This window comes from Providencia sp. PROV269 (genome assembly GCF_028477785.1).
Taxonomy (GTDB): Bacteria; Pseudomonadota; Gammaproteobacteria; order Enterobacterales; family Enterobacteriaceae; genus Providencia; species Providencia rettgeri.
Map to the genome: position 1 here is coordinate 344822 of NZ_JAMPLV010000003.1, position 57671 is coordinate 402492.

The window sequence follows — 57671 nt, forward strand, 5'->3', positions numbered from 1 at the left end:
TTAACTAAATTTAGTATAGCTATTTGATTCTTTTTGATAAAAATAGCTTAAATACCAAACCCACCTCACGATAACGCTCATTCAAAAACAAGTTATAAAACATAGCTGAACTAAACTTGTAACTAAAATAATAATGAATCATCGAGCCAATATAACCAAGCAAATATACTCAAAACTAAGCACTATAAAAGCCAGAAGACAGTTCTGCAATCGCGACGCCAGAAGCTTTTAAGCGACACATAGCAGCTAGCTCATCATTAGCATGAATGAATAGGCAAATTTCTTTTTGCCACTCTAAGATTGCGTTAGCGATCTGCATATCTGACAATGATTCAGACAATTGCTGCATTGCAATACAATCTGTCGCACAGTCATGGCTAAGTAGCTTCAGCCCCACAAGCTTATCGCTATCGGCATCATTCATAGGCACGACTTCAACATCCGTACCTATTTTGCCTGATAACCAGCGGTAGCTTTGCGGTAGCCTGTGCACCACCGAAAGACCTAATTTTTCCACAAAGATATCCTATTGAAACATTTTAGTATTTTGCCAAGTACTGATACTTACATTCTTACTTGACCTAACACGGGCTTAAGCCAATCATTCATCGTTCAAACCGAACTTTTAGTCATCCAAAAAGTAACATGAATGTTAAATGTCGAACTTTAAATATAACATTAAAAAAACAAAATGTCGTTAAATTTTTGTGACACAAATCATTGCACATTCATTTTAGTAGTAAATATATTAAAATTTAAACTAATTTTGATCTCTAAGCTCAACATCTCACTCAAAACACTTAACTTTTTTTTACATTTATGAAATGAAAATAGTAAAAAACAGTTTGTTTTTGAAGTTAAACCAAATTTTTATTAATGAATAATGTTGCAATAAGCATTAATTCATAAAACATAAATTTAACAAATTTAGCTCGAATGATAATTGATTTAGATCATTTTTCATTAAGGATTTTAATACCTCTACATTACTACTCGCTTTTATCGAGCAATGTTACTTTATCTCTAATAGATAAAATGAATGATCTAGGGAAGTAACTAGAAAATATTCTATTTAAAGAAAGGGGAATTGTGTGTTCTCAGTTTCATCCATGAAACTTGAAAACATATGGTTTACTTTGCTTTTTTCGCTAATAGAACAAATAACATTGATAATGCTACACAAGCAACCATAGAACCAACCATTGGCCATGCGCTCTGAGCGGGTATGAGTGATAATAAAGTCCCAACGAGTGCGCCAATTGAAAACCTTATTGTTCCTGCCAATGAAGAGACGGTTCCGGCAATATGTGGATAATTATCCAAGATCACTGCCATTGCATTAGAAGTAATCATCGCTATGCCACTAACATAGATTGCAACACCGATAACCAATGTCCAAAAATCTAATGCAAATGCCGTTGTAACAAGCAACCACACGCCCATCACAAATTGGATAATGATGCCAAAGTAAAGCATTTTTTCTGCGCCAAAATGCCTTACATAGCGGCTATTTATTGTCGTCATAATAAACAGGAAGATAATGTTGATACCAAAATAGTAGCCAAAATTCTGTGGAGACACCCCATTCAAATCGATATAGACAAAAGCACCTGCATTTAAGAACGAAAACATCCCGGCAAAAGAGAATGAACTCGCTAATATGTAAAACAGAACCTGTCTTGCTCTAAATAAAGTCGCAAATTGCCTTAATGTTGTACCAATATGAAACTTTTGCCTTTTAGCAACGGGCAATGTTTCCCGCACAAAACAGCTCACTAAAATAACGGCAACAACCGCAGCAATGGCGATACTCCAGAAAATGGCATGCCATGAAAACCAACGCATTAGTTCTCCCCCTAAAATAGGGGCTAATAACGGTGCCACCGTCATCACTAATACAACAAAAGACATACTTCTTGAGAATTCATCACGAGTAAACATATCTCGCATAAGTGCGTTAATCACAACACTTGCAGCTGCAGCGGCAAAACCATGTAAAAAACGTAACCAAATCAGTGAATCAATCGATTCAGTGATAGCGCAAGCCGCTGAAGCGATGGCAAAAACGACAACTCCACCCAAAATAACAGGTTTACGCCCAATGCTATCAGCCATAGGACCATAAAATAATTGCCCTATAGCAAAACCAAAAATGTAGCTATTGAGCGTCATTTGAATGCGCCCTTCATCTACATTAAAATAATGCATCATCGTCGGAAAGCTTGGTAGGTACATGTCGATAGCCAATGGCATTAGCATCGATAATAAACCTAGAATTAATATCAGCCCCAAATAGGATGAACGCTGCTGTTGCACTCTTTAAACTCCTGCTGTTTTTTTACGTGGTACATTAATGCTGTTGATTTCTTCTTCCGTCAGTGGGCGGTATTCTCCTGGCTCAAGAGCATCATCGAGCCAAATTTCCCCAACACGTTCACGGTGTAACCCACAAACGTGGTTTCCTACCGCTGCAAACATACGTTTTACTTGATGATAACGCCCTTCGCTAATCGTCAGCCTGACATCTCTAGGGCTAATAATTTCCAGTTTCGCTGGTTTAGTTGGATGTTTTTCCCCATTGAGCATAACGCCCTGAGCAAACTTCTCAGCAACATCTTGAGCAATATCATCACTCAATTGAACTCGGTACGTTTTTTCACAATGATGCTTGGGTGAAGTAATGCGATGTGACCATTGGCCATCGTCCGTCAATAATACAAGGCCGGTTGTATCGATATCTAAACGCCCTGCTGAATGCAGTTTTTGTGCAAGAGGCTCATCAATAAAAAAAAGAATTGTTGGATGTGTTGGGTCATCTGTTGAGCAAATATAGCCTTGTGGTTTATGTAACATAAAATAACGCGGCCCAGTAACTTGTACGAGGACATTGCCATCATAAGCGACTTCATGGTCAATCGTAACTTGAAAAGCCCCTGATTTAACGATTTCATCATCAACCGTTACAAGCCCTGCGCGCAGTTCTCGCGCTACCAAACTTCGGCTTATCCCTAATTGCTGGGACAAAAATTTATCCAGTCGCATAGATTCTCTTAACTTGATGGAATGCCAGTGAAGCGTACAATAACGCTCAACTGTCAGAATATAGAGTGAAAGGTTGTTGTGATTGTTATCACATAATTCATTATAACAATAACCCTTGTGAAGTGATAGTTTCACCGAAACAACTCACATCTTTAGACAGAGTCATCGTTTTAAATTAAATTTAACGTCATTCACCTGATTTAATTACATAATGCTGAATAATATGCCTTTTGTTTTACGCCCATACCAACAAGAAGCTGTCGATGCGACGGTTGATTATTTCCGTAAACAGACTCACCCTGCCGTAATTGTCTTGCCAACTGGCGCAGGTAAAAGCTTAGTGATCGCTGAATTGGCGCGGCTTGCTCGTGGCCGAGTGCTGGTATTAGCACATGTAAAAGAATTAGTTGAGCAGAATCATGCTAAGTACCTCACATATGGCCTACAAGCCGATATATTTGCCGCAGGTCTAAATCGAAAAGAATCTCAAAGCAAAGTCGTGTTTGGTAGCGTGCAATCTGTTGCTCGAAACCTTAAAGCCTTTGATGCACATTTTTCGTTAGTGATTATTGATGAGTGTCACCGTATAAGTTTGAATGATAAAAGCCAATACCAACAAATCATCCAGGCTTTACAGTCCAATAACCCTTCATTACGTATTTTAGGATTAACCGCCACGCCCTACCGTCTCAACAGTGGTTGGATTTACCAATACCATTACCATGGTATGGTACGTGGCGATGAAAATTGTTTTTTCCGTGAGTGTATTTATGAACTACCTCTACATTATATGATTAAAAACAAATTCTTAGTACCACCTGAACGCTTAGATATGCCTGTTCTCCAATATGATTTTAGCCAAGTTTCACTGACATCATCAGGTATTTTTAATGAACAAGAGCTTAATCTGTCATTAAAAAAGCAGCAACGCATTACCCCTAAAATTATTGAGCAAGTTATTGAATATGCAGCACCATTACAAGGCTGTATGATTTTTGCAGCAACGGTTGAGCACGCAAAAGAAATTTTGGGCTATTTACCCCAAAACAGTGCGGCATTAGTGACAGCTGAAACCCCTGCTGCTGATAGGCAAGCAATTATTAACCAATTTAAAAACAAAGAATTACACTATCTCGTTAACGTTTCAGTATTAACAACTGGGTTTGATGCGCCTCATGTTGATGTGATTGCGATTTTACGACCCACAGAGTCAGTCAGCTTATACCAACAAATTGTTGGCCGAGGATTACGCCTATCCGAAGGAAAAACCCGCTGTTTAATCTTAGATTATGCCGGTAATCCACATGATTTGTTTCGGCCTGAAGTGGGTTCTAGTAGACCCAACTCAACCAGTGTTCCCGTGCAAGTTTTCTGTCCATTGTGCCAATTTGCGAATATTTTTTGGGGTAAATGTACCTCTGATGGGCAAATTATTGAACATTACGGCCGGCGCTGCCAAGGCTGGGAAGAGGATGAAAATAGGCAGAAAAAACAATGTGAATTTCGTTTTCGCTTCAAGCAATGTCCACATTGCGGTGCAGAAAATGATATTGCTGCTCGTCGCTGCCAAAAATGCCAAGAGGTGCTTACCGACCCTGACGATATGCTAAAAGCCGCATTAAAACTTAAAGATGCATTAATCATTCGTTGCGGTGGTATGCAATTCATTACTGGAAGTGATTCCAAAGGTGAATGGATTAAAATAAATTATTTTGATGAAGACGGAACTAGCGTTTCTGAACGTTTTCGCTTAGCGACGCCCGCACAAAAACGCGTATTCGAATATCGTTTTTTACGAGAGCATCAGCGTGCTCCGGGTGTTCCATTTAAATGGAATAGTGCAAATGATATATTATTGCAGCAATCTTTATTACGTTATCCTCAATTTATTGTTGCACGCAAAAAAGAGCGTTTTTGGGAAATTAGAGAGAAAATCTTCGATTATCAAGGGCGTTTTCGCGTTGCAGATTCTCTATCATAAAGCGAAAACGATCATAATGATTGCTGGATGATGGATTTTTCGTTAAAATGCCGCCCGCCTTCCGATATCTTGTTCGCTGAATGAAGTATCCATAGGCCAAATCTCGAACCTGCTGCTGGGTCGCCTGTAGCAGGAATTTATATTTTCTTTTTATAGAGAAATAGTAATGTTAACTATCAATGCAATTGAACGTAAAGAGCAGGGTAAGGGTGCGAGCCGCCGCCTGCGCAGAGATAACCAGCTTCCAGCTATCGTTTACGGTGGCAACCAAGAAGCTATCTCTGTAACTCTTAACCACGATGAAATCATCAACCAAGAAAGCAAAGCAGAATTTTACGAAGTTCTGAACCTGGTTATCGATGGTAAAGAAACAAAAGTAAAAGTTCAGGCTGTTCAACGTCACCCATTTAAGCCAAAAGTGACGCACATTGACTTCCTGCGCGCTTAATTAAAGCCCACAGCCGAGCTTTAGAATTTTCGGGACGCCGAGTAAATAACGCCGCAATTGCGGCGTTATTTATTTCTACCGATTCAACGCCACAGCCTATTTAGCCCCCCGGCGTTGTAACTGGTCACGCAAATTAGGTGGTGTACCGCGAATGGTCAACGTATCAGTGACAGGGTCCCAAAAGATACGCTCTCCCATAAGCATCGCATCAAAGCTAATCGTGATCCCTCCGCCACTCCCTGAGAACTTCGTTAATTGCTTCAACGTTCCTCTATCGGCAGGGAAACTTTCTTCGAGTTGATAATCATTTTGGCGAGCGAAATCATCGAAGCTTTGTTCTTCAACCATTGGCAGCTCTTTTGCCAGCGCCTGTAACTCAATTTCCTCTCCAGACTGTAATTGTTCTGTACAATAACTATGCACTTGCTGGCGATAAGCTTGACGTGTGTTTTTGTCCATTTGTGCATTATCACAAAAATCGTCAAGTGCCTGTACCAAGCCTTTATTCTGAACTTTTGCATTTAATCCCTCTGATGCAGCCAAAAAGTCCATAAAGAAATCAGATACTTTTCGCCCTACTCTACCTTTTAAGAAAGTTAAATAGCGTTTTGATTCAGGATTGGTCTCCCATTCTGTTAAATCAATACGAGCGACAATATCTGCATGAGGAATATCTAAATAATGTGTGGTGCCTAAATCCAATGATTCCGTGACAAACATGCTGTCACAACTATTGAGCACCGCAATTAATAAATATTCGACCGCGAGGTAACGGTATTGACAAAAGAGAACCACGCCCCCTTCAGCAAAAGGATATTTGGCTAATTCATCTTTCAAGCGAACGGTCATCGCACGGCTGAACCCTAAAAACTCTTCCTCGCCTTTACGCAATAACTTTAACGCATCGGCAAGTTCACTTTCTTCGTTAAATTCGCCAAATGCTTTACTTTTTGCACTATAGACGCGGTGTAACTCTGCCATCATGTCTTGTACGACACCATCTGCTGTCAATAAAGAATCCCGCAACATCACCTCTAGGGTTTGCTCATCTCTTTTAATTAACTGGTGTAAAGCTATCTGGTTAATTTCCAGACTCATTGTTGGCTCCTTCGTTATAGCGAAAATAATGTTGCGCGTATTCAAACATTGATATTATTCCTCTGCAACAGAAACCATCATTTGTTCTATTTTCAGCCTAATTACGCTGAACTAATACGCACTTTACGAATCTGAATTAGCATTATTATCACTTAAACAAAAATTTGTTGCGAAGAAAGAAGAAAAACCAGCTGTGATACGCTATGATATGTAGCTTTCATTAATTTAGGATGTCTCAATTTATGCCACAATCATCTCGCTATAGTGATGAAAAAGTTGAAGGTTTACTTTCTGACCTCGTGAGCGTGTTAGAAAAAAACCACACCCCTGTTGACCTTTCCCTCATGGTGTTAGGTAATATGGTAACGAATCTGCTGAATACGTCGGTTGCGCCTGCGCAACGTAAAATGATTGCAGAATCATTCGCAAATGCATTACTTTCTTCTGTTAAAGAAGATCAATCACACTAATTGATTAATGAAATAAACAGTATGGTCACCCACCTGCGCTACCGTGACAAAGTCTCTAACATGATTGGTTGGGGGCACTGGTTTGCACTATTCAATATACTGCTTAGCCTCGTGTTAAGTAGTAGCTATCTGTTTATTTTTGATTGGCCAGATACCCTAACTGGCCGAATTTATGCTTTCGTCAGTTGGATTGGTCACTTTAGTTTTGTGGTCTTTGCGACTTACTTACTAATTGTTTTTCCACTGACCTTTATTGTTATGTCTCAGCGGCTGCTGAGGGTACTTTGTGTTGCCCTTGCAACGGCTGGTACAACGCTATTAATTTTTGATATCCGTGTTTTTAGCCAATTTGGTTTGCATTTAACACCACAAGTTTGGGACTTGGTCATCAACCCAACTAAGGGTGAGATGGCTCGTGAATGGCAACTGATGTTTATCAGCATTCCGATTATCTTTCTTGTTGAAATGTTATTTGCGACTTGGAGTTGGCAAAAATTACGTAGTTTAAATCGCCAAACATTTGGCAAACCGCTTGCGGGTATTTTTATTGTGACCTTTATTATGTCACACCTGATGTATGCATGGGCCGATGCTAATTTTTATCGCCCTATCACCATGCAACGCTACAATTATCCATTGTCACAACCCATGACAGCCCGCAAGCTGCTTGATAGATATGGCCTGTTAGACTTAACTGAACATCAAAACCGCGTATTCCAGCAAGGTAGCCCAACAGCACTTAAATTAAACTACCCATTGAAACCTTTAAGTTATTATGACCAAGGCGCCGATTACAACTTATTATTGTTGGTCATTGATGATCTTGGAGACAAATCTCAACAAGATTCTATGGGTGCGTTAAACGAATTTAAAGAAATCAGTACACAGTTTACGAATCACTACACTGCCGGTCTACGTAACGATACCGCGCTATTTGGCTTATTCTATGGTATTTCATCAACTTATTTCGATAATATTCTCAATGGTCGCCATCCATCAGCGCTAATCGAAGCCTTACAGCATCAAGGATATCAGTTTGGTTTATTCTCAACAGATGGCTTTAATTCTCCATTATTCAGGCAAGCTATTTTAGCGGATTACTCATTACCTGCAAAAACTGCAGATAATGACAACTTAACAGTGACACAATGGAGTAACTGGCTAGATAGCCTTAAGAATGACTCTCCTTGGTTCTCTTTCCTCAATATTAAAGGAACACCTGGAAGCGCGAAAACCAATGAACAAATCAATCGCGTGATGTCTGTATTACAGCGTGATAATCGCTTGCAAAACACCATTGTTGTTGTGACCGCAAATTACAATAACCAAGGAAAAGCAGAAAACGAGTGGTTAGATGGCAAACGCTTCAATCGTAATAATATGCAAGTGCCACTATTCATTTATTGGCCAAACACACCAGCGCAGCAAATAGATAAGCTAACTAGTCATCAAGATGTCATGACAACATTGATGCAGCGTTTACTACATGTCAGTAATCCACCCGATGATTACAGCCAAGGTGAGGATTTATTTAGTGTTAAACGTACTTACCCATGGGTGATCACCGGTGATAACGACGATGTTGTCATTACCACAGATAATGCCACCCTCTACATGGATCAAAATGGTCAGTTTAATATCTATGATAAACAAGGTGCTATAGAACGAAATGAAAAACCTGACTTGGCTGAGTTGTTGAAGATCTTTACTGAGTTAAAACGCTTTAATGAAAATTAGTGTTTAAATATCAACCAGTCGCATCTTCAGTCTATTGCTTTTAGAAGTAAAATGAGTAGTATTAATCAAAGTTCGGCATGTAGCGCAGCTTGGTAGCGCACCGTCATGGGGTGTCGGGGGTCGTAGGTTCAAATCCTATCATGCCGACCAAAATTCCCTAAGAAAACCAACCTATTACGGTTGGTTTTTTTGTATGTGTGATTTTAAAAAGGTAAAATGGCGGTAAAACTGGTGTAAAACCCCGACATGGTTATACTAGCTTTAACCAACTGCTTATACAGTCCAAAATACTCTCAATTCAATTGATAGATAGGTATACATGCCTATTTAAGCGCTACTTATTCATATTAATCTTTTACCTAAACCAATCCTATGCTGTAATATTTTCAAATTAAGACATTTAGCATTGATAAACAACTGATTGATAATGAAAACTAACTTTAGAGCCGCAACACTAATTGATATAAATGCTATATTTTCCATAGATACCATTGCGACGACAGAACGCTATGAAGACATTACCCAATGGCTCGAACAAGAAATATGTTATGTACTGGAAGCCAACAACGAAATATTGGCGTATGGTGTTCTACATTATTATTTCTATTCCCATGCTTTTATAGAGTTATTAATGGTAAATAAAAACCATCGTCGGCAAGGCCTTGGACTCACCTTAATTAATAAACTAAAAATGCAGAGTAAAACCCCAAAAATTTTTACATCTACAAACCAATCGAATACAGCCACTCAACAACTCTTAATAAAAACTGGCTTTATTCCTAGTGGATACATTGAAAATTTAGATGATAATGATCCCGAACTTATCTATTGCTATATATCTGATTAAAACCATCTAAATGGTGAACTATAATAGCGCTTTATTCATCACAACCGTTTGCAAGGTGTGATTAAATTGCTGATACACCTCTTGAGCTATCACTTCTGGATAGCTTAATACCCTAAGCTCATGCGGCTTATTTTCTGGGTAATAACTTGGATGTGCGTGAGCGTATTCAGTTTGTTGAAAACCGCAATGTTGATAAAAAGACCAACGTTTTTGGCTAACTTCATCAATAATGGGGTCTATTTCTAGAATCACTTTACCAACATCATGACAAAACAGTTTTAATACCTTTTGCCCATAACCTTGCCCTCTTAATATGGGGGAAATAGCAAGATGCTCAATGTAATAATAATCTTCGATTTTCCAACAACCAATGAAACCAATAAAAGTGTCATTCTCTTTGAAATTGAGCAAATAATAATCGCTATGATTTAATATTGCCTCTCTTCCTTGGTAGCTTCTTTGTTCATATAATGGAAAAGCTGTGTCATACAACTGGTTAATCATTGCTATCGCTTCGCTATCTTCACTTGAAACTCTTAAAGCATGTAACATTTAATCAAAACTCACCTTATAAAAAATATTTTCTAGCATACCTATTTTAAATTTTCTGACAATTATTTATCGTGCACTCATAATATTAACCTGTTGTTTTATCTTGCTATTATTTTTTCACTCCATTCGCTGATAAAAATATTTGTAGCACTATATTGACTTTTTTACCTAATAGTTCTAAAAATACTGTATATTAATACAGTCTTTACTAGAGGCTATCATGTTACGTATCGAAGTATTATTTGATAAGAACGCTCCACAAAAACCGAGTTCAATTGTTTTGCAAGCACTTGAAACTGAGATTTTACGCAAACTTCAAAACCAATATCCAGATATGATAACGCGGGTTGGGTTTAGCTCACAACAACGCGTTAACATCTCTGGAACTAAAATAACGGAAGATAAAATTCGTATTGAAGAGATACTGGAAGAAATATGGATGGATGATGGTTGGATCCCAGAAGAAACAACGGTGGATTAACCTAATACTGAAAGGAATGTTTACCCATTGTGTAACATTCCTTTTTCTTTTACTAAAAGTCGTAATTAAACCCAGCCTCATCAACAAAAACACTTCTACTTGCAGGAGAATAAAAGCAAGACAATACGTTGATTATTAAAGAAACTACTTATTTAATAATTTCTCATATCTAAATTTTACTCGTTGTTAATTAATAGATCTTATGCCTAAGAAAAGCTTTAATTTCTTTCACTGGATTTAATTTTTTATTTCCTTCACGAGTTATTCTAACCTGTGAAATACAGCTATCAACATTCACGCAAGTAGAAACTTCATTTAGCGTTAGAGTTGATAAGCTTACTGAGGGTGAATTATTGAAATCTTTCCCCATAAAGATTAAAGCAAATACGATTGCTACTATAAATAATGGCACCTCATAAAATACTTGTTTCATTATCAATGCTCTTATTGTTTGAGTGATGAAATGATAATAAACAATCTATTTCTTTGTACCTTAAAAATGAGTTAAACCAACCTTAAGATATGCTTAAATCTGATTCAAACTTGAACTATGCATATTGTCTGACACTCACTGCCTGCTTATACTTGTTCATAGAGGTGATAATATGAATATCCTATTAGTCGAAGATGATCTTCAGTTGGGAAAGGCACTATGTCGAGGGCTCGAATTGGCAGGCTTTAGTCCTTGTTGGGTAAGGCTACTTGCAGACGCAAAATTACAACTTGCATCCCGTAATTTTGACTTAATGCTCTTAGATTTAGGCTTGCCTGATGGCGATGGCCATGAAGAACTCATTACTTGGCGTAATATGGGGGAAACTATCCCAATAATTATTCTTACAGCAAGAAACCAAATGGATAACCTAGTCTCTAGTTTAGACTCAGGTGCAGATGATTTTTTAACGAAGCCATTCGCTATGCCTGAGCTTATTTCTCGAGTAAAAGCGGTTAGCCGCCGTATGGCTGGTTTTTCATCTGAAATATGGCAACTAGGTAACCTGCAATTAAATCCTCTTAATCACCAAGTGACCCTTAATGAACAATTGCTATTGCTCTCCGGGAAAGAATATTTATTACTCTATGAATTAATAAGAAATGCGGATAATGTTGTCAGAAAAACAGATTTAGAACAGCGTCTATTCGGGTTAGACGATGTGGAAAGTAACTCTTTAGAGGTTCATATTCATAATTTACGCCGAAAAATAGGTAAAGAACGTATAATTACTATCCGTGGTATTGGTTATTTATTAAAAAAAGAAGCACCACTAAGTGAAAGTTAAATCATTTTTTATTTATACATTCGGACTACAAATTAGTTCAGTTATTTTTCTTTGGCTGTTATTAGTTGGTTGGCTACAATTTTTTTATTGGCCTTCAATTCATGATGAATTAAATGAACAACAGAACGTCATCACTCAAGGGTTTGCTAAAACACTTGATGTGGTTGCTGATAAGCCAGAATATTTCAATAAAATTGCTGATAATCTACAAGAACTTTATTCTACGGCGATGGAAAGTGGCGACGATATTAGTTATCGACCGTTTATGATTGTTAGAGATAAAGAAGGAAATGTCTATTATCGAAACAGTGACAAGCTACACGTTCCATCGCTGAAATCCGTTTCTGAGCTCGCTGTATTACATAAAGACTGGCACTTTACGTCTGCATGGAATGACAAAAATACCTTTGAAGTTGTAATTGCCGAATCTTATAGTGACCGTAAATCTTTATTAGGTAGCCCAGCCGAAGGCACCGCCATCCCCCTCGCTTTTATTTTGGCTATTATGCTGTTAGCGATTTTAATTACTGCTTACTTTAGCCTACGGCCTTTAAGGCAATCTGCAAAACTAATTTCTAGCCGCCAGCCGGGTAATTTAACGCCAATAGAAACGAAAGAACAATATAAAGAAATTAGGCCTATCATTGCGGCAATCAATAACCTTATGTCTCGTGTTGATGCTGCAAATCAACGCGAAAAGCGTTTCATGGCAGATGCCGCACATGAATTACGAACACCGATTGCAGCTGTCATAGCTCAATTACATTTATTAATGCAAATTGATAATCCCAAAGAAAAAGAAGAAATTATTAATGATATGCAAGAGACTTTAAATCGAGCAGCTTCTCTATCACATCAATTAATTGACTTAGCACGCTTAGAAACTGAAGATTTTTTATTAAATAAAGAGCAAATTGACCTTCCTGTATTAATCAGTCACTTAATATCCTCACATATACCTTACGCCATTAACAAAGACATTGATGTCGAACTACAAAGCCCAAAATCTTTTTATATCCTCACTGATAAACTTGCACTGAGTAATATTTTTACTAATTTGATTGAAAACGCGATTAAATACTGCCCAGAAAAAGGGAAAATAAAAGTTATTTTAAAAGACCTGACTCCATTTGGTGGAACTATTTCCGTTCAAGATAATGGCCGAGGAATTCCAGAAGAAAGCCGTCAACTTATATTTTCTCGTTTTTATCGAGTACCTGGAACAATGGAAACCGGAAGCGGTTTAGGTTTATCTATCGCCCAAAATTTAGCCCATAAAATCGGTGCTGTAATTAGAGTTACTGATGGATTAGACAATCGAGGCATTGGTTTTATTATTGACTTACCCTAAATCTAATTATGTTATTGAGTTAACAGCATTCACTATTTTTTCTAGCTAGAATACACCTTTTATAAGTTAGTATACGTACACTTAAAAGAGGCAATAATGTCCAAGGCATTAGTTATTATTGATCTCATTGAAGAGATAATTGGTAAAAATGGCTTATCTAATTCAAGCTATCAACAGACTTGCTCTCGCAAAATTGTTGAAAAAGCCAATCAAGCAGCACAATATGCAAGAAGTCATCATATCCCAGTTATTTGGGTTAAAGTTGGGTTTTCAGACAATTACCACGATGTTCCTGCTGGCTCCCCAATGTTTCAGCAAGCCAAAAGCCTTGGTGCCTTAAAATTAAGTGGTAATGGGTGTAATTGGGCTCATGACCTTGAAGTGGCATTTCGTGACCCTGTTATGATTAAAAAAGGGGTTTCTGCATTTGCAGGAAACCATTTCCATAAATGGCTTACCGAAAATGGCATTACAGAATTGTTTATTGGCGGAGTTAGTACCGTAAAAGCCATTGAAAGTACGGCTCGGCAGGCTCATGACTTAGGGTATTATGTCACTGTACTTGAAGATTTATGTGCCGCTCCAACGCCAGAACTCCACCAGCAAAGTATTCAGGCATTGGATGGAATGGTAACGGTTTCTTCCGTTAAAGAATTTATGCAATTAAAATAACACTTAGGTATCTGATGAGATTATTTTAATTTTTGCAAGTATATCTCCCGTAGCCGGGTAGCAAGTTTCCCCGGCTTACCTTCCCCAATTAATTGGTTATTCACCATAATAACTGACCAAACTAATGTCGTTGCAGAAGTAATAAAAACTTCTTTTGCTTCTAACATTTCATCAATGCTAAATGACTTTTCAACAATGTCTATTTCTTGCTCCCGAGCAAGCTGTAAAATTGCTTGGCGAGTAATACCTGGCAATATCTTATTACTTAGTCCTCGTGTTTGTATTTGGTTCTGAGGGTTAATAATAAAACAATTACTGGAACTTCCTTCCGTAACATAGCCATTTTTAACAAAAATAGCGTCATCTGCACCTTGTTGCTTAGCGTATTCTTTCGCCATAGAAGCCGCTAATAAGGCGACTGTTTTAATATCACAACGTTGCCAACGAATATCATCGACAGTGATGACTTTTATTCCATATTTAGACTTTTCATTTTCAACAATCTTCGTCTTTTGTGTAAATAAGACCAATGTTGGCTTCGTTTTATTATCAGGATATAAAAAATTGCGTTGTTTTGCATTACCACGAGTCAATTGTAAATATACAAGCCCTTCCTCTATATTATTTTGTAGAACTAATTGAAGATGAATTTGCTTTAATTCTGCTAAATCGTAAGGTAATGATAGCTGTAATTCAGCACAAGAACGCTGCAAACGAGCCATATGATGTTCAAAGTCAACTAGCTTACCGTTAATTACTGCTGTCACTTCATATACTGCATCAGCAAATAAAAAACCACGGTCAAAAACAGATACTGATGCTTCTTCTGCAGGTAAAAACTGGCCATTCACATAAGCAATCATGCGCTGTATTCCTTTATCAATCAAATCATTACCTAACCTCTAATTAACCATACACCATATTATAAAAATTACCTTTCAATTCTTCACATTTTTGTAGTCATTTATAGATTTTCATCCGTCTTATCGGAGTATCTTTCAACCAAAAAGAATTCCAGCAAAGAGATTAAAATATAGTTTAATATTTAAAATTATTTTTAATATTAACTTGACATTAACATGCTAATTGCTAAAATGCTCTCACGTGATCTGGATCACATTTTAATTTGGGGTTACCGATGAACAGCATCAAAGAATTTATCAGCAGTGTGCAAGAAGTTATTGAATTACTCTCTAAACGTTTTATGTAAGCAAGTTAATCATTTTTCAGTCAATCAAACCTTTTAGTTACCTAATCATTAGCGTTAATTGCATTTATTTTGCACAACGACCTTGCAATCAAGGTCGTTTTTTTTATTCAAAAACATTTTCAATAATTTCAGCTACAACCATTGTCCCTATCGCAACTAAAATAAGATCCTGACCACTTACTTTCCATTCATAGCCGACATAAACAGGTAATTGTGCCAAAAATGGTGAAGGTAACGTTTTTTTTGCAATACCTGGAGGAAGCGGTTTTCCCCTACTCACTTGCTTTGCAATACCTGGCGGCAAGCCTCGATATCCCGTCAAACCATATTCAATAGCCAAAGGCCTTACATGACCAAAACTCACATTAAAACTCACATTCGAACCCCGTTGTTTATCGTAATACTTGTTCGATTTGGCATGTTTTAGCTGTTGATTGCCATTCTCTTTATTTGGTTTATCTTTGTTCTGATTTCCTTTATTTCCATGAATTTTTTGATTCCCCTTACCATTTTCTTGACCTTGATTGCCATTAGAAGATGAATTTGCAAATAATGGCGTACAAGCAATAACAGGCAATAAGATATACTGCAAAAGAACTGAACAAATCGGTTTTTTAAATATGTTCATAATAAATTCCTGTAAAGTTAATATAATATTAGGAGTATTTTTAAGAACATTATGCTTAGTTATAGAGACTCACAATCAGAAAATACTTATCACACGTAATGTTATGTAAATGTTACTTAACCCATCAAATTAACGAATGTCCTCCTTTATAATAACCTTTATTATCATTAGTATTGCTTTCATATACTAAGCAATACTTAGAACTAACAATAAGAATTAGGACGGAGTTTAATATTGTTCGCCATGAATTTTCATTACTAATATGATAAGGTCGTTTGACTATCTAATATTTTTATAAGTAATCGTTCCTAACCCCTAAAGAAGGAGAAACCATGCAGCAGCAACTGCTAGACTGGGTACGTCAGTTCAACCAAGATTACGCTAACCTTGCCTCTTTACTGATAGTGCTCGGTTTAATTCTGATCGTCGCCTGCGTATTACATTTAATTCTACATAAAATATTACTTCCACAACTCGAAAAGCGCGGGCAAAAAAGTGCAGGAACTTGGGTTCATTTAATCACTCAACATAATCTTTTTAATCGCTTTGCTTTTGTTATTCAAGGTGTTGTTGTCAATATCCAAGCAACGCTATGGTTGCATTCAGGTTCGACAGCACAAGCCGTTCTAAAGGTCGGTTCACAAGCATGGTGCCTATTATTTGGCTTACTCACCCTCTATTCTGTTCTTGATATTATACTCGGTGTGCTCCAGCGTGCCGCCAAAACTGCGCATTTACCGCTTAGAGGAATATTCCAAAGCCTTAAGCTGATTGCCACAATTTTAATTGGCATCATGATAATTGCGCTATTAATTGGTAAATCCCCACTAATTATTCTCAGCGGTCTTGGCGCAATGACCGCCGTCATGATGTTAGTTTTTAAAGACCCCATTATGGGCTTAGTTGCAGGAATTCAACTTTCAGCCAATAACATGGTTAATATTGGTGATTGGTTAGAAATGCCTAAATACGGCGCTGATGGCGCTGTTGTAGATATTGGTTTAACCACAGTAAAAGTGCGTAACTGGGATAACACAGTTACAACCATTCCTACTTATGCCCTTATTTCTGATTCCTTCAAAAATTGGAAAGGAATGACTGAATCAGGTGGCCGCAGAATTAAGCGTAGTGTCCGCTTAGATGCCAGCAGTGTACATTTTTTAACACCTGAAGAAATAGAGCAATGCATTAAAGCAAATTTACTTGAACCCTATATCGAACAAAAAATATCGGAGATTCAAGTCTTTAATTCTAGTCTACCTGATGATAAAGCGGTTCCTTTAAATCAACGCCGTTTGACGAATATAGGGACTTTCCGAGCTTATATTGAAGCTTATTTAAAATCACACCCTAATATTCACAAAAATATGACGATCATGGTCAGGCAGCTAGAATCTGACACAAATGGTATCCCAATCGAAATATATGCATTTACCAATACAACTGTATGGGTGGAATATGAAAGAATACAGTCAGACATTTTTGACCATATTTTTTCTATCCTTCCGCAATTTAATCTGATGGTACATCAATCACCTACCGGAAATGATGTTAGAATGATAGGCAATTCCCCAGAAAAATAATTAATACTAAGTGATTAGTTAAATTTTCTTATTCATCTACATCTAAAGTGGTATTTAAAAGAGGGATATATCCCTCTTTTTCCTTAGTTCTTGCCCATCGCTATATAAAAATCAATATTTCGATAGTTAATAAAAATAAAACTAATTTATGTTCTGATGAATAAAAAACCCTTATAAATTAAATAAATACACTCACCTTATCAGGGATAACATTGATGTAAGTCATGTAACTCAACAGAAACTTTTTTTAACATATAAAACAAGAAAGTAATGTTGTTATTTACATATAGGCAATGTCAATGCATAAAAATAAAATAAATACTCAATTTGGAGAACTGAGCAGGAGGGAGTTTATACAAACCTCTGCAACCGTTGCGGGTGTCGCTGCTGTTGCTGGCTCAATCACTCTTCCTTTTGCTGTTCAAGCAAAAACACCAGCAATCATGCCTGACGAAGTCAGTGAAAAAATTAGCTATAGCGCATGCTTAGTAAACTGTGGTAGCCGTTGTCCGTTAAAAGTTCATGTGAAAGATGGTGTTATCAGCCGTATTTCCAATGAAACGATGTATGACGACTCAACATTAGGTGAACACCAAATCCGTCCATGCTTACGTGGTCGTTCAGTGCGTTGGAAAACCTACAACCCAGATCGTTTAAAATACCCAATGGTTCGCGTTGGTAAACGTGGTGAAGGTAAATTTAAAAAGATTTCATGGGATGAGGCGACAACCATTATCGCCGAAAAACTGAAATATACTATTGATAAATATGGAAGTGATGCCATTTATTACCAATATGGCTCGGGTTCAACAGGCGCAAACTTACACGGCCGTGCCGCTTGTAAACGTTTATTAAGCTTAACCGGTGGTTTCTTGGGTGATTATGGCACATATTCATATGCTCAATTAATGGAAATCACGCCTTACGTATATGGTAGCGTAGAAGAATCCTATTTATCTGAAATCCAAAATTCTGACTTAGTTGTCATGTTTGGCCACAACCTTGCTGAAACACGTATGTCTGGTGGCGGTCAATTTTACGAAACTCTCAATGCGTTAGATAAAAGCAAAGCAAAAGTTATTATCATTGACCCGCGCCGCACCGATAGCGTCACAACCCTTGGTGCAGAATGGATCCCAATTTATCCAGGAACTGATGCAGCATTAGTTGCGGCTCTCGGCTATGTCATGATCGAAGAACAGCTGACAGATGAAGAATTTCTGAAAAATTATTGTGTCGGCTGGGATGAATCGACCTTACCTGCTTCTGCACCGCGCAATGCATCATATAAAGATTATATTTTAGGTAATGGCCCGGACGGTATCGCTAAAACACCTGAGTGGGCAAGCAAATTAACGGGTATCTCAGTTGCACGTATTAAGCAACTTGCACGTGAAATCGGCAATGCAAATAGAGCATGGATCTCACAAGGCTGGGGCTTACAACGCACAGAAAATGGCGAGCAAGCTTGTCGCTCCATTATGATGTTACCTCTGATGTCCGGCAATATTGGTCGTGCTGGAACAAATACTGGGCTGTGGGGGAATAGCTATGCTTACCCTGTTGCAGGTTTTGCTTTACCTAACCCAGTAAAAGCCTTGATTCCGACTTATATGTGGTCAGAAGCGATTGTTCGCGGGAAAGAATTAACTGCAGAAAATGGTGGCATTAAAGGTGTTGATAAACTAAACAACGACATCAAGTTTATGTGGTGTTACTCCAGTAATGTCATTGGTAACCAACATGGCGATTTAAATAAAACGCATGAAATACTGGCGGATGAATCAAAATGTGAATTTATTTTAGTGTGGGATAACCATGATACCCCATCCGCAAAATATGCAGATTTATTATTACCGGATGTCACAACGGTTGAAACCAACGATTTAATCAATAACTCCTATGCAAGTGGTGCGTATCACTATTTAGTTCGCCTACAAAATGCGATTGAACCACTGTGGGAAAACCGCCCTAACTATGATGTTTTAGCCGAAATTGCTGAAAAAATGGGTGTAAAAGAGCAATTTACCGAAGGCCGTACCTACGCTGAATGGATTGAGTTCTGTTATAACAAAACACGTGAAAAAATGCCTCATTTACCTGAGTTCAGCGAAACCGACGGAGCGGGTATTATCGATCGTAAGTTCCTGAACAGCTCAGAAAATATTGCATTGAAGAAATTCCGTGATGACCCAATCAATAACCCATTAAAGACGCCGTCAGGTAAAGTGGAAATCTATTCAGAACAACTGGCTGAGCGTGTCAAAAATTGGGAGTTACCCGAAGGCCAGCGTATTCCTGCAATTCCTGAGTATTGCGTCAATAAAGAAGGCGTTGAAGCCCAAGCAAGCCAGCAAAAGCATCCGCTATTAATGACGGGCTTTCATGATAAAGGCCATGTGCATTCATCATATTACAATGTTGCGATGCTCCGTGAAGCCATTCCACATCAGTTTTGGCTCAACCCAATCGATGCTCAGCAACGCGGCTTGAACAATGGTGATATGGCGGAAATATTTAATGACCGTGGGCGTATTCAAATTAAAGTGAAAGTAACAGAGCGTGTATTACCTGGTGTTATCGCCGTTCCACAAGGTGCATGGCGTACTCTCAATGATGATGGGCTAGATGTCGGTGGTTGTATCAATACACTAACCTCACATGTCCCTTCGCCATTGGCTAAAGGTACCCCACAACATACTAACCTTGTTGAAGTTAAACGCGCTTAAGGAGTTGAATGATGAAACAATATGGCTTTTACTTTGACTCCACAAAATGCACTGGCTGTAAAACGTGTCAAGTCAGTTGTAAGGATGAAAAAGATTTAGATTTAGGTCCAAAATTCCGTCGCGTCTACGAATTTGGCGGCGGTAGTTGGCAAAAGCAAGATGGTATCTGGCAACAAAACGTCTTTAATTACTATCTTTCTATTTCATGTAACCATTGCTCAAACCCGACTTGTGTCGCGGGTTGCCCAACTGGTGCAATGCATAAACGTGAAGAAGATGGGTTAGTCGTGGTTGACCAATCCATTTGTGTTGGTTGTCGTTATTGTGAGTTGCGCTGCCCGTATGGCGCACCACAATTTGATGAGAAGAAAAAACTGATGAGTAAATGCGACGGCTGTTATGAGCGTGTCGCAAAAGGGATGAAACCTGTTTGCGTTGAATCTTGCCCGCAGCGTGCTTTAGATTTTGATGATATTAATGTTCTTCGTGAATTACACGGCACGGAGTGTGGTATTGCGCCAATGCCAGACCCAAGCCTGACGAACCCGAATATTGTTATCAAACCACATAAAGATGCGAAGCCATTTGGCGATAAAAGTGGCGAATTAAAGAACCCTGCGGAGGTATAAGATGCATGAATTACCACTCGTTTTTTTCACCGTCTTAGGACAGTCAGCTGCTGGGCTTTTCTTACTCGCTTATATCAGCCGTAGAATGGGTTCTATTGACGATAAACAGTTAAAAACTGCCAATATCGTGGCCTTTATTATTATGATAATAGGCTTAGGTATCGGTGGATTACACGTTGGCCAACCACTACGCTTCTTTAATATGCTGCTGGGTGTAGGCCGTTCACCAATGAGTAATGAAGCGTTCTTGAGTGGCGTATTTGTTGGATGCGCTGCTGCAACGTTGTTTTTTACTTTGTTTTTCAAACATACGTTATTACGTGAACTGGCTAATATTGCCGCGGTAGTGTCAGGACTTGCATTTGTTTGGTCAATACCTCAGGTATACAACATCGCCACTATTGCTAACTGGAATACCGGTTACACCACACTACAAATGTGGATGACGATGTTAGTCGGAGGCGGTGCACTCGCCATTGCAATCGGTGCTCGTGGCCTAGGTATTGCTTCATTCTTAATAGGTACTTTCGCTATTTTTGCTAGCCGTGCTGGTTATCAAGCTTTCTTAACCGAAACTGGTCCAGCTCTTAGCAACGAACAAACTGGCTTCTGGGGTTTCCAAGTCGTTGTCTTAGCCATTGCTTTAGCCGCATTCGTTGGTATGGCGTTAAAGCACCGCGCACCAAAAGCGACATTAGCGACTTGTGCTGCTGCAGTATTATTAGCTGAACTTGCTGGCCGCATCGCATTCTATAACTTGTGGCAAATAACCATGTAAGACGTTGTTATTACTATGTTATAGTGTTTCATAAAAGAACCCCACTTGGGGTTCTTTGTTTAGAAATCCAACACCATCCTGCATCAATATAACTGCAGGAAATCAGATAATGATGTCAGCCTTTAGCACGAAATAAGACGGATAAAATAATATGATTGACACGACAATGATCCGCATCCTTGGTGCGTTTTTCTACTACCCTCCGCAATCGGACACTTTACGCAATGTCTACCCTGTCTTGGGTGAAATACCACAATTACATTCTTGGGAAAACCCGGAGCAAATTCAGGCTATTTGTACTTTGTTGTCACAAATACAACCTGATGATATTGCGTATGATTATTCAATTTTATTCGAAGGACAAGGTAGTATGCCCGCTCCGCCTTGGGGCTCAGTGTATTTAGAACATGATAATACGGTTATGGGAGAGTCAACAACGGCTTATCGCGACTTCTTGCAAACGAAAGGTCTAGTCACTGATACAGGGCTACGAGAACCAGAAGACCAATTTGGCTTAATGATGATGGCCGTTTCTGCTTTAGCGGAACAAGAGGACGACAGCGCCATTATTACTTTATTTGAGCAATATTTATTGCCTTGGGCATATCGCTATTTAAAGTTAGTGCAGCAAAGCAAAACAGAGACTGCTTTTTACCCTACCCTTGCACAACTCACTGAAATTTATCTTAAATCACTACAATTGGAATTAGCGTTATCTCCAGTCAATACTGAATTATTCCGCTAAATAAAATACTAAACCAAATGAGCTTATTAAACAAAACATGGGCTCATTTGGTTGCAACCTAAAAAGAAGAGTTTGGCTCTTGTAAAAATGCAATTTCTTCTTGTGTTGATGCACGGCCTAAAATTTCATTACGGTGCGGATAACGGCCAAATTTATCAATAATCGCTTTATGTCGCATTTCAAAATCTAATGTGCCATCGTCACCCAGCATGCGAAATAGCTCAACTGCCTGTAAATGAATAAAACTCGATTCAGAGTGCATAAATGGCATTAGAACAAACTTGCGCTGTGATAATGTCAGGAGATTATAATCATGTTGCTTAATCGCCTCTTGCGCTAATGCTAAAGCCATTGCGTCTTGAGCAAAAGACCTTGGCGTATCACGCCATAAATTACGAGAAAACTGGTCTAGAACAATAATTTCCGCTAAGCGCCCACGAATAGATGCCCGCCAATAAGCTAATTCTCCCTTAGCTGCACGTTCGCAAATATGCGCAAACCGTTGTGCTATCGTCAAATCAAATTTAGCGCTTTTTTCAAACCATTGTTTTGGTGTCGATTCCTCAAACCAAAATGAAAGCACTTCTTCCATGGCATTCATGATTTATTCCTATCTATTTTCTTATTAGTGGTTGTCATAATCCTAGTTAAAAAGGGCCTTAATTGACAGGCTTGAGCTCTAATATCGGTTAATTGCAGATAATTATTTTGTTTTTTGCGATCTAACACAAAAAAACACTCATTATCAACAAGGTAATTTTAACAATATTCCGCGTTATTTATTATTAAATCATTTATTTTCTATTTATAATAATTCGCAACTTTTTAATTTATAAAGATTTGCTTTTTAGTGTGCATGAGAGAATTCATCATGCCTAAATACATACATTTGGTTAACTCAATGTTAGAATTTAACCTATAATGCGTATGTGAATTAGATAGTTACTTACAGTCATTACTTTCAGCGGTTCATATTGGTTCTTATTAAGGAAGGCAATGTAAATGGCAGGACATATGGTACTCATTGGTTGGGCGTTATGGGTTAGCCCTTGTGGCACAGATTCATGTGATGCGTTACCGGTGACTGAAACTATTTTTACACAAGAACAATGTATTAGCCGAAAAAATTACCTAGAATCTAAGCGACCGAACCTCTATTTTCTCTGTGGTGAGGTCTATCGTGATAGCAATGAAATGACCGCTGAAGAGAAACATACCATACCCGCACCGCATCTCCCTCTCAGAACATTGCCAGAACGGCTTTCCCGTTAGTTTGAGCTAACTCCTTTAGCTCAAACTAAACAGGCACCAAATTAAATAATTTCAGCTATTGGGCTCTCTGCTTCAACAAAATCCCCTTTAATAGCCCCGTGTTTCAATGTTCCGGCTCGGTGTGCAACAATTTGCACTTCCATTTTCATTGCTTCCATTACACCGATTACATCCCCTTTTGAAACATTATTTCCCTGAGGGATCAGCCAATTAAACAATATCCCAGAGATGGGGGCATTGACCGCATCAGGATTGTGGACCTTCTGAGGCGCAGAATGGGCTGCTACGGAGTTATTACCTGAAAAACGAGAAAACAATTGAGTGGGTAAACCTAACTCGCAACGCTTTCCATCGATTTCAATGAAAGTACGTGTTATCTCAGGGTCCGATAATGGAATTTGCCGTTTTGCCGGTGGAATTTCCACATTAAATTCGGTCTCTATCCAACGCGTATGTACACTAAAATTATCACAAAAATCAGTTTGTTCCATTACTGCACGGTGGAATGGTAAAACTGATGCAACACCTTCAATAGTAAATTCAGCCAATGCACGGCGTGCACGCGAAATAGCTTGCTCTCGAGTACGACCCACTACAATTAATTTCGCCATTAACGAATCAAAGGTGCCCGGTATTGTTGTTCCAGCCATTACGCCACTGTCAACACGCACTCCAGGCCCCGATGGTGCATCAAAAACGGTAATGGTGCCAGGGGTCGGTAAAAACCCGTTTCCAGCATCTTCAGCATTAATACGAAATTCAAAAGCATGCCCTCGTGGGATCGGCATCTCCTTAATACTTAAAGGTAAGCCTTCTGCAATTCGTAACTGCTCAATCACTAAGTCAATACCTGCGGTTTCCTCTGTGACTGGGTGCTCAACTTGTAAGCGCGTATTCACTTCTAGAAATGACAGCGTTCCATCTTGGCTTAACAAAAATTCAACGGTTCCTGCTCCAACATAACCTGCTTTACGGCAAATATCGGTAGAGGCTTGAATAATTTGTTGTTGTTGACTTTCGGATAAAAAAGGTGCTGGCGACTCTTCAACCAGTTTCTGATTACGACGCTGCAGTGAACAGTCACGGGTTCCCACCACCAGCACGTTGCCATGCGTATCCGCAATAACTTGTGCTTCAATGTGCCGAGGGTTATGCAAAAACTGTTCAATAAAGCATTCACCACGACCAAATGCCGCGGTCGCTTCACGTACAGCCGAATGATAAAGCTCTTCAACTTCATGGAGTTGCCAAGCGACTTTGAGCCCTCTACCTCCACCACCAAACGCAGCCTTAATGGCAATAGGCAAACCATGTTGATGGGCAAATTCGAGGACTTCTTGTGCGCTATTCACCGGGTCTTTTGTGCCAACCACTAGCGGTGCACCGACCTGCATTGCAATATGACGAGCCTGAACCTTATCGCCTAATATATCAATACTGTTTGCGCTAGGCCCAATCCAGATTAACCCTGCGGCTTCAACTGCACGCGCAAACTCAGCCCGTTCAGATAAAAAACCATATCCTGGATGCACCATCGTCGCACCTGATTGCTGAGCGAGACTAATCAGCTTTTCAATATTCAAATAACTCTCTGTGGGGGAATTTCCTCCAAGCCCGTAGGCTTCATCCGCCATTTTGACGTGGAGTGCATCAATATCGCTATCCGCATAAACGGCAACAGACTGAAAACCATAATCACGACATGCACGGATAATACGAACTGCGATTTCGCCTCGATTAGCAATCAATACTTTATGGTTTTTGTTATTATTCATGTTCATAAGCACAATGGCTCCCTTACAATGCTTTAAATTCACCGAGTGGATTAAAACGTATTTTGGCATTCACCGGGATTTGTCCTGCTAAATCCAAATGGTATTCACATACCGCGCCAATAACGGGATAACCGCCAGTTAAAGGGTGGTCGTTGAGAAACAAAACGGGCTGGCCATTTGCTGGCACTTGAATAGCCCCAATGCAAGTTCCTTCACTCGGTAGCTCCTGTAATTGTTCGCGTTCTAACGGTTTTTCACTCAATAAGCGCAGGCCTATACGGTTTGATGACGCAGTGACTTGCCATAATTGATTCGTTAGTTGCTCAACGGCTTGTTTTGTAAACCAATCCGTTCGAGGTCCCAATACCACATCCAAAACCACTATGTCGCTTTCAGCGGGATAATCAAAAATAGGTGTTTCATACAATGAAACGGCTAATGAAGACGAATTGGTGTTAACCGTTAATGTTTGGCCTGCTGTAATTGGGGCTGGACCAACTTGCGCTAACGTATCAAACGAACAACTCGATAAAATAGGTTCTATGTTAAAACCACCCCGCACAGCAAAATAGCTACGTACACCTTTGTTCGGCCGGCTTAGTTTAATGGTGTCGCCTTTTGCTAAATGAATTGGTTGATAAGTATTAACTTGATATTGTTCGTGTTCTGCCGTGATAACGTCAATAATACAAGGCGCTCCAGTCACTGCAACAATAAGGTCTTTGTGTACCTGAGCCTTAAACCCACCTTGTGTTATCTCTAAAGCGGGTGAGTCTGATTCATTCCCCACAATACGGTTTGCACTACGCAATGCCGATTTATCCATACTGCCTGATTCTGAAATACCTAATGCCGATTGGCCAATACGCCCTAAATCTTGAAATAAAACCTGTAACCCCGTCGTTAAAACGGTTAAATCAGCAGTGGTACTCTCAGGTTTAGTTTCACTTTCTACTTTAGTTGGCAAGCTATAGCTAATCTGACTTTTCGTTGCATCAACAAAGTTGACCCGCGTTCCTGCCTGAACTAACGCAGGTTCAGGTCGATTGATATCCCACATTAATAGCTCAGTCACACCAATCAACTGCCATCCGCCAGGGCTAGCTTGTGGATAGACACTGCTAAACTCTCCCGCTAATGCAACAGAACCCGCAGGAATGCGCACCCTTGGTGATTGACGCCTTGGAACATTCAAATTAGCGCCTTTCGAAACCATGTAACCAAAACCTGGGGCAAAACCGCTAAATGCAACCTGAAATTCATTTTCTGTATGACGACGTATAACTTCAGCGGTGGATATACCTAAATGCAATGCAACATAGGATAAATCCTCCCCATTATAATGAACAGGGATAGTGACCAATTTGCTGGCCTTGCCGACGACACTTGACACATCCCTAAGCGAAATCTTTTCAACCAAATCATTTACATCAATCTTGATCGGGTTATAGCGAATTAAAATCGTCCTTGCTGCTGGCGTAATTTCGTCAATCCCATAAATTGGCATTTCTGTTAATGAATCAGTCAATGCCATTGTTTGTTCAAGACTTTCTAACTCCACCATAAAGGCACTTAAATTGACGGGTAAAAATCTCAATTGGCACCTCTATATATGATATGCGGCATCGGGTACATCCGTAATAAACATGTAACCAGGTGCATGGCTTAATGCGAAAGGAACCCCTGATTTCATCACTGCCGCTTGAGGCGTTACGCCGCAAGCCCAAAAAACGGGGATTTCCCCCTCTTCGATACGAACCGCATCACCGAAGTCAGGTTGCATAATGTCAACAATACCTAATTGTTCTGGTGCACCAATATGAACAGGCGTGCCATGCACTGCAGGAAACCTGCCAGTAATACTCACGGCATCCGCAACTCGATTTGCAGGTATTGGTCGCATTGAAACCACTAGCTCCCCTTGTAAACGCCCAGCTGGGCGACAAAGGTGATTAGTTTTATACATCGGAACATTGGATTTATCGGTGATATGCCGTACATCAATACCGGCTTCAATCATTGGTGTTTCGAAAGTAAAACTGCAACCAATTAAAAAAGTCACTAAATCAGGATGTTGTTGGTAAATCGATGTCGCATCCGTAATTTCAGCGGTTAACTGACCATTTTCCCACACACGGTAACGTGGAATATCAGTACGTAAATCAGCACCTTCAGCTAAAACAGTTTGCCAACTCCCTGCTTCGCATACGTCCAAAACAGGGCAGCTCTTTGGATTACGCTGAGCATATAATAAAAAATCAAATGCCCAATCGCGTGGCAATGCAATCATGTTGGCTTGAGTCATGCCTGGAGCAAGGCCAGCTGTTGGTTTGTCATATCCTTCGCGGATAGCAAGGCGTGCAAGACGAGCGGCTTCAATGGCCTGCTGTGATGCCTTCATTAGCGGTGTCATTCGCGGTCTCCTTTATGAGCAAAACCATAAATTTCAATACCTTGTTTCTCTAGAATAGCGCGTACCTGTTTTGCCATTTCAAGAGCGCCAGGACTATCGCCATGAACACAAATTGACCCCGCGTCAACCGGTGTAAATTTTCCATCAATTGACATCACACCGTCCTCCATGACCAATTGCAACATGCGGTCTGCGACTATCTGTGGGTCATGTAATACAGAGCCGGCTAATTTTCGAGATACTAATGTACCATCGCTGTTATAAGCTCTATCAGCAAAAGCTTCTGCGACGACATTTAAGCCACATTCTCTCGCCCACTCAATTAATGGCGATCCTGCTAATGCGACTAATATCAGCTGCTTATCAATGGCTAATATCGCATCAATCACCGCCATAGCTTGACGTTTATCATGAGCAATCGTGTTATACAATGCTCCATGGGGTTTAACATATAAAACTTGTGTTCCTGCTGCGGTTGCTAACCCTTGTAATGCACCAATTTGATAAATCACGTCCGCAGTTAATTCATTTGATGCAATATCCATATTACGTCGACCAAATCCCACTAAGTCGGGATAACCAACATGAGCACCAACAGCAACACCATTTTCCTTCGCTGCTTTAAGGGTTTTTAATATCCCTTCTGGCGAACCCGCATGAAAACCGCAGGCAATATTGGCACTACTAACAACAGGAAGAATGGCGGTATCGTTCCCCATTTCCCATTGCCCAAAACTCTCCCCAAGGTCGCTATTTAAATCAATTTGCTTTCTCATGGCTTCTCCTTGAGTTATTTCAGATAATTAAAGATTGCACCGACAGACATTGCGCCCATATACCAAGTGAGTGCACACGTCACAACACCAGACCATAATAGCCAACGTGGATAATGGTAACCTGACATTAAATCTGAGCGTTTCCAGCCGATATAAACAAATAAAGTTAAACCAATAGGTAAAATTAGCCCATTGAAACCACCGGCAAAAACCAATAATGCCGCAGGGGCTGTTCCCATAAATAAATAGACAATCAGAGAGACTGCAATAAATATGATAGTTGCGACATTACGTTGCCTTTCTGTGATAGAAGACTTAAATGCCGTTAAGAAGCTCATTGAGGTATACGCTGCACCAATCACACTGGTAAGTGCTGCAGCCCATAGAATTAAACCGAAGATACGTAAACCAAAATTACCCGCAGCTGCCTGAAATGCTTGCGATGCTGGGTTAGCCGCATGTCCAGAAATATCAATAGTCACACCACTTGCAACTACACCTAAGATAGCCAAAAATAAAATGTAACGCATCAACCCAACAACTAAGATACCTTTTGTCGCAGCGCTAGAAACAACTTTAATGTTTTCAATACCTACTGCGCCTTTATCCAATAAGCGATGAGCGCCTGCATAACAGATATACCCCCCAACAGTGCCCCCAACAATGGTGGTTATCATGGCAAAATCAACCGTGTCCGGTAGTACGCTTTGGCGTAATGCCTCACCAACAGGCGGATTTGATGCAATAGCGACAAATAACGTTAAGCCAATCATCACTACACCTAATCCAATAATTAACCTATCAATAAATGTGCTGGCCTTACGGGAGGAAAAAATATAAATGGCTAATAGTGCGCTAATCAAACCACCCCATTTCGGGTCTAAGCCAACTAAGGCATTAAGCCCTAACCCTGCACCTGCAATATTGCCAATATTAAAAATTAGCCCGCCAAAAATAACTAATATAGCAAGTAAATAACCACTCCCAGGAATTGTGGCATTCGCAATTTCGGATGAGTGCATTTTAGTCAGGGTAACAACTCGCCATATGTTCTGCTGAACAATGAAGTCAATCACAATAGACGCTAATATCCCGAAGGCAAAAGCGGCTCCTAATGTCACGGTAAAAGTAGCCGTTTGTGTGATAAACCCAGGCCCAATGGCAGACGTTGCCATTAAAAAAATTGCGCTTATCAGTGATGAACGGCGGCTTTTCACATATTCAGCCGTAGTTGGTGCACTTTCTTGAGCGGCCATGTGCATACTCCTCTAATAGTTATTGTTTTAATTATTGATGTAGTTGTTGATGTCACAATCACTAAGGCAATTATCGTGCCATTGTTCTACTTGTTACCTGTATTGTTAATTCATTTTTAATGGATTGTTGAACAATTAGTATTAAATGATGAATAAACAATCAATAAAAATCGTAATTGCTCGTTTAAAAATCAAGACGAGATCACTTTTTTAACAATTTTCACTGCACATGCATATTGCTTATCGACTAGTTCGCACCAAGTTGGTGCGATAAATTTATAATTTCACTATTTTTGTGCAAATACATGAAATGGGATGATGAGTAAAAAAGAAAGGAAACTTGCTGCTATAACTTGAATATGTGAATATAACGAATTATTACCCCTGAGACTAAAATTAGCCTTTATTATGAAAAAACAATCTGTTGCACAAACTTTATCTGTCACTATTGCAGAAGTTATACGTTATAAGATAACAGTTGGAGAGATCACGCCGGGTCAGCGCTTATCTGAAGCAACATTAAGTGAAGAACTCGATATCTCTCGCAACACATTGCGAGAAGTATTTCGCGTACTTACGCAGGAAGGTTTGTTAACTTATGCTCCAAATAAGGGTGTATTTGTCTCAGTCCCTGATATGGCCGCCATTATCGATATCTACCAAGTTCGCCGGCTTATTGAGTGTGATGCGTTAACTCATGCATATGCCTTGCATCCATCAGTTCATAAAATGAAAGAGGCTGTTCAAGAAGCTCGTGAACATGAAAAGACCGAGAACTGGGTCGGTGTAGGTACTGCAAATATGAAATTTCATACTGCCATTGTCGAGTTATCCGACAGCGAACGTTTAATTAAATTATACCGTAATGTGTCAGCTGAATTACGACTGGCCTTTGGTCACCTCAATGACCCTAAAATTTTGTATGCTCCCTATATTGATAAAAACCACTCTATTCTTAACTTATTAGATTCTGGCCAAAATTTAGATGCGGCTAATATGTTACGTAATTACTTAGACCTTTCTGAACGCACATTACTCGCTGCACTTAAACGGAAACAATCTGCTCTTTGAATTATTTAAAGTTTAATTTGTCTATTATTAAATTTCTTTATTCTTCACTAATTTCATTACATAAATTTTAGTGATAAATCATTTATCGCAATAACTTTTATATTTTAATAATGCTTCATTATCTAGCCATAATTTTATTAGATTAAATTCTATTTTTTGTTAACTAATTAAATAGAATGATTTAAACATAAAATCACATTCAGAAACCTTTCCAATAAAAATAAAACTTTTAGTGGCTATTTTTCACTCTATTTAGTTTTATCGGCGAAAAACAAGCACTACAACAAACCATTTCATTAACAAATTTAAAACATTTACTCCATTTACTTTAAATATTAATTTACCTTCAAAACTCACCTAAAACTCACATTCATATACAATATTTAACATAAAACGTTATTATTATAATATAATTTAACAAAACAAACAAATTGATATAAATTACACATTGGAATTACTCAAATTTATCGAGTTAATAGTTGTAGTTTTCTCGAATATTCGATATAAAATTTATGATAATAAAAAGACATACATAAGAATTATTAATATAAAATGAGATTTCATTATGACATTAAACCAAGTGACTAAAAAAAAACCGTTTAAATTTGGCCTAGGATGGCAAATATTGGTTGCTCTTATTTTGGGCGTTATTGCTGGTGCGCTTTTACATGATAATACAGAGTACAAAGATTGGTTGATTTTAAATATTCTATCTCCGGCTGGTAAAATATTTATTCAGTTAATCAAGATGATTGTTGTTCCTATTGTAATATCAACCCTAATTGTTGGAATAGCAGGCGTTGGTAATACCAAGCAACTAGGCTCTCTCGGTTTTAAAACTATTCTTTATTTTGAAATTATTACTACAATTGCCATTATCGTCGGTATCTCTTTTGCCAATATATTCCAACCAGGTGTTGGTATTGACATGTCGCAATTAACTCAAGTCGATATTTCACAATATGAAAAAACTACCCAAGAAGTTGAAAGCCACCCTTCCGGGATCATTAATACGATCCTCACTTTAGTTCCAAGTAATATTTTTGCAGCGATGGCGAGTGGTGATATGCTCCCCGTCATCTTTTTTGCTGTATTATTTGGCTTAGGGCTTTCTTCTTTACCATTAGAGAAAAAACAACCATTACTCAATGTATTACAGACTTTCTCTGAAACAATGTTCCGCGTAACAAATATGATTATGATGTATGCTCCAATCGGGGTTTTCGCATTAATATCCGTTACCGTTGCTAACTTTGGTTTCTCATCATTAGTTCCTTTATTGAAACTGGTTATACTCGTCCACTGTGCAATTATATTTTTTGCGGTTGTTGTATTAGGATTAGTTGCCCGTTATTGTCGAATTAATATTTTCACTTTGATGAAAATATTAAAAGATGAATTGTTACTCGCTTATTCGACGGCCAGCTCTGAAACCGTACTTCCTCGTATTATGGATAAAATGGAAAAATACGGAGCGCCTAAGTCTGTAACAAGCTTTGTTATTCCAATTGGTTATTCATTTAACTTAGATGGCTCGACACTATACCAAAGTATTGCCGCTATTTTTATAGCCCAACTTTATGGTATAGAACTCTCCATTGGGCAAGAACTTATCTTAGTATTTACTCTTATGATCACTTCTAAAGGTATTGCTGGTGTCCCAGGTGTTTCATTTGTTGTTCTTCTTGCCACGCTAGGAAGTGTAGGGATTCCATTAGAAGGGTTAGCATTCATCGCAGGTGTTGACAGAATTCTAGATATGGCACGTACGGCACTTAATGTGGTAGGTAATGCCCTAGCCGCTCTGGTTATTGCCAAATGGGAACATAATTATGACGATAAAAAAGCTCGAGAATATGAAAATAGTTTTTAGTTTATTCTAAAGTAACTCTATAATAGAATTGCCTTCGATTAATATCGTTATTGAAGGTAGTTCTATTTTTACGCAATAAATGATCAGTTATTTGTTAAATATTTTTAAATTAGATATTTTTACTTATTAAGCGCAATACATTTCACATTTTTGTAATATTTTATATACAAACTGGTATTTTATAATTAGCGTTACTACACAGAATAAAACTTTTTAATTAACTACTCTTTTTGTTAGCCAAAGCAGGAAACAATGAATCAAATAAGAAGATTTCTTTTGTTTTTAAAGGTACTCCAACACCTAATGGTAATTTTTATATTTTCATTATCATACTTTATGCTACACAGCTGGTTCTAACAAAAAAATCCGTACTAAACAAGACTATAACTTATGATTAAAACGAGATAAAAGGTTTATTTATCTCGTTTTATATTATGAGTCTAAAAAAACTATAATACAAAAAGGGTTATCAGTAAAAAGCCAACTAATTCCTTTTAATCACGATTGCCTTTACTGCTATAGATAAATATAAAGCTAACTATAAAGTGACACTTCCCCTTCCGGCCTAGTTTTAAACCGTCGATGAGCCCAAAGATATTGTTCTGGCGCTTTCATAATTTCCATCTCTAAAACCGAGTTAATTGCTGTTGCATCCTGTAATGCATTACAACTTGGGTACTTAGGTATTTCTTTTCCCAGTATCAAATCATAATTAGCACCACTCTTATTTCTCAATAATGTTACTGTGAGTGTTGGTGATTTAGATAATTGAGCAAGTATTGATGTTCCCTTTGAGGTGGAACTATTTTTAACAGAAAAAAATGGCGCAAATATCGTCCCTTTTCGTCCAAAATCTTGGTCGGGTGCAAACCATATGGACTTACCATTTTTTAACTCTTGAACCATAAATTTCAAATTTTTACGGTCAATCATTCCTTTACCTGAACGGCACCGTCCCTTTGTTTGAATATATTCCATCGCTTTATTATTATGCGGCCGATACATTGCATTAACAGGGAAACAAAGGCCCATAATCCGACCACCTAACTCAAGTGACATAAAATGAACCCCAACAATTATTACACCTTTGTTTTTCGCAATCGCATCTAAATAATTAGACATTCCTTTTACTTGAAAGAGTTTTTTAACTCTTTTATCGCTCCAAAACCAGGCAATTCCAGTTTCAAATAATGCGATCCCCAAAGATTTTAGGTTATCATTTACCAGAATATCTATTTCATTTTTATTTTTGTCCGGAAAACACAACTCTAAGTTTCGTTTAATTATTGATACTCTTCTTTTAATAAAATACCGCGAATTGATACCTAAAAAAGCACCTAACGATATCTGCCATTTATAAGGTAATTGAACCAATAAAAATAAGATAAAAACCCCCATCCATGTTACTAAGTACTTCGGATGGACCAATTTCAGTGAAAATGGGTTTTTGGCGTACATTATATCTCCCAATACTTCGCCTTTGCAGAATGCACGCTATTTTAGACAATATTTAGTCTTTTAAATTCAACATGATTACTACAACAAAATGGGTTTTCACCCACAACTAGCTGAATATCCTTAAAATTCATCTTCTACTTAAGTAGATAACGGTCGGATAACCTTTTCAAAACTATTAAGCAATATTTGATTTTTAGTATGCCAATTAATCAGCAGCTCTGCCGGATTCCTTTTTCCTCTTCAGAACGATACGCCGATTAAACTAAAAACGTAATCACTTAAACAGTAGTGAACTGACAAAATTATCACATATATGGGTTAATTAATCTCATTATTAATATGCATTTTTGTCATTTTACGGATTATTTTGCTTATATTTGTCAATTTAGTCGCTATTTTTAGCAACTTGATGCCATCAACCATAGACTACTATGAGAAAAAATAAGATCAGTAAATTCGCCTAAGATTGTAGCCACTTATAGAGTGGATAGCTCCTCCTATTATAGGAATACCCTAACCACCCTTCACTATTCTCCTCACCAGTTCTGTCGTTAACCCGAATATCCATCTGAGATTTTAATTTCATCTCAGCCATATCTACTCTCTCATTGTTTTAAAATCATTTGAGTGGTGATGTTCTTGATGTACTTATCAGCAACTAGAAGGGGTAAAATGACATGAATTACAAACAAGAAAAAACCCGTTATCTGGTTGAGAGATAACGGGTTCTTATTTGGTGCCGGCTACCGGAGTCGAACTGGTGACCTACTGATTACAAGTCAGTTGCTCTACCAACTGAGCTAAGCCGGCGAATATGGCGGAGAGATAGAGATTCGAACTCTAGGATGGTTTCCCATCGGCGGTTTTCAAGACCGCTGCCTTCGACCGCTCGGCCATCTCTCCATGGGGCGCGATTATGGAGGAATCCCTGCAACTTGTCTACCCCTGAAAGTAAAAAAATTGATTTTTTTACTTCGTTTGGCTAATCTTCACTCAATCACTCTCTCTTTCCCAAGAAAAATGGTAGTATCTGTGCAAAATCGGTGTCTATCCTTTCTCTAGGCGTATGATTTTTAATCTAATAATATTTTAGCCGACGGGACGACTTGCTACAGTATGTACAAACAATCATTATTAAAGCCAAACACTCTTTTTCGTATTTTCGCAGCATTTATTCTGTTGCTAATAGTAATGCTTTTTTTATCGCTATTTAACTACTATCAAGCATTAGTTCAAAGCCGTCAGACTAGTTTGAACAGTATGGCGAGTCGGTTAGCCTATCAAATCGAAGATTATCGTTATCAAGCGAGCCATATCTACAAAATTGCCAATGAAAAGACATCAGTACCTCCCGCCGATAATCTCACTGTGACAGGAATGCGCCATGATATTTTTTGGTTAAGTAGCGCCAACCAATCAATCGATGCAATTGTATTTGGTAATAATAAGCAAAGTAGTAATGTTTTAGCCTCTAAGCTTGCAAATTATATGGAGATTGTCTGGGGTGCCCGTAATGAATATAACTCGATGTATTATCTCAATGGTTTAGACAATACACTAGTCTTAGTAACCACCCATTCAATTCTTAAACCTGAGCTACGATTTAAAGAAAGTTATCTCACCTTAACGGCAGAAGAAAAGCGCGCTGATATGTTGACACAATCAACATTGTTAGATCGACGGGAAATAATTTCAAATATTCAAAAATACTCCCCTGATAACCTTTATTACTATACTTATCGGCTGATGTTTAATTCTCCAGGGCAGTTAACGAGCGTCATATCTTTTGATATTTCGATCAATTCACTGATCCCCCCAAATTTAAATGGGGATTTTTTTACGATAAATACACGCCCTGCAAGCACAGGAAGCAATGAGTCTCATACAACTTGGGTTGGAACTAACCTCATCTTCTCCCACCCTATTGACGGTACCAGTTATCAACTTTATTACCATGTTTCATTAAAAAGCATTATTTTTAATGTCATTAGCTATAACTTATGGCTAATGACTGGCATGCTTATCATGATCTTTTTTGCTTTGCTGATTATGCTCTTTATCCGTAAACGCCTGATTTCTCCCAATACAAATATGCTGCAAGAACTGAATTTTAATGAAGCACTGACTAGCGATATTATCAGTCATATTTCGTACGGCATTTTAGTTTACGACTTTAACACTAACAAAAAAATTCTGAGCAATGATATTGCTAATCAACTATTACCTTCCATGGATCTGGTTCACATTAAAGAAATGGCCATGGAAAATCATGATGTTATTCAAGTTTCTATCGAAAATATTGTCTATGAAGTTGTTCTTGTCGATAACATATCAAAATCCAATACAGTTCTCTTCATTATTACGGATAAAGATAAAGAAGCATTAACCCAAAAACGCCAAGAATTAGCGAATCGCGAATACAAAAAAAATATTTATATGCGTAAAGCTGTATTTGAGAATATGTGTAGTGAAATATTGCCTTCACTAATTAAAGTTGATAATCAATTAACCAAACTATCCGAAATTGCCAATATAAATAATCGTGCATTTATTTTAGAAATTGAAAATCAGCTTTTTCATATTAATCGCTGGTTTAAAAATATTAACTTATTAAATCAACTTGAGTCTCAAACTGACCCCGTAAAAACAGAGAACGTTTCTATCAGTAACCTTGTGAGTCAATTTTTAAAACAAAACTTATCGCAGTGTAATAACAAAGGGTTAGCGCTTTATTTTCATAATAATCTCAATCCAGATTCGCTTATCGTGGCTAATCTGGATTATTTAAAGCAATTAATACAGCTAATTTGGGATTATTCTATTGCAACAACCTCTTTTGGAAAAATTTCATTCACGTTATCTTATAATGCTAGTAAAAATATCATCTTACTGAATATTAGAGACAGTGGGACTGGCGTAAGTAATCAAGAACTGAGTAATTTGCAAAGTCCTTTTACTGGACAGATTTTAAATTCCTCTAACTTTACACGTTCAGGTATAACATTTTATTTATGCAAACTACTGGTAAAAAAAATGAATGGTGCTTTTTCTATTCGTTCTAGTGATGCAATCGGCACTCATTATGAAATTACGCTACCTGCAGCTAAAGAGTTACTAGTTAAAGACTACCCGGCTTTATTGGAAGATGTTTGTATACGCTTAAACATACATAATGCAGATATTTCACGGATTGTTAGGAATATATTAACTAATTATGGAGCAGAATATTTGGACTTAAGTGAGAGTTCCCCTCATACCAACTGGGATCTCTTGATAACTGATAATAATGAGGAATATTTTGAAAATATTGTTAAAGTAAATGGTACTCTTTCAGGAATAAACCAATTACAACCTCATTACATCGAAGCTAACTATAATTTTGCTGATGAATTAATTGATGCCATCTCATTACTGATCGAAAACACGGATCATGAACATGAGCATTCTAATAATCTGATTTTTCACAATGTTGATGACCAAACGGTTTCACGAACCTCGAATGAATCAATAGAAGATGCAATTGCAAGTTATCAATTAATACTAGCAAATAGTGGATATCGAGATTTGTTTATCACAACAGTACCGATAGATATTAATAAACTGTATAATAGTGAAAGTGTTGAGGATTTGACCGAATTGAAAAACACTGCACATCGTTTAAAAGGAGTTTTTGCTATGCTCGAATTTACTTTTCTTCATAAGCTTTGTGAAGATTTGGAGCGTTACATAGCAGATGAAAACGGATTGGAAATAAAAAATTGCATTAGCATGCTGGATAATTCAGTCAAAAAACTAATGCCAGAAGGTAACCAATAATATGAATAACCTAAATGTCATTGTTGCCGATGATCACCCTATCGTTCTTTTCGGCATCAGAAAATCACTTGAACAAATTGAATGGGTGAATATCGTAGGGGAATTTGAGGACTCAACCTCTTTGATTAATAACTTAGCACGCTTAAATGCAGACGTGCTAGTTACTGATTTATCAATGCCAGGTGATAAATATGGCGATGGTATTACTTTAATCAAATACATCAAACGGCATTATCCTGATCTATCAATCATTGTTCTCACAATGAACAATAACCCAGCCATTCTTAGCGCAATATTAGAGCTAGATATTGAAGGGATTGTGTTAAAACAAGGCGCACCAGCTGATTTACCTAAAGCTTTAGCCGCTTTACAGAAAGGCAAAAAATTCACGCCAGAAAGTGTGAGTAAGCTACTGGAAAAAGTCAATGCAAGTGGCTACGGCGATAAACGCTTATCACCAAAAGAAAGTGAAGTACTACGTTTATTTGCTGAAGGCTTTTTAGTCACTGAAATTGCGAAAAAACTTAACCGTAGCATAAAAACGATCAGTAGCCAGAAAAAATCAGCCATGCTGAAATTAGGCGTTGAAAATGATATTGCGCTGCTAAATTACCTTTCTTCTGTAAGTATTGATAACTCGCCTTCAGAGTGAGTTTCATTTCAATGATAAGACTACACCAATAAAAACCCAGTTATGGGTTTTTATTTTTGCATTCATCTTTAAGTATATTTAACAGTAGCGCGTCAGGGTCTCTCGTAAAATTGCAATTGTTGTTGGTTTTGACAAACAATCATTCATTCCTGCATTAATACAGCGTTGCTTTTCTTCTGCCATTGCATTAGCAGTTAATGCGATAACGGGTAAGCTAAACTCTAAGCGCCGCAGTTCTTTTGCCAGCTGATAACCATCCATATTTGGCATATTTACATCCGTTAAAACAATATCAACGTGATGATTATTTAGATATTTTAGTGCATCTAATCCATCTATTGCAGTGCCTGTGGTAAAACCGATAGACGCTAATTGTTCACTCAATAATGCTCGGTTAATTGGGTGGTCATCGACAATTAACACATGGTATTCACCAAACGAATTATCAGCAACCAATGGTTGATTTGCTATATTATTTTTCTGCGATTGCTCAATCGTTTTCATGATGACTTTATCAATTAAAACAGGCAACTTATCTAATTGATATGTATTATAAATCCATTGGTGTGATTTTATTTCGTGAAGTTCACCGGCATAAAAACTTGATAACTGGATATGATCTTCACAGGTTATACCTCCGGTATACTCATAATCGGTTATTAGCAGGTCATAATTTTGTGTTTTATCAATCGAGTGATGACCCACAACCGTAAATTGCTCATGACTTAACAAGCGTAAAAGAAAATTCATTAAAAATTCATTTCGGCACGAGATAGCAATACGATAATGTGCACGATATTCTGGAATGTTTTTCTTAATATATTCTTGACCATATAAAGGAATACGAATAGTAAATGAGCTACCAAGCCCAATTTGGGAATTGACCTCAATATCACCATCCATGAGGTTAATCAGTTTTTCACAAATCGCTAATCCTAACCCTGTTCCTTTATGACCGATATTATTTTGGTCATGAACTTGAAAAAATGGGTCAAACAACTGCATGACCACTGCATGGGTCATTCCAATTCCTGAATCACGTATTTCAATCTTTAAATAATTCTCATCTTTCCAAACATACAGCAATACAAAGCCTGATTCTGTAAATTTAATACTGTTATTAACAATATTAGAAACCACTTGTTGTAAACGCACAGAATCGTTCAAAATGAGATCAGGAATGTTAGGTTCAATATAAGAATATAATGATATTTTTTTCTTAGACACTAATGGCAAGTAGTTCGCTAATACGAACTCAAAAACTTCACGACAATTAAACAGTTTGCTTTCTATTTTCAACTGCTTAGATTCAATTTTTGAAAAGTCCAAAATATCACTAATAATCTGTAATAAAAGCGACGATGAGTTATCCATAGTGGAAACCAAACGTGTCGCTTTCTCAGATAACTCATAACGTTGTAGCAATTCTATGTTACCAATAATGCCATATAACGGTGTTCTTAATTCATGGCTTACTGTCGCTAAGAACATCGACTTAGCATGGTTCGCTTGTTCCGCTGCATCGGCTACATCTTGCAACGATTTTTCCATTTGAACACGAATACTGATGTCCACTAATACACAAATAGCGACATCTTCATTCTGATAACGAGAGTTTACAAAGCTAATTTGTAAATGTGTGCCATTGGTTGTCACCACATCAATATAATTGCTCGTTTTTTGGCGAATGATTGTTAATATTCGCTGTTTATCATCTTCATTTAATAGCCGGAAATAGTCATGAGCTAATTCATTACTAAGGATATTACCTCCATCGGTTAATCTTAAAATGATGATACCGACAGGTGCTGATGCCACTATTTTGTGATTGAATTGTTCATGCTCTTCAAGCCGTATCGCGGTGTTCTCTGCAGGTTCTAGCATTTTCCTTTCAAGTAACCAAATTAAAAAGAAAATTAGCCCACCCGTAAAAATATTAAGGACAATACCGTAAAAAATAGTATTTTCTAAACTAGTTAATATTTCAGACGTCGCAATGGAGAAAATGACCGTAATTTGAGAGGGCAGTAAGCGTTTTTTGAAGATTAATTTTGAATAATCTGAGTTAAAACCAAAGAATGAAGGCTCTGAAATATTGAGTAACGCTGAGCTCTTAGGGTTGATATCGATAGGAGAATATAAAACAGGCTGGTTATAGTCGTTAATTATTAGTATTTCGATAGCTTTATTTCGGCGTATATTGAATTGATTCAAGTTAATTGAACGTTCTAACCCAATAAACGCAGGCAGCATGTTATCGTGCTTGATTGCCTGAATTAAGTAAACTTGCCCATAATCTGGCTGTGCACCATGCATAATTGTAAATAAATTGCGCTCTTTTCCTTGTAACCTCAAACCTTGGTAAGTCCGCACACTTTCATAGCTGACTTTTTTGAGTATTTCGATATCAGATATTGTTGAGCGGATCGGATAATCCACCATACAATAACTTCTTGAACCAACTAAAAAGACATGGTTTAAAGCTTGAGGTGCAGCAATACTCTCTTTCCAAAAGTAATTCAGTTGTTCAAAAGCCTGCAAGTAATTCTCTGCTCTATCCCTAAAATAATCACAATCCGTATTCGGCGTTAATTTATAGAAAGAGTAATTAGATGCGTTCGGTAATTCGAGAAATTTACTTGGAAGATTCTTTACTTCTGTCGATTCTTGTAGCTTTACTCGATATAGCTCAGTCATTGACTGGATAGAATTAAGTGTCGCTCCGGTTTGTTGAATATAGGCTTGCAGGTTTTCATAACCCGAATAGAACTGTTGACGAATGTCCGATTTGTATTCATTAAATTGCGAATAAAGGAAGAATAAAGTAATAAAAACGCCCATACCCCACAACATCAAGCCGAGGATACGAAATAAATCCCGAGAAAGTCTAAGTGATGTTTTAAACGAGGGTAAATATCTCAAGCGCTTTCCTGTATATTCGATACTATGACCGCTAATTATACTCGATTACATGATAAAAAAGCGACTAACATGAAAAGTATTAAAATTAAGACATTAAGGTTAGAAACTAAAACGGGCAGCTAATTACGCTACCCGTTCATTAAATTAAACGCGATGATTACTCTTGATCGTCGATATTTGCATCATCAACACCATTTTCTTCAGTGTTTTCATTTGCAATCTCATCATCATTGTTTTCATCGTCATCTGTTTCAGCAACGCGCTGCAAACCAACAACTTTTTCATCTTCAGCGGTTCTAATCAAGGTAACACCTTGAGTATTACGGCCAACGACGCTCACTTCAGACACCCGTGTACGAACTAATGTGCCGGCATCCGTGATCATCATGATTTGGTCTGTTTCATCAACCTGAATCGCGCCAACTACATTCCCGTTTCGCTCACTCACTTTAATGGAGATAACACCTTGAGTTGCACGAGATTTAGTTGGGTATTCAGCTTCTTCAGTACGTTTACCGTAACCATTTTCTGTCACAGTTAAGATATGCCCTTCTCCACGTGGAATAATCAAAGAAACGACTTTGTCGTTATCCATTAATTTAATACCACGTACACCTGTTGCGGTACGTCCCATAGGACGAACGGCATCTTCAGCGAAGCGCACAACTTTACCCTGAGCTGAAAACAGCATGACTTCGTTTGAACCATCTGTTAAATCAACACCAATCAGTTCATCACCGTCATTCAAGTTCACCGCAATAATACCGGCACTTCTTGGGCGACTAAACTCTTGTAAAGGCGTTTTCTTCACAGTACCACTCGCCGTTGCCATGAAGACGTTGTAACCCTCTTCATATTCACGTACAGGTAAGATGGCCGTAATACGCTCATCTTGTTCTAGTGGTAATAAGTTAACAATTGGGCGACCACGAGCGCCACGGCTCGCTTCTGGTAATTGGTAAACTTTCATCCAATATAACCGACCACGGCTTGAGAAACACAAGATGGTATCATGTGTATTGGCGACCAATAATCGTTCAATGAAGTCTTCGTCTTTAGTTCTTGCCGCAGACTTACCTTTACCACCACGGCGCTGTGCTTCGTAATCAGACAGAGGCTGATATTTCACATAACCTTGATGAGATAATGTCACCACTACATCTTCTTGGTTGATCAAATCTTCAATATTGATGTCTGCGGTATTTTCTGTAATTTCTGTACGACGAGGGTCGTTGTAGGTATCACGAATAATTTCTAACTCTTCGCGAATCACTTCCATCAAACGTTCAGGGCTGCGTAAAATAAACAGTAAAGCTTCAATTTGCACTAGAAGTTCACGGTACTCTTCCAGTAATTTTTCGTGCTCAAGGCCCGTTAATTTTTGGAGGCGTAAGTCCAAAATAGCTTGGGCTTGTTGTTCAGTCAGGAAATATTGCCCTTCATGCACACCAAACTGAGGCTCTAACCACTCAGGACGAGCGGCGTCATCACCCGCGCGTTCTAGCATCGCAGCAACATTACCCAGATCCCAAGAGCGTGCAATTAGCCCTGCTTTTGCTTCGGCAGGCGTTGGTGCTTTACGGATCAGTTCAATAATTGGGTCAATATTAGCCAGAGCGATTGCTAATGCTTCAAGGATATGAGCACGGTCACGCGCTTTGCGTAATTCAAAAATCGTACGACGAGTGACAACTTCACGACGGTGACGCACAAAAGCAGCAATGATATCTTTTAAATTCAGTATTTTGGGTTGCCCTTGATGTAGAGCTACCATATTGATACCAAAAGAAACTTGCAATTGGGTCAATGAATATAAGTTGTTTAGTACAACTTCACCCACCGCATCGCGTTTAACTTCAATAACAATGCGCATACCGTCTTTATCCGACTCGTCACGCAGTGCACTGATACCCTCAACGCGTTTGTCTTTAACTAATTCTGCAATTTTTTCAATCAAGCGAGCTTTATTCACTTGATAAGGGATTTCGCTGACAATAATGGTTTCACGACCATTTTTCTCATCGACTTCCACTTCAGCGCTTGCACGGATATAGACCTTGCCACGCCCTGTACGATATGCATCAATAATCCCACGACGGCCGTTGATAATCGCCGCTGTAGGGAAGTCAGGCCCTGGAATGTGTTCCATTAAGCCTTCAATACTGATGTCTTCATCTTCTATATAGGCAAGACAACCGTTAATCACTTCCCCTAAATTGTGAGGTGGAATATTGGTTGCCATCCCAACAGCAATACCTGACGACCCATTAACCAAAAGGTTGGGGATTTTCGTCGGCATAACTTCAGGAATTTGCTCTGTTCCATCATAGTTTGGAACGAAATCAACGGTTTCTTTTTCAAGGTCAGCCAGTAGCTCATGGGCAATTTTCGCCATACGGATTTCCGTATAACGCATTGCCGCTGCGGAGTCTCCGTCAACTGAACCGAAGTTTCCCTGACCATCAACCAGCATGTAACGCATTGAGAAAGGCTGTGCTAGACGAACGATTGTCTCGTAAACAGCGCTATCACCATGTGGATGGTATTTACCGATGACGTCCCCAACAATACGGGCAGATTTTTTATAGGGTTTATTCCAATCATTTCCCAATACATTCATCGCAAACAGTACTCTGCGGTGTACTGGCTTCAGTCCATCTCGAACATCTGGAAGTGCACGGCCGACAATAACGGACATTGCATAATCCAAATACGAACTTTTAAGCTCTTCTTCGATATTAACTGGTGTGATTTCTCTGGCAATCTCGCTCATGGAACCACTGTCCCTCATAACTTCGGATTCAAAGAGTAGAACTATACCACAATTCGCCAATTTAATAAAAATAAGAGACGGGTATTTGTCTTCCAAGCTATGTATAATAGCGGAAAATTAAGTTTATGTGTCCGAAACTTGAGGGTTTATCAATTAATAACTGCAATAATTGCATTGTTGTTTATATTTTAGCCATCAATTCTTATCGGACCGCTATCTCCCCCTACTGAACATAGTTTAAATATAATTATCGTTAATAGGCTTTAGGGAATAGGTTAAAAATAGGAGCTTCTTTGTATGAATGACACCCAAACCCCAACGTACCTTAACGTCGATAAGCAAGAGATCGAGAAATTTGAGTCCATCGCTTCGCGTTGGTGGGACTTAGAAGGTGAATTTGCCCCACTACACCGCATCAACCCTTTACGTTTAGGTTATATTATGCAGCGTGTAGACGGTGTTTTCGGTAAAAAAATTCTTGATGTTGGTTGTGGCGGTGGCATTTTATCCGAAAGTATGGCGCGTGAAGGTGCAGAAGTCACCGGCCTTGATATGGGGGCTGAACCCTTAATGGTCGCACGCTTACATTCTCTTGAGTCAGGTATTCCGGTTGAATATGTCCAAGAAACCGTCGAACAGCACGCAGACAAGCACCCTCAAGCCTATGATGTTGTCACATGTATGGAGATGCTTGAACATGTTCCGGACCCTCAGTCTGTCGTTAGAGCTTGCGCTAAATTAGTGAAACCGGGTGGACACGTGATTTTTTCAACCATTAACCGTAACAAAAAAGCATGGTTAATGGCTGTTGTCGCCGCTGAATATATTATGAAAATCGTGCCTAAAGGGACTCATGATGCCAACAAATTTATTCGCCCTTCTGAGTTAATTGGCTGGATTGACGGAACACCACTGAAAGATAAACATATCATAGGGTTACACTTCAACCCATTAACGGATAAATTCTGGCTAGGGCCAAATGTTGATGTAAATTATATGCTGCATACTGTGAGCGAATAGTCATTTAGTCGTGAAAAGAATAAATCACAAGCAGTACGTTTAAGAAAGCAGCAAACGATCGCAGTTTACAAAATTTATTTTAGTCCTCATGTCGGAAGCATTTTTTTTATTAATGCCTTTTACCATGCAGCTTACCGACATGATCTGTTTTCTTATCCAACCAGTTATCCACAAGATCCCTCTAATTTGTTCACTTGATAAAATCACATATTAACATTATCTTGTTATGGTATTCTAAACAAACTACTACATATAGTGGTACAAGCAAACATAACACTACTAGCCTCATGGCATTACACCATGAGCTTTTTTATGTTTTTTTAACCCATTTGTAGTTCAACCAAGGTGTACTTGCTCATGAACCAGAGTCTGTTAGTCACAAAGCGTGATGGACATAAAGAACGCATTGATCTCGACAAAATCCACAAGGTAATAACCTGGGCCGCGGAAGGCCTAAGTAACGTATCCGTTTCTCAAGTGGAGTTACGTTCACAGATTCAGTTTTATGATGGGATCAGAACTTCTGACATTCACGAAACGATGATCAAAGCAGCAGCAGATTTAATTACGGGTGATACACCTGATTACCAATACTTAGCTGCACGTCTTGCTATTTTTAACTTACGCAAGAAAGCCTATGGCCAGTTTGAACCGCCTGCATTATATAAGCATGTTAAACACCTCGTCGAAATGGGGAAATATGACAAGCATTTGCTGGAAGACTACTCTGAAGCAGAGTTCGAGCAAATGGATAGCTTTATAGACCATTGGCGTGATATGAATTTTTCCTATGCTGCGGTAAAACAGCTTGAAGGAAAATATTTAGTTCAAAACCGTGTTACCGGTGAAATTTATGAAAGCGCACAGTTTTTATACATTTTAGTTGCTGCTTGCCTGTTTTCACATTACCCAAAAGAGACGCGTCTCGATTATATTCGCCGTTTCTATGACGCCGTTTCAACATTCAAAATTTCATTACCTACGCCAATTATGGCGGGGGTACGTACTCCTACACGTCAATTCAGCTCTTGTGTACTGATTGAGTGTGGTGACAGCTTAGATTCCATCAATGCCACTTCAAGCGCAATTGTGAAATATGTCTCACAGCGTGCAGGTATTGGGGTAAATGCAGGCCGCATTCGTGCATTAGGTAGCCCAATTCGTGGTGGTGAAGCGTTCCACACTGGTTGTATTCCGTTCTATAAACACTTCCAAACTGCGGTGAAATCTTGTTCGCAAGGTGGTGTTCGTGGTGGTGCTGCAACCTTGTTCTACCCTATTTGGCACCTTGAAGTTGAAAGTTTATTGGTACTGAAAAATAATCGTGGGGTTGAAGGTAACCGTGTTCGCCATATGGATTACGGTGTGCAACTCAACAAGTTAATGTATGAGCGTTTGATTAAAAACCAAGATATTACATTATTCAGTCCATCAGACGTTCCAGGTCTTTATGATGCATTTTTCGCTGATCAAGACGAATTTGAACGTTTATATGTGAAATACGAACAAGATGAAAATATTCGCAAATCCAGTGTTAAAGCGGTTGAGCTATTTTCATTAATGATGCAAGAACGTGCGTCTACTGGCCGAATCTATATTCAAAACGTTGACCACTGTAATACACATAGCCCATTTGACCCACAGGTTGCCCCTGTTCGTCAGTCAAACTTATGTTTAGAAATTGCACTGCCAACTAAGCCATTAAATAACATTAATGACGAGAACGGTGAAATTGCGCTGTGTACATTATCGGCATTTAACTTAGGGGCGATTGATAGCCTAGATGAATTAGAAGAGCTGGCAATATTAGCTGTTCGTGCTCTTGATGCACTGCTTGACTACCAAGATTACCCAATCATTGCGGCGAAGCAAGGCTCAATGGGGCGTCGTACACTCGGTATTGGGGTGATTAACTACGCTTATTATCTCGCGAAGCACGGTGTTCGTTATTCTGACGGTAGTGCGAACAACTTAACGCACAAAACATTCGAAGCCATTCAGTATTATCTATTAAAAGCCTCGAATGAGTTAGCAAAAGAGCAAGGTGCTTGCCCATGGTTCAATGAAACAACTTATGCACAAGGCGTTTTACCTATCGATACCTATAAAAAAGAGCTCGATAAGTTAACTAATGAACCATTGCATTACGATTGGGAAGCTTTACGCCAAGATATTAAACAACATGGTCTGCGTAACTCGACTCTGTCTGCATTGATGCCTTCAGAGACATCATCACAGATTTCTAACGCAACCAATGGTATTGAACCACCACGTGGTTATATCAGTATTAAAGCCTCTAAAGATGGTATTTTGCGTCAAGTAGTGCCAGATTACGAAAATCTGAAAGGCGCATACGAGCTACTATGGCAAATGCCTTCAAACAGTGGCTATTTACAACTCGTTGGTATCATGCAGAAATTTATCGACCAGTCGATTTCTGCTAACACAAACTATGACCCGACTCGTTTTGAGAGCGGCAAAGTACCAATGAACCAATTGCTAAAAGATTTATTGCTCGCCTATAAGTTTGGTGTGAAAACACTTTACTACCATAACACCCGCGATGGGGCGGAAGATGTTCAGGGCGATCTGGAAGAAGTTGTTGAGTCAGCGGATTCCGATTGCGAAGGCGGCGCGTGTAAAATTTAATAGGAATTGTTATGTCACATACATATACAACATTTTCACAGAAAAAAAATGACCAAATGCTGGAGCCGATGTTTTTCGGCCAACCAGTTAACGTGGCACGCTATGATCAGCAAAAGTACCCTATTTTTGAAAAGCTGATTGAAAAACAATTGTCGTTTTTCTGGCGCCCTGAAGAAGTTGACGTATCTCGCGACCGTATTGACTATAACGCGTTGCCAGATCACGAAAAACATATTTTTATCAGTAATCTGAAATACCAAACGCTGCTGGACTCTATTCAGGGCCGCAGCCCTAATGTGGCATTATTGCCGCTGATTTCGATTCCTGAACTGGAAACTTGGGTTGAAACGTGGGCGTTTTCTGAAACTATCCACTCACGTTCATATACACACATTATTCGTAATATTGTGAATGACCCAGCCATTATTTTTGACGATATCGTTGAAAATGAAGAAATTTTAAAACGTGCTAAAGATATTTCTGGTTTTTACGATGACCTGATCGAAATGACCAATTACTATCATATGTTTGGTGAAGGCACGCATACTTGTAACGGCAAACAAGTCACTGTTTCTCTACGTCAATTGAAGAAACAGCTGTATCTGTGCCTAATGAGCGTCAATGCGCTCGAAGCCATTCGTTTCTATGTTAGCTTTGCCTGTTCATTTGCGTTTGCTGAACGCGAACTGATGGAAGGAAATGCTAAAATCATCAAGCTAATCGCACGTGATGAAGCGCTGCACTTAACGGGAACACAACACATGTTGAACCTGTTGCGCTCAGGGCAAGATGACCCAGAAATGGCCGAAATCGCGGCAGAGTGCGAACAAGAGTGTTATGACCTGTTCGTTCAAGCAGCAGAGCAAGAAAAAGAGTGGGCTGACTATTTATTCAGCGAAGGCTCTATGATTGGTTTAAATAAAGATATTTTATGCCAATATGTTGAATATATTACTAACATTCGCATGCAAGCTGTTGGCCTGAAATTGCCATTTGAAGCACGTTCAAACCCAATTCCATGGATCAACGCATGGTTGGTGTCTGATAACGTACAAGTTGCGCCTCAAGAGGTTGAAGTGAGTTCTTATTTAGTCGGCCAAATTGACTCTCAAGTCGATACCGACGATTTGAGCGACTTCGAACTGTAAGTATGGCAAGCCATAAAATCACCCTGCGGTTAACGCAGGGTGTTCAAGTCCCCTACCATACCGAAGTTCACTCCTGTTTGCTGGAAGCCTTAGAAGACAGTCGGATCCCTGTAGAATATCAATGTCGTGAAGGTTACTGCGGTTCGTGCCGAGTGACATTATTGCATGGTAAAGTGGGTTATAAACAAAAACCCATCGCATTTGTACAAGATGGAGAGATCCTTCCCTGCTGCTGCCATCCGCTATCGGATATTGAAATCGGTTAATCTAAAATAGGTGATTGCACAGCGGTTTATCCGTTACCTGTGCAATCACTTTTTATTCACTTACTTTATTGATTATAAATAACCATATAAACCTGCAAATACCCAGCCAAACACACAAGACACGCCCACCCCAATTAACCCCGGTAGAATGAAACTGTGGTTGATAACAAATTTACCAATACGCGTTGTTCCAGAACGGTCAAATTGAATTGCCGCAAGATCACTTGGATAAGTCGGTAAAATGTAGTAACCATAACACGCAGGCGCAGAAGCGATAATATAGGCAGGGTCAACACCAATACCTAATGCAATTGGTACAACAGCGGCTAGTGCAGCGGCTTGAGAGTTAACAAACTTAGAAACTAATAACAAGATGACGGCATAAGCCCAAGGGAAATCTTTCACTAAAGAACCTAACGTTCCTTTAATTTCATCCATGTGTGCGCCGAACATGGTTTCCGCCATCCAAGCGATACCATACACCGCCACGATAGCAATCATCCCTGAACGGAATACTTCATTCTTTGAAATTTGCCCAGGATTGGTCTTACAGATAATGATAATTAGCGCACCCGCTAATAACATAAACATCTGGATGACTAAAACCATAGATAACGGCTTACCATTAACTAGCGGCCTTAGTTCAGAGAATGCGCCAAGTAGTGCAACAACTGCGATAGAGGCTAAAAAAATCCACATCGCGACCCAGTTAATTTTCGGTAACTTTGTATTTAGCAGTGTCACACTGTCACCATAAACATAATCATGGTTTTCAGGGACTGATATAAACTCTTGGAATACAGGGTCTTTATCGAGATCTTTACCTCTAAACCAACTGAAAATACCAATAGCTAAAATACCAATTAACGTTGATGGGATAGTAATTGCTAATAAATCCAAAAATTCGAGTGACTTACCATTGATTGTCACACCATTTAGCATTGCTACTAGTGAAACAACCGCGACTGAAACCGGACTGGCGATAATCCCCATTTGTGCGCCAATACTACTCGCGGCCATCGGTCTTTCTGGACGGATATTATTTTTAATCGCCGCATCGTAGATGATAGGTAAAATCGTATATACCACATGCCCTGTACCACACAAAATGGTTAAGATACATGTCACAAAAGGTGCCACAATAGAAATGTACTTAGGGTTTTTCCGCAGTAGTCGTTCTGCAATTTGCAGCATGACATCTAAACCGCCTGATGCTTGTAACGTCGCTGATGCGGCAACAACAGCAATGATAACAAGCATAACATCAACAGGCGGTTTTCCAGGCGGTAAACCAAAACCAAAAACTAAGATAACTAGGCCAACACCACCTAATAGCCCGAGTGCCATTCCCCCTTTTTTTGCTCCATAGAATAAGCAAACAAGGATAATGGCGAGTTGAATCATAAAGTCCATAGTTCCATCCTTTATATATATGTTTGCATATATTATCGGGATGATTTTCAAGCATTAATTTGATTTATGATAACTTCAAAATCAATTTAGTTTTATTTTTTATGCTTTTATTTTGACCTCATCACATAATTTACATTAAGTAACTGACATACTGTACAGTTAGCTGCCATTTTAATAAAAATCAACTAATTACCACACCTTTTTTAACAAATCACCCCATTTAAATTTACCTTTAGTCACTATAAATCATCATTTTTTCTTCACTTAATTAACCCTGATTATTGTCTTTAGTTTCGCTATCTACTTGATTATCAGTGTAAACTTATAATTACACCAGCTGTAATTTACATTTGACAGCGAACTTTCGATCGCATAATCTGCATCACTTGTTAATTATTGAAATTCAATCAGAGGAACTTGTGAAGAATCGTACGCTTGGCAGTGTGTTAATCGTTGCAGGGACAACAATAGGTGCAGGGATGTTGGCAATGCCACTTGCCGCTGCAGGAGTCGGTTTCACAGGCATCGTTTGCTTGCTTGTTGGATTATGGATGTTAATGAGTTATACCTCATTACTATTAGTCGAAGTGTATCAGCATAACCCTGCAAATATGGGCCTAGGCTCCGTCGCTAAAAAATATCTGGGTCCTGTTGGCCAAATAGTGACTGGGCTCAGTATGCTGCTATTAATGTACGCATTAACAACCGCTTACATAGGTGGTGCAGGCGTATTAATTTCAGATAGCCTGTCTTCTTGGTGGGGAATTAACATTTCAACCAACACTGCCATTATCGCATTTACTATTATTGGTGGTGCAGTCGTGTGCATTGGCACACATTCAGTCGATTTTATTAACCGTATTTTATTTACAGCAAAAACGATTTTTTTGGTCATCATGCTCGTTGTGATGATGCCACATGCTGAAGCGGTAAACTTAAGCACTATGCCGATTGAAAAAGGCCTTGTTTTGGCCGCAGTGCCCGTTATTTTTACCTCTTTTGGTTTCCATGGTAGCGTACCGAGTTTAGTTAACTATATGAATGGAGATGTACGTAAATTACGTATGATTTTCATTACCGGAAGCGCAATTCCTTTAGTAGCTTATATTCTATGGCAAATCGCTACGTTAGGTTCTATTCCATCACACACCTTTATCGGGATCCTAGCGCAGGAGTCTGGCCTTAATGGGTTACTCACCGCAATTCGCGATGTTGTTGCTACACCTCGAGTCAATATTGCCGTCAGCCTATTTATGGATTTAGCGTTAGCCACGTCTTTCTTAGGTGTTGCATTGGGCTTATTTGATTACCTCGCAGATTTGTTCAAGCGTAGCAACCATTTTATCGGTCGTGCACAAACAGGCTTGCTTACCTTTGTTCCGCCATTATTGGCCGCCCTATTCTTTAGTAGTTTCGTACAAGCATTAACTTATGCCGCTGTCGCGCTCTCAGTCTTAGCACTGATTATTCCTGCACTGTTAACCCTACGTGTACGTAAATTAGAAACTCAAGGTGGGTATCAAGTTAAAGGCGGTACACCTATTTTAGCCTTAGTGTTGGCATGTGGTGTGGCAGTAATCGCTATCCAATTTTCGATTGTTGCCGGATTTTTACCAAACGTTGGCTAAACTATTCGCTTATTAATAATATTCTAAAGATATAAAAAACCGCCAAACGTAGTATTTGGCGGTTTTTTCGAGATTCAAACGGTTAAATCTAATAAATGATAAATTTAACAATCTTAGAATGAAAGGCCAGCCCCTACATACCAGCCATCGGCAACTTTATCGCTACTATTGCCATGAGTCCCTTTCATTTCAATCAAGCGATAACCTGCATCAATAGATAAAGGTTTAAATACGGTATAACGTGCACCCGCTTTCGCTTCGACATAAGACTTGCTACCTGAGGTCAATGACTCAGGAGCACCATAGGCTTCACCATAAATATTTAATGAAGGCATAGCCTGCCAATTTAACCCACCACCAACCGCTAATGCAGCACCACTACTATTGTGATCCGGTGATAAATATAACCCTTTACCCCCGACAAATGCAGAGAAAGGCCCAACAGGTAAACCAAATGTGGCACCAATACTACCCGTTTGCCCATCATGGTCACTACGAACCCAAGAACCATTAAATGCTAACCCTGCATTTTGGTTACCTAACCCTGCAGACAGCTCAGTAAAATGTTCACCCGCTTGTGCACTGACTGAAACTGCATGGGCAGTACCTACGAACAATGGTGACATCGCTGCTGCTAATAATAATAGTTTGCGCATTATTTTATCCTCTTGATATTATTACCTATGGATACTACGCGAATTTCACCCTATTTTCAGCCATTCTTACCTAGATTTACGCTATAGCCTTTATAAAAGCCGACTTTATTCATTACAAAATTTCACAAATCAAAAATTTTAGTGCGAAAAAGTGCGATGAATACCGTTTTTTTCACGGGTAATCACAGTAATTGGTTATATTAATTAGATAATCAATTCCATAATAACTATACTGAATTACAAGTTTATTGTAGTCCTGTTTTTTATTTTTTACAAAATATTAACTTATTAGTTAGGTTTGTGTAGTCCATTAATCCAAACAAAGGAGCATTGTGATGAAAAAGAAAGGCCTTACTACCGCCTCGGGCGCCCCGGTCGCCAATAATAATAATGTGATGACAGCAGGTAAACGTGGCCCAATGTTATTACAGGATGTTTGGTTTTTAGAGAAACTTGCCCATTTTGACCGTGAAGTGATCCCTGAAAGACGCATGCACGCAAAAGGTTCTGGCGCTTTTGGTACGTTTACTGTAACTCATGATATTAGCCGCTATACTCGCGCAAAAATTTTCTCTGAAATAGGGAAAAAAACTGAAATGTTTGCTCGCTTCTCTACCGTTGCAGGTGAGCGCGGGGCTGCCGACGCAGAACGTGATATTCGTGGTTTCGCATTAAAATTTTATACTGAAGAAGGCAACTGGGATATGGTGGGTAACAACACCCCTGTGTTCTATTTCCGCGACCCATTAAAATTCCCTGATTTAAACCACGTAGTTAAGCGCGACCCTCGCTCTAACCTGCGTACAATGGAACATAAATGGGCCTTTTTCTCTCAGTTACCAGAATCTTTACACCAGTTAACCATTGATGCTAGTGACCGTGGTATACCACAAAGTTACCGTCATATGCACGGGTTTGGTAGCCACACTTATAGTTTCATCAACAGTAATAATGAACGCTTCTGGGTTAAATTCCATTTCCGTTGCCAACAAGGTATTCAGAATCTGTCTGATGAACAAGCAGAGCAATTAGTCGGTAAAGATAGAGAAAGTTCACAACGCGATCTGTTTGAATCCATTGAGAAAGGGGATTTCCCACGCTGGAATTTGCAAGTGCAAATTATGCCAGAGAAAGAAGCCTCTCAAGTTCCTTATAACCCATTTGACTTAACCAAAGTTTGGCCGCACAAAGATTATCCATTAATTGATGTCGGTTATTTTGAACTTAATCGTAACCCAGACAACTACTTTGCTGACGTAGAACAAGCGGCGTTTAGCCCAGCTAACGTGGTTCCGGGTATCGGTTTCTCACCAGATAGAATGTTACAAGGCCGTTTATTCTCCTATGGAGATGCCCATCGTTATCGCCTTGGGGTTAACCACCACCAAATCCCAGTGAACGCCCCACGTTGCCCATTCCATAATTACCACCGTGATGGCGCAATGCGCGTTGACGGTAATAGCGGCAACCATGTGACCTATGAGCCAAATGAAGCCGGCTTATTCCAAGAGCAACCTGACTTTAGCGAACCGCCATTATCTATTGAAGGTGCCGCTGACCATTGGGATCACCGCGAAGACCAAGATTACTTCAGCCAACCACGTGCATTATATGAGTTATTAGATGATGCCGAGCACCAACGTATGTTTAAACGTATTGCGGGCGAACTGATTGACGCGACAGAAGCCACTCAAGTGCGCCAAATCGAGTTATTTAAACAAGTTCACCCAGAATACGGCGCTGGTGTTGAAAAAGCATTAAAAGCACTAAAATAGTGTAATTTATTAAGTGGTGGGGATAACCCCACCACTATTTCACCCTATTCCTGCATTCTAGCTAACAACCACTTTTTCACTTGTTGTCTCGACACTTTTATTCCCCCAGCTTTCAATTCAGGGTCTAAATAATAAAAGGCCATAGGATATTGGTATGGTGCGAGTTTATCTTTTAGCCAATCCGCCAGCTGATGTAAACCTACGGACTCATTTGCTTCAATAACCGCGACAGGGCGTTGCCCAAATTGCACATCATCAATGGGGATAATAAAACTTTGGCTGATATCAGGGTATGAATTGATGACTGACTCGATATCTTCTGGTTGAACACATTCCCCACCACTGATAAATAAATTATCTAAACGACCAAGGATCTGATACTCGCCATCAATAAATGCTCCTTTATCGTTGGTTTTAAACCAGTTATCTAGGCAATTTAAAGGGTGAATTTGCCCATCAAACCAATAACCAAGCGCTTGGCTGTCTGATTGGATTTGAATTTCACCACCCACAAGACGAATTTGCTTACCTTTTAAGGGTAAACCAACGCCTTTCTTGCCATCTGCCCGTTTAGCACAAACTGTAGAAGCCATTTCTGTCATCCCATAGCCACTCCAACACGCAATTCCATGTTGTTGTGCCAAGTCCGTGAGTGTTGAAGGGATACTGGCTCCGCCCAATAAAACGGCTTTCAACGCTATATTCGCCATTGAGTTATCATTCAATAAACGCCATAGCTGGGTCGGCACCAAAGAGGCATGAGTCACCCCATGTAATGCCTGGGCTAAAGAGAGATTTTTTACCGCAAGTGCGCCGCCTTGCAAAAGCCAACGCCAAACAATACCCTGACCAGATACATGGAATAACGGCAGCGAGAGTAACCAACAATCATCTTGCTGGTAATTCATCATATTAACAACACCGGCAGCGCTATTGAGGTGAGCTGCAACACTGTGAACGGCGGCTTTAGGTAGACCTGTCGACCCCGATGTTAAAATCAACGTAGCAGGCTGCTGAATAGCCTCTTGAAAAACAACCGGAGCAACCTTTTCATCACCAATAAAATGATAATAGAGTTGATAATCTAAATGGCGATAATTGGCTAATAAATTTGATTCATCAGTAAAATCAATGGCTGCGCTAACATTAAGATGAGGCAGTAATTCTGCTAATAACCGTTCTGGGAGGCGGGGATTTAACGGTAAGACACGAGCGCCACACGCAATAAGTGCCAGTTGACTCAATAATAATTCAACTGAATTTTTCCCACGCAAAACGATACACTGCCCTTGTGTTACACCTTGCATTAAAAAGTAAGTTTTAAGGTCAGTAACTTGTTGGCTTACGCTTTCCCAAGTCATACTTTGGGACTCAGTTACAAGGGCGATCGCATTGGGACGAAGATTGGCCCAGTGTTGCCAAGGCCAATCTTTAAAGTTATCTAGTTCTGCCATACAAGCGTTAAATCATCTAACTGCTGGAGCGGAATATCACATTGAGGCCAAGGCCGTATCAATTGAGATTGAATAAGTGATACCGTATCTAAGCCTGGAATGGTATTTGGCGTTAGCCAATGTGCTACACGAGCAAGTTGCGTTAAACCAAAGCTACTTTCAATGGATGAACTGATCACGGCTTGTAATCCTAAGCGATGCGCTTCTTCTACTAAGTAGCGGCAATAAGATAAGCTGCCTGTCAGTGTTGGTTTAATTACAATCGCAGAAACGCCTTCCTGCGCCTCAACCATAAAGCCTTCTTCTCGTACACTTTCATCCCAAGCGATACTAATGCCGGTATCCGCTGCAAATTGCAGTGACTCTTCACGGGTTTTGCACGGCTCTTCTAAGAATGCGATACGGTCACGGTAGTCTGGGTTAACATATTTAGCAAAACCGTCAGCTTTTGTTCGAGTCCAACTGCGATTCGCATCCAAGCGCAGTTTCAGTTCTGGAACGGCCTCTAGTAATAAGTTAACCACCATACCATCACGCACAGCTTCATATAGCCCAACTTTTACCTTTGCAACCTTTTCGCCTTCCATTGCATCAAGGCTCAAAATGAGGTCATCTGGGTCACCACTGCACAGTGGTGCTTTGCGATAGTCAGCCTCTTTCGGTAGCTCCCCTGTTAACTCCGCTAGAGCACAGCTACAGCCAAAAGCAACAGAGGGTAGTAGACTATTAGAAATTTTGCCTTCTTTCACCCATTCATTCATTCGCTTAATAGTTTCGGCGGTTGCTTCTTCTAATGTTTCACGACTGAATTCAGGTAGAGGCGAAATTTCTCCCCAACCTTCATTATCCCCATCTTGTAAACACACTAAAAGCCCATCACGAGTTTTTAGTCGCTGATAACGAAGGATAACGCCTGCCTCCATTGGCAGGCTGAACGAATAAATACGGGCTTTACGCATTATGGATTACGCTTATATTTAGAGAAGTCTGGAGCACGTTTTTCATTAAAGGCATTACGACCTTCTTGCCCTTCATCTGTCATATAGAACAGCATAGTGGCATTACCGGCTAATTCTTGCAGGCCAGCCTGACCATCACAATCCGCATTTAATGCCGCTTTTAAGCAACGTAATGCCATTGGGCTATTTTCTAGCATTTCACGGCACCAACGCACGGTTTCTTTTTCAAGATCTGCGTATGGGACAACTGTGTTAACCAAGCCCATATCTAATGCTTCTTGTGCATTGTATTGGCGGCATAAAAACCAGATTTCACGCGCCTTTTTCTGTCCAACAATACGCGCCATATAGGATGCGCCCCAGCCGCCATCAAATGAACCGACTT

Annotated in this window: 47 protein-coding genes and 3 tRNA genes (1 of these 50 cut by a window edge); 26 read left to right on the top strand and 24 right to left on the bottom strand. The window is 39.1% G+C overall.

What is annotated here, in order from left to right; translation table 11 throughout:
* Window positions 1-175: 175 nt before the first annotated feature.
* From PR683_RS06130 to rsuA, 3 genes are all read right to left on the bottom strand, one after another.
* Window positions 176-517: a hypothetical protein gene (locus tag PR683_RS06130; RefSeq protein ID WP_004260080.1), complete on the bottom strand. Its 342-nt coding sequence runs from the start codon at window positions 515-517 to the stop codon at window positions 176-178.
* Window positions 518-1131: 614 nt separating this feature from the next.
* Window positions 1132-2316, bottom strand: coding sequence for a Bcr/CflA family multidrug efflux MFS transporter (locus PR683_RS06135; RefSeq protein ID WP_109911581.1), 1185 nt, complete (start codon window positions 2314-2316; stop codon window positions 1132-1134).
* 3 nt (window positions 2317-2319) lie between these two features.
* Window positions 2320-3042, bottom strand: a complete 723-nt coding sequence (rsuA, locus tag PR683_RS06140) for a 16S rRNA pseudouridine(516) synthase RsuA (RefSeq protein ID WP_109911580.1) — start codon at window positions 3040-3042, stop codon at window positions 2320-2322.
* A 223-nt stretch (window positions 3043-3265) separates the two neighbouring features.
* On the opposite strand from rsuA, the gene PR683_RS06145 reads away from it, so the two are divergent.
* Together PR683_RS06145 and rplY are read left to right on the top strand one after the other, a co-directional pair.
* Window positions 3266-5023, top strand: coding sequence for a DEAD/DEAH box helicase (locus PR683_RS06145; RefSeq protein WP_110731997.1), 1758 nt, complete (start codon window positions 3266-3268; stop codon window positions 5021-5023).
* Between the two features lie 166 nt (window positions 5024-5189).
* Window positions 5190-5471 carry a 50S ribosomal protein L25 gene (rplY, locus tag PR683_RS06150; protein WP_004260060.1) on the top strand — a complete coding sequence of 94 codons (282 nt, stop codon included), beginning with the start codon at window positions 5190-5192 and terminating at the stop codon, window positions 5469-5471.
* 96 nt (window positions 5472-5567) lie between these two features.
* On the opposite strand, the gene yejK is transcribed toward rplY, so the two are convergent.
* The gene (gene yejK / locus PR683_RS06155) at window positions 5568-6569 is read right to left on the bottom strand and encodes a nucleoid-associated protein YejK (protein ID WP_004911936.1); all 1002 of its coding nucleotides are present in this window, start codon (window positions 6567-6569) and stop codon (window positions 5568-5570) included.
* Window positions 6570-6811: 242 nt separating this feature from the next.
* Here yejK and PR683_RS06160 point away from each other — a divergent pair, with 242 nt between their 5' ends.
* The 4 genes from PR683_RS06160 to PR683_RS06175 all read left to right on the top strand — a co-directional run bounded on the left by PR683_RS06160 (window position 6812) and on the right by PR683_RS06175 (window position 9623).
* The gene (locus PR683_RS06160) at window positions 6812-7039 is read left to right on the top strand and encodes a YejL family protein (RefSeq protein ID WP_004911940.1); all 228 of its coding nucleotides are present in this window, start codon (window positions 6812-6814) and stop codon (window positions 7037-7039) included.
* 21 nt (window positions 7040-7060) lie between these two features.
* Window positions 7061-8776 (top strand): LPS biosynthesis-modulating metalloenzyme YejM, encoded by a 1716-nt coding sequence (gene yejM, locus PR683_RS06165; protein WP_109911578.1) that lies wholly within the window; start codon window positions 7061-7063, stop codon window positions 8774-8776.
* 73 nt (window positions 8777-8849) lie between these two features.
* Window positions 8850-8926: transfer RNA gene (locus PR683_RS06170), tRNA-Pro, on the top strand.
* A gap of 277 nt (window positions 8927-9203) precedes the next feature.
* A complete protein-coding gene (locus PR683_RS06175; protein WP_117162373.1) occupies window positions 9204-9623 on the top strand; it encodes a GNAT family N-acetyltransferase in 420 nt (139 codons plus the stop codon).
* A gap of 18 nt (window positions 9624-9641) precedes the next feature.
* Here PR683_RS06175 and PR683_RS06180 read toward each other — a convergent pair whose 3' ends face one another.
* A complete protein-coding gene (locus tag PR683_RS06180; protein WP_109911576.1) occupies window positions 9642-10175 on the bottom strand; it encodes a GNAT family N-acetyltransferase in 534 nt (177 codons plus the stop codon).
* A 220-nt stretch (window positions 10176-10395) separates the two neighbouring features.
* On the opposite strand from PR683_RS06180, the gene PR683_RS06185 reads away from it, so the two are divergent.
* Window positions 10396-10656 carry a DinI-like family protein gene (locus PR683_RS06185; protein WP_004912115.1) on the top strand — a complete coding sequence of 87 codons (261 nt, stop codon included), beginning with the start codon at window positions 10396-10398 and terminating at the stop codon, window positions 10654-10656.
* A gap of 190 nt (window positions 10657-10846) precedes the next feature.
* Here PR683_RS06185 and PR683_RS06190 read toward each other — a convergent pair whose 3' ends face one another.
* Window positions 10847-11089: a hypothetical protein gene (locus PR683_RS06190; protein ID WP_004912116.1), complete on the bottom strand. Its 243-nt coding sequence runs from the start codon at window positions 11087-11089 to the stop codon at window positions 10847-10849.
* Window positions 11090-11261: 172 nt separating this feature from the next.
* Here PR683_RS06190 and PR683_RS06195 point away from each other — a divergent pair, with 172 nt between their 5' ends.
* From PR683_RS06195 to PR683_RS06205, 3 genes are all read left to right on the top strand, one after another.
* The gene (locus tag PR683_RS06195; protein ID WP_004912118.1) at window positions 11262-11936 is read left to right on the top strand and encodes a response regulator; all 675 of its coding nucleotides are present in this window, start codon (window positions 11262-11264) and stop codon (window positions 11934-11936) included.
* On the top strand, window positions 11926-13287 hold the full coding sequence (locus PR683_RS06200; RefSeq protein WP_109911574.1) for a sensor histidine kinase: 1362 nt from the start codon (window positions 11926-11928) through the stop codon (window positions 13285-13287). Before PR683_RS06195 ends, PR683_RS06200 begins: the two co-directional genes overlap by 11 nt.
* A 96-nt stretch (window positions 13288-13383) precedes the next feature.
* Complete coding sequence (locus PR683_RS06205; protein ID WP_004912122.1) at window positions 13384-13959, top strand: cysteine hydrolase family protein; 576 nt, start codon at window positions 13384-13386, stop codon at window positions 13957-13959.
* 20 nt (window positions 13960-13979) lie between these two features.
* Here PR683_RS06205 and PR683_RS06210 read toward each other — a convergent pair whose 3' ends face one another.
* Window positions 13980-14822: a D-amino-acid transaminase gene (locus PR683_RS06210; protein WP_110731998.1), complete on the bottom strand. Its 843-nt coding sequence runs from the start codon at window positions 14820-14822 to the stop codon at window positions 13980-13982.
* 450 nt (window positions 14823-15272) lie between these two features.
* Window positions 15273-15797, bottom strand: a complete 525-nt coding sequence (locus tag PR683_RS06215; RefSeq protein WP_117162375.1) for an anti-virulence regulator CigR family protein — start codon at window positions 15795-15797, stop codon at window positions 15273-15275.
* Window positions 15798-16129: 332 nt separating this feature from the next.
* On the opposite strand from PR683_RS06215, the gene PR683_RS06220 reads away from it, so the two are divergent.
* The 5 genes from PR683_RS06220 (at window position 16130) to PR683_RS06240 (ending at window position 22261) form a co-directional block, all read left to right on the top strand.
* Window positions 16130-17380, top strand: coding sequence for a mechanosensitive ion channel family protein (locus PR683_RS06220; RefSeq protein ID WP_004912130.1), 1251 nt, complete (start codon window positions 16130-16132; stop codon window positions 17378-17380).
* Window positions 17381-17679: 299 nt separating this feature from the next.
* Window positions 17680-20109, top strand: coding sequence for a DMSO/selenate family reductase complex A subunit (locus PR683_RS06225; RefSeq protein WP_004912136.1), 2430 nt, complete (start codon window positions 17680-17682; stop codon window positions 20107-20109).
* A gap of 11 nt (window positions 20110-20120) precedes the next feature.
* Window positions 20121-20738 (top strand): DMSO/selenate family reductase complex B subunit, encoded by a 618-nt coding sequence (locus PR683_RS06230; RefSeq protein ID WP_110731999.1) that lies wholly within the window; start codon window positions 20121-20123, stop codon window positions 20736-20738.
* Window position 20739: 1 nt separating this feature from the next.
* A complete protein-coding gene (locus tag PR683_RS06235; RefSeq protein WP_004912143.1) occupies window positions 20740-21516 on the top strand; it encodes a dimethyl sulfoxide reductase anchor subunit family protein in 777 nt (258 codons plus the stop codon).
* 151 nt (window positions 21517-21667) lie between these two features.
* Window positions 21668-22261 carry a TorD/DmsD family molecular chaperone gene (locus PR683_RS06240; protein WP_004912146.1) on the top strand — a complete coding sequence of 198 codons (594 nt, stop codon included), beginning with the start codon at window positions 21668-21670 and terminating at the stop codon, window positions 22259-22261.
* 58 nt (window positions 22262-22319) lie between these two features.
* Here PR683_RS06240 and PR683_RS06245 read toward each other — a convergent pair whose 3' ends face one another.
* Entirely contained in the window at window positions 22320-22862 is a 543-nt protein-coding gene (locus PR683_RS06245) for a DUF924 family protein (protein ID WP_004912147.1), read from the bottom strand.
* 401 nt (window positions 22863-23263) lie between these two features.
* On the opposite strand from PR683_RS06245, the gene PR683_RS06250 reads away from it, so the two are divergent.
* Complete coding sequence (locus PR683_RS06250; RefSeq protein ID WP_004912150.1) at window positions 23264-23533, top strand: hypothetical protein; 270 nt, start codon at window positions 23264-23266, stop codon at window positions 23531-23533.
* Window positions 23534-23574: 41 nt separating this feature from the next.
* On the opposite strand, the gene PR683_RS06255 is transcribed toward PR683_RS06250, so the two are convergent.
* Genes PR683_RS06255 through PR683_RS06275 form a run of 5 tightly spaced genes read right to left on the bottom strand, consistent with a single transcriptional unit; the run spans window position 23575 to window position 29753 of the window.
* Window positions 23575-25314: an acetyl/propionyl/methylcrotonyl-CoA carboxylase subunit alpha gene (locus PR683_RS06255; protein WP_196718742.1), complete on the bottom strand. Its 1740-nt coding sequence runs from the start codon at window positions 25312-25314 to the stop codon at window positions 23575-23577.
* Between the two features lie 16 nt (window positions 25315-25330).
* Window positions 25331-26905 carry a 5-oxoprolinase/urea amidolyase family protein gene (locus PR683_RS06260; protein ID WP_272571348.1) on the bottom strand — a complete coding sequence of 525 codons (1575 nt, stop codon included), beginning with the start codon at window positions 26903-26905 and terminating at the stop codon, window positions 25331-25333.
* Window positions 26906-26914: 9 nt separating this feature from the next.
* On the bottom strand, window positions 26915-27721 hold the full coding sequence (locus PR683_RS06265; protein WP_123382595.1) for a putative hydro-lyase: 807 nt from the start codon (window positions 27719-27721) through the stop codon (window positions 26915-26917).
* Window positions 27718-28497 carry a LamB/YcsF family protein gene (locus PR683_RS06270; protein WP_109911569.1) on the bottom strand — a complete coding sequence of 260 codons (780 nt, stop codon included), beginning with the start codon at window positions 28495-28497 and terminating at the stop codon, window positions 27718-27720. Before PR683_RS06270 ends, PR683_RS06265 begins: the two co-directional genes overlap by 4 nt.
* 14 nt (window positions 28498-28511) lie before the next feature.
* A complete protein-coding gene (locus PR683_RS06275; RefSeq protein WP_004912166.1) occupies window positions 28512-29753 on the bottom strand; it encodes an NRAMP family divalent metal transporter in 1242 nt (413 codons plus the stop codon).
* Between the two features lie 408 nt (window positions 29754-30161).
* Here PR683_RS06275 and PR683_RS06280 point away from each other — a divergent pair, with 408 nt between their 5' ends.
* Both PR683_RS06280 and gltP read left to right on the top strand, forming a co-directional pair.
* Window positions 30162-30824 carry a GntR family transcriptional regulator gene (locus tag PR683_RS06280; RefSeq protein WP_004912169.1) on the top strand — a complete coding sequence of 221 codons (663 nt, stop codon included), beginning with the start codon at window positions 30162-30164 and terminating at the stop codon, window positions 30822-30824.
* 565 nt (window positions 30825-31389) lie between these two features.
* Window positions 31390-32697, top strand: a complete 1308-nt coding sequence (gene gltP / locus PR683_RS06285; protein WP_109911568.1) for a glutamate/aspartate:proton symporter GltP — start codon at window positions 31390-31392, stop codon at window positions 32695-32697.
* 534 nt (window positions 32698-33231) lie between these two features.
* Here the strand turns inward: gltP and lpxL are convergent.
* From lpxL to PR683_RS06300, 3 genes are all read right to left on the bottom strand, one after another.
* Window positions 33232-34155: an LpxL/LpxP family Kdo(2)-lipid IV(A) lauroyl/palmitoleoyl acyltransferase gene (gene lpxL, locus PR683_RS06290; RefSeq protein ID WP_109911567.1), complete on the bottom strand. Its 924-nt coding sequence runs from the start codon at window positions 34153-34155 to the stop codon at window positions 33232-33234.
* Between the two features lie 734 nt (window positions 34156-34889).
* Window positions 34890-34965: transfer RNA gene (locus PR683_RS06295), tRNA-Thr, on the bottom strand.
* A 5-nt stretch (window positions 34966-34970) separates the two neighbouring features.
* Window positions 34971-35058: transfer RNA gene (locus tag PR683_RS06300), tRNA-Ser, on the bottom strand.
* 213 nt (window positions 35059-35271) lie between these two features.
* On the opposite strand from PR683_RS06300, the gene rcsD reads away from it, so the two are divergent.
* Both rcsD and rcsB read left to right on the top strand, forming a co-directional pair.
* Window positions 35272-37971, top strand: a complete 2700-nt coding sequence (gene rcsD, locus PR683_RS06305; protein ID WP_272581715.1) for a phosphotransferase RcsD — start codon at window positions 35272-35274, stop codon at window positions 37969-37971.
* A 1-nt stretch (window position 37972) separates the two neighbouring features.
* Entirely contained in the window at window positions 37973-38623 is a 651-nt protein-coding gene (gene rcsB / locus PR683_RS06310; RefSeq protein WP_004259923.1) for a response regulator transcription factor RcsB, read from the top strand.
* A 78-nt stretch (window positions 38624-38701) separates the two neighbouring features.
* Here rcsB and rcsC read toward each other — a convergent pair whose 3' ends face one another.
* Window positions 38702-41488: a two-component system sensor histidine kinase RcsC gene (gene rcsC, locus PR683_RS06315; RefSeq protein ID WP_238562683.1), complete on the bottom strand. Its 2787-nt coding sequence runs from the start codon at window positions 41486-41488 to the stop codon at window positions 38702-38704.
* Window positions 41489-41702: 214 nt separating this feature from the next.
* The gene (gene gyrA / locus PR683_RS06320; protein WP_004912190.1) at window positions 41703-44318 is read right to left on the bottom strand and encodes a DNA topoisomerase (ATP-hydrolyzing) subunit A; all 2616 of its coding nucleotides are present in this window, start codon (window positions 44316-44318) and stop codon (window positions 41703-41705) included.
* Window positions 44319-44615: 297 nt separating this feature from the next.
* Between gyrA and ubiG the strand changes: the two genes are divergently transcribed.
* From ubiG to yfaE, 4 genes are all read left to right on the top strand, one after another.
* Window positions 44616-45338 carry a bifunctional 2-polyprenyl-6-hydroxyphenol methylase/3-demethylubiquinol 3-O-methyltransferase UbiG gene (gene ubiG / locus PR683_RS06325; protein ID WP_004912192.1) on the top strand — a complete coding sequence of 241 codons (723 nt, stop codon included), beginning with the start codon at window positions 44616-44618 and terminating at the stop codon, window positions 45336-45338.
* Window positions 45339-45695: 357 nt separating this feature from the next.
* Window positions 45696-47987 carry a class 1a ribonucleoside-diphosphate reductase subunit alpha gene (nrdA, locus tag PR683_RS06330; RefSeq protein WP_004912194.1) on the top strand — a complete coding sequence of 764 codons (2292 nt, stop codon included), beginning with the start codon at window positions 45696-45698 and terminating at the stop codon, window positions 47985-47987.
* An 11-nt stretch (window positions 47988-47998) separates the two neighbouring features.
* A complete protein-coding gene (gene nrdB, locus PR683_RS06335; protein ID WP_004912195.1) occupies window positions 47999-49135 on the top strand; it encodes a class Ia ribonucleoside-diphosphate reductase subunit beta in 1137 nt (378 codons plus the stop codon).
* 2 nt (window positions 49136-49137) lie between these two features.
* Window positions 49138-49401: a class I ribonucleotide reductase maintenance protein YfaE gene (yfaE, locus tag PR683_RS06340; protein WP_109911563.1), complete on the top strand. Its 264-nt coding sequence runs from the start codon at window positions 49138-49140 to the stop codon at window positions 49399-49401.
* A 72-nt stretch (window positions 49402-49473) separates the two neighbouring features.
* Here yfaE and PR683_RS06345 read toward each other — a convergent pair whose 3' ends face one another.
* Complete coding sequence (locus PR683_RS06345) at window positions 49474-50814, bottom strand: anaerobic C4-dicarboxylate transporter (RefSeq protein WP_109911562.1); 1341 nt, start codon at window positions 50812-50814, stop codon at window positions 49474-49476.
* Window positions 50815-51293: 479 nt separating this feature from the next.
* On the opposite strand from PR683_RS06345, the gene tyrP reads away from it, so the two are divergent.
* Entirely contained in the window at window positions 51294-52442 is a 1149-nt protein-coding gene (gene tyrP, locus PR683_RS06350; RefSeq protein WP_231136507.1) for a tyrosine transporter TyrP, read from the top strand.
* A 113-nt stretch (window positions 52443-52555) separates the two neighbouring features.
* Here tyrP and PR683_RS06355 read toward each other — a convergent pair whose 3' ends face one another.
* Entirely contained in the window at window positions 52556-53098 is a 543-nt protein-coding gene (locus PR683_RS06355; protein ID WP_209102145.1) for a YfaZ family outer membrane protein, read from the bottom strand.
* 335 nt (window positions 53099-53433) lie between these two features.
* Between PR683_RS06355 and PR683_RS06360 the strand changes: the two genes are divergently transcribed.
* Window positions 53434-54873 carry a catalase gene (locus PR683_RS06360; protein ID WP_162598830.1) on the top strand — a complete coding sequence of 480 codons (1440 nt, stop codon included), beginning with the start codon at window positions 53434-53436 and terminating at the stop codon, window positions 54871-54873.
* 44 nt (window positions 54874-54917) lie between these two features.
* Here the strand turns inward: PR683_RS06360 and menE are convergent, their stop codons facing one another.
* The 3 genes in view from menE to menB are tightly spaced (each overlapping or abutting the next) and all read right to left on the bottom strand, a layout consistent with a single transcriptional unit that may run on beyond the window.
* Complete coding sequence (gene menE, locus PR683_RS06365) at window positions 54918-56327, bottom strand: o-succinylbenzoate--CoA ligase (protein WP_198634781.1); 1410 nt, start codon at window positions 56325-56327, stop codon at window positions 54918-54920.
* Window positions 56315-57286 (bottom strand): o-succinylbenzoate synthase, encoded by a 972-nt coding sequence (gene menC, locus PR683_RS06370; protein ID WP_004912210.1) that lies wholly within the window; start codon window positions 57284-57286, stop codon window positions 56315-56317. The genes menE and menC overlap by 13 nt, the downstream gene beginning before the upstream one ends.
* Window positions 57286-57671, bottom strand: the final stretch of a protein-coding gene (gene menB, locus PR683_RS06375) for a 1,4-dihydroxy-2-naphthoyl-CoA synthase (protein ID WP_004912212.1). Its footprint extends 472 nt past the window's final position; 386 of the gene's 858 nt are visible here — the last part of the coding sequence; the start codon falls outside the window, past its right edge — the gene reads right to left on this strand; the stop codon is at window positions 57286-57288. Before menB ends, menC begins: the two co-directional genes overlap by 1 nt.

What these genes read in the sequence shown, in the direction of transcription:
- rsuA (WP_109911580.1), bottom strand. Translation starts at nt 3,042, where the DNA reads ATGCGACTGGATAAATTTTTGTCCCAGCAATTAGGGATAAGCCGAAGT.
- PR683_RS06145 (WP_110731997.1), top strand. Translation starts at nt 3,266, where the DNA reads ATGCCTTTTGTTTTACGCCCATACCAACAAGAAGCTGTCGATGCGACG.
- rplY (WP_004260060.1), top strand. Translation starts at nt 5,190, where the DNA reads ATGTTAACTATCAATGCAATTGAACGTAAAGAGCAGGGTAAGGGTGCG.
- yejK (WP_004911936.1), bottom strand. Translation starts at nt 6,569, where the DNA reads ATGAGTCTGGAAATTAACCAGATAGCTTTACACCAGTTAATTAAAAGA.
- PR683_RS06160 (WP_004911940.1), top strand. Translation starts at nt 6,812, where the DNA reads ATGCCACAATCATCTCGCTATAGTGATGAAAAAGTTGAAGGTTTACTT.
- yejM (WP_109911578.1), top strand. Translation starts at nt 7,061, where the DNA reads ATGGTCACCCACCTGCGCTACCGTGACAAAGTCTCTAACATGATTGGT.
- PR683_RS06175 (WP_117162373.1), top strand. Translation starts at nt 9,204, where the DNA reads ATGAAAACTAACTTTAGAGCCGCAACACTAATTGATATAAATGCTATA.
- PR683_RS06180 (WP_109911576.1), bottom strand. Translation starts at nt 10,175, where the DNA reads ATGTTACATGCTTTAAGAGTTTCAAGTGAAGATAGCGAAGCGATAGCA.
- PR683_RS06185 (WP_004912115.1), top strand. Translation starts at nt 10,396, where the DNA reads ATGTTACGTATCGAAGTATTATTTGATAAGAACGCTCCACAAAAACCG.
- PR683_RS06190 (WP_004912116.1), bottom strand. Translation starts at nt 11,089, where the DNA reads ATGAAACAAGTATTTTATGAGGTGCCATTATTTATAGTAGCAATCGTA.
- PR683_RS06195 (WP_004912118.1), top strand. Translation starts at nt 11,262, where the DNA reads ATGAATATCCTATTAGTCGAAGATGATCTTCAGTTGGGAAAGGCACTA.
- PR683_RS06205 (WP_004912122.1), top strand. Translation starts at nt 13,384, where the DNA reads ATGTCCAAGGCATTAGTTATTATTGATCTCATTGAAGAGATAATTGGT.
- PR683_RS06210 (WP_110731998.1), bottom strand. Translation starts at nt 14,822, where the DNA reads ATGATTGCTTATGTGAATGGCCAGTTTTTACCTGCAGAAGAAGCATCA.
- PR683_RS06215 (WP_117162375.1), bottom strand. Translation starts at nt 15,797, where the DNA reads ATGAACATATTTAAAAAACCGATTTGTTCAGTTCTTTTGCAGTATATC.
- PR683_RS06220 (WP_004912130.1), top strand. Translation starts at nt 16,130, where the DNA reads ATGCAGCAGCAACTGCTAGACTGGGTACGTCAGTTCAACCAAGATTAC.
- PR683_RS06225 (WP_004912136.1), top strand. Translation starts at nt 17,680, where the DNA reads ATGCATAAAAATAAAATAAATACTCAATTTGGAGAACTGAGCAGGAGG.
- PR683_RS06230 (WP_110731999.1), top strand. Translation starts at nt 20,121, where the DNA reads ATGAAACAATATGGCTTTTACTTTGACTCCACAAAATGCACTGGCTGT.
- PR683_RS06235 (WP_004912143.1), top strand. Translation starts at nt 20,740, where the DNA reads ATGCATGAATTACCACTCGTTTTTTTCACCGTCTTAGGACAGTCAGCT.
- PR683_RS06240 (WP_004912146.1), top strand. Translation starts at nt 21,668, where the DNA reads ATGATTGACACGACAATGATCCGCATCCTTGGTGCGTTTTTCTACTAC.
- PR683_RS06245 (WP_004912147.1), bottom strand. Translation starts at nt 22,862, where the DNA reads ATGAATGCCATGGAAGAAGTGCTTTCATTTTGGTTTGAGGAATCGACA.
- PR683_RS06250 (WP_004912150.1), top strand. Translation starts at nt 23,264, where the DNA reads ATGGCAGGACATATGGTACTCATTGGTTGGGCGTTATGGGTTAGCCCT.
- PR683_RS06255 (WP_196718742.1), bottom strand. Translation starts at nt 25,314, where the DNA reads ATGAACATGAATAATAACAAAAACCATAAAGTATTGATTGCTAATCGA.
- PR683_RS06265 (WP_123382595.1), bottom strand. Translation starts at nt 27,721, where the DNA reads ATGACACCGCTAATGAAGGCATCACAGCAGGCCATTGAAGCCGCTCGT.
- PR683_RS06270 (WP_109911569.1), bottom strand. Translation starts at nt 28,497, where the DNA reads ATGAGAAAGCAAATTGATTTAAATAGCGACCTTGGGGAGAGTTTTGGG.
- PR683_RS06275 (WP_004912166.1), bottom strand. Translation starts at nt 29,753, where the DNA reads ATGGCCGCTCAAGAAAGTGCACCAACTACGGCTGAATATGTGAAAAGC.
- PR683_RS06280 (WP_004912169.1), top strand. Translation starts at nt 30,162, where the DNA reads ATGAAAAAACAATCTGTTGCACAAACTTTATCTGTCACTATTGCAGAA.
- gltP (WP_109911568.1), top strand. Translation starts at nt 31,390, where the DNA reads ATGACATTAAACCAAGTGACTAAAAAAAAACCGTTTAAATTTGGCCTA.
- lpxL (WP_109911567.1), bottom strand. Translation starts at nt 34,155, where the DNA reads ATGTACGCCAAAAACCCATTTTCACTGAAATTGGTCCATCCGAAGTAC.
- rcsD (WP_272581715.1), top strand. Translation starts at nt 35,272, where the DNA reads ATGTACAAACAATCATTATTAAAGCCAAACACTCTTTTTCGTATTTTC.
- rcsB (WP_004259923.1), top strand. Translation starts at nt 37,973, where the DNA reads ATGAATAACCTAAATGTCATTGTTGCCGATGATCACCCTATCGTTCTT.
- gyrA (WP_004912190.1), bottom strand. Translation starts at nt 44,318, where the DNA reads ATGAGCGAGATTGCCAGAGAAATCACACCAGTTAATATCGAAGAAGAG.
- ubiG (WP_004912192.1), top strand. Translation starts at nt 44,616, where the DNA reads ATGAATGACACCCAAACCCCAACGTACCTTAACGTCGATAAGCAAGAG.
- nrdA (WP_004912194.1), top strand. Translation starts at nt 45,696, where the DNA reads ATGAACCAGAGTCTGTTAGTCACAAAGCGTGATGGACATAAAGAACGC.
- nrdB (WP_004912195.1), top strand. Translation starts at nt 47,999, where the DNA reads ATGTCACATACATATACAACATTTTCACAGAAAAAAAATGACCAAATG.
- yfaE (WP_109911563.1), top strand. Translation starts at nt 49,138, where the DNA reads ATGGCAAGCCATAAAATCACCCTGCGGTTAACGCAGGGTGTTCAAGTC.
- PR683_RS06345 (WP_109911562.1), bottom strand. Translation starts at nt 50,814, where the DNA reads ATGGACTTTATGATTCAACTCGCCATTATCCTTGTTTGCTTATTCTAT.
- tyrP (WP_231136507.1), top strand. Translation starts at nt 51,294, where the DNA reads ATGTTGGCAATGCCACTTGCCGCTGCAGGAGTCGGTTTCACAGGCATC.
- PR683_RS06355 (WP_209102145.1), bottom strand. Translation starts at nt 53,098, where the DNA reads ATGCGCAAACTATTATTATTAGCAGCAGCGATGTCACCATTGTTCGTA.
- PR683_RS06360 (WP_162598830.1), top strand. Translation starts at nt 53,434, where the DNA reads ATGAAAAAGAAAGGCCTTACTACCGCCTCGGGCGCCCCGGTCGCCAAT.
- menE (WP_198634781.1), bottom strand. Translation starts at nt 56,327, where the DNA reads ATGGCAGAACTAGATAACTTTAAAGATTGGCCTTGGCAACACTGGGCC.
- menC (WP_004912210.1), bottom strand. Translation starts at nt 57,286, where the DNA reads ATGCGTAAAGCCCGTATTTATTCGTTCAGCCTGCCAATGGAGGCAGGC.